The 47,221-nt window shown below is 50.6% G+C and carries 34 protein-coding genes, 1 tRNA gene and 4 pseudogenes; 16 read left to right on the forward strand and 23 right to left on the reverse strand.

The annotated features are described in order from the left end of the window. The 5 genes from JK211_RS12735 to JK211_RS12755 all read left to right on the forward strand — a co-directional run. Nucleotides 1-1,126, forward strand: a 1,126-nt coding sequence (locus tag JK211_RS12735; protein ID WP_212709049.1) for a glycosyltransferase, incomplete at its 5' end; no start/stop codon positions are given. 558 nt (nt 1,127-1,684) lie between these two features. Further along, the gene (gene nifJ / locus JK211_RS12740) at nt 1,685-5,194 is read left to right on the forward strand and encodes a pyruvate:ferredoxin (flavodoxin) oxidoreductase (RefSeq protein ID WP_212709050.1); all 3,510 of its coding nucleotides are present in this window, start codon (nt 1,685-1,687) and stop codon (nt 5,192-5,194) included. Nucleotides 5,195-5,636: 442 nt separating this feature from the next. Beyond that, nucleotides 5,637-6,041, forward strand: a complete 405-nt coding sequence (gene bamE, locus JK211_RS12745) for an outer membrane protein assembly factor BamE (protein ID WP_212709051.1) — start codon at nt 5,637-5,639, stop codon at nt 6,039-6,041. 2 nt (nt 6,042-6,043) lie between these two features. After that, complete coding sequence (locus JK211_RS12750) at nt 6,044-6,409, forward strand: hypothetical protein (RefSeq protein ID WP_212709052.1); 366 nt, start codon at nt 6,044-6,046, stop codon at nt 6,407-6,409. 34 nt (nt 6,410-6,443) lie between these two features. After that, nucleotides 6,444-6,953, forward strand: coding sequence for a hypothetical protein (locus JK211_RS12755; RefSeq protein ID WP_212709053.1), 510 nt, complete (start codon nt 6,444-6,446; stop codon nt 6,951-6,953). A gap of 203 nt (nt 6,954-7,156) precedes the next feature. Here JK211_RS12755 and JK211_RS12760 read toward each other — a convergent pair whose 3' ends face one another. The 3 genes from JK211_RS12760 to JK211_RS12770 are packed head-to-tail and all read right to left on the reverse strand — an operon-like array spanning nt 7,157 to nt 10,045. After that, on the reverse strand, nt 7,157-8,452 hold the full coding sequence (locus tag JK211_RS12760) for an FAD-binding oxidoreductase (protein WP_212709054.1): 1,296 nt from the start codon (nt 8,450-8,452) through the stop codon (nt 7,157-7,159). A 15-nt stretch (nt 8,453-8,467) separates the two neighbouring features. Further along, nucleotides 8,468-8,890 carry a RidA family protein gene (locus JK211_RS12765; RefSeq protein WP_212709055.1) on the reverse strand — a complete coding sequence of 141 codons (423 nt, stop codon included), beginning with the start codon at nt 8,888-8,890 and terminating at the stop codon, nt 8,468-8,470. Between the two features lie 15 nt (nt 8,891-8,905). Then, nucleotides 8,906-10,045, reverse strand: a complete 1,140-nt coding sequence (locus JK211_RS12770) for a tyramine oxidase subunit B (protein WP_212709056.1) — start codon at nt 10,043-10,045, stop codon at nt 8,906-8,908. Between the two features lie 212 nt (nt 10,046-10,257). Between JK211_RS12770 and JK211_RS12775 the strand changes: the two genes are divergently transcribed. Then, entirely contained in the window at nt 10,258-11,088 is an 831-nt protein-coding gene (locus JK211_RS12775) for a helix-turn-helix domain-containing protein (protein WP_212709057.1), read from the forward strand. 147 nt (nt 11,089-11,235) lie between these two features. After that, nucleotides 11,236-12,584: pseudogene (locus JK211_RS12780) on the forward strand (APC family permease). Nucleotides 12,585-12,668: 84 nt separating this feature from the next. On the opposite strand, the gene JK211_RS12785 reads toward JK211_RS12780, so the two are convergent. After that, nucleotides 12,669-13,583 (reverse strand): LysR family transcriptional regulator, encoded by a 915-nt coding sequence (locus tag JK211_RS12785; protein WP_212709058.1) that lies wholly within the window; start codon nt 13,581-13,583, stop codon nt 12,669-12,671. A gap of 84 nt (nt 13,584-13,667) precedes the next feature. On the opposite strand from JK211_RS12785, the gene JK211_RS12790 reads away from it, so the two are divergent. Next, a complete protein-coding gene (locus tag JK211_RS12790; RefSeq protein ID WP_212709059.1) occupies nt 13,668-14,147 on the forward strand; it encodes a GNAT family N-acetyltransferase in 480 nt (159 codons plus the stop codon). 214 nt (nt 14,148-14,361) lie between these two features. On the opposite strand, the gene JK211_RS12795 is transcribed toward JK211_RS12790, so the two are convergent. Together JK211_RS12795 and JK211_RS12800 are read right to left on the reverse strand one after the other, a co-directional pair. Continuing rightward, nucleotides 14,362-16,650, reverse strand: coding sequence for an FdhF/YdeP family oxidoreductase (locus JK211_RS12795; protein WP_212709060.1), 2,289 nt, complete (start codon nt 16,648-16,650; stop codon nt 14,362-14,364). Between the two features lie 111 nt (nt 16,651-16,761). Further along, nucleotides 16,762-17,142 (reverse strand): DUF488 domain-containing protein, encoded by a 381-nt coding sequence (locus JK211_RS12800; RefSeq protein WP_212709061.1) that lies wholly within the window; start codon nt 17,140-17,142, stop codon nt 16,762-16,764. A gap of 280 nt (nt 17,143-17,422) precedes the next feature. On the opposite strand from JK211_RS12800, the gene JK211_RS12805 reads away from it, so the two are divergent. Genes JK211_RS12805 through JK211_RS12815 form a run of 3 tightly spaced genes read left to right on the forward strand, consistent with a single transcriptional unit; the run spans nt 17,423 to nt 19,650 of the window. After that, a complete protein-coding gene (locus JK211_RS12805; RefSeq protein WP_343876727.1) occupies nt 17,423-18,094 on the forward strand; it encodes an amino acid ABC transporter permease in 672 nt (223 codons plus the stop codon). Between the two features lie 4 nt (nt 18,095-18,098). Then, a complete protein-coding gene (locus JK211_RS12810; RefSeq protein WP_212709062.1) occupies nt 18,099-18,860 on the forward strand; it encodes an amino acid ABC transporter ATP-binding protein in 762 nt (253 codons plus the stop codon). Between the two features lie 19 nt (nt 18,861-18,879). Beyond that, entirely contained in the window at nt 18,880-19,650 is a 771-nt protein-coding gene (locus JK211_RS12815; RefSeq protein ID WP_212709063.1) for an amino acid ABC transporter substrate-binding protein, read from the forward strand. 141 nt (nt 19,651-19,791) lie between these two features. Here the strand turns inward: JK211_RS12815 and JK211_RS12820 are convergent, their stop codons facing one another. Then, nucleotides 19,792-20,946, reverse strand: a complete 1,155-nt coding sequence (locus tag JK211_RS12820) for a hypothetical protein (protein ID WP_212709064.1) — start codon at nt 20,944-20,946, stop codon at nt 19,792-19,794. A gap of 186 nt (nt 20,947-21,132) precedes the next feature. Continuing rightward, nucleotides 21,133-21,987, reverse strand: coding sequence for a Vmh family MBL fold metallo-hydrolase (locus tag JK211_RS12825; protein ID WP_212709065.1), 855 nt, complete (start codon nt 21,985-21,987; stop codon nt 21,133-21,135). Between the two features lie 174 nt (nt 21,988-22,161). Here JK211_RS12825 and JK211_RS12830 point away from each other — a divergent pair, with 174 nt between their 5' ends. Then, nucleotides 22,162-23,043: a LysR family transcriptional regulator gene (locus tag JK211_RS12830; protein WP_212709066.1), complete on the forward strand. Its 882-nt coding sequence runs from the start codon at nt 22,162-22,164 to the stop codon at nt 23,041-23,043. Between the two features lie 15 nt (nt 23,044-23,058). Here the strand turns inward: JK211_RS12830 and JK211_RS12835 are convergent, their stop codons facing one another. Beyond that, nucleotides 23,059-23,847: a formate/nitrite transporter family protein gene (locus JK211_RS12835; RefSeq protein WP_212709067.1), complete on the reverse strand. Its 789-nt coding sequence runs from the start codon at nt 23,845-23,847 to the stop codon at nt 23,059-23,061. A 379-nt stretch (nt 23,848-24,226) separates the two neighbouring features. On the opposite strand from JK211_RS12835, the gene yghU reads away from it, so the two are divergent. After that, nucleotides 24,227-25,015 (forward strand): glutathione-dependent disulfide-bond oxidoreductase, encoded by a 789-nt coding sequence (gene yghU, locus JK211_RS12840; RefSeq protein WP_212709068.1) that lies wholly within the window; start codon nt 24,227-24,229, stop codon nt 25,013-25,015. Nucleotides 25,016-25,084: 69 nt separating this feature from the next. Here yghU and zigA read toward each other — a convergent pair whose 3' ends face one another. The 4 genes from zigA to JK211_RS12860 all read right to left on the reverse strand — a co-directional run bounded on the left by zigA (nt 25,085) and on the right by JK211_RS12860 (nt 30,790). Further along, nucleotides 25,085-26,290 carry a zinc metallochaperone GTPase ZigA gene (zigA, locus tag JK211_RS12845; RefSeq protein ID WP_212709069.1) on the reverse strand — a complete coding sequence of 402 codons (1,206 nt, stop codon included), beginning with the start codon at nt 26,288-26,290 and terminating at the stop codon, nt 25,085-25,087. A gap of 313 nt (nt 26,291-26,603) precedes the next feature. Beyond that, nucleotides 26,604-27,014 (reverse strand): YbaN family protein, encoded by a 411-nt coding sequence (locus JK211_RS12850; protein WP_212709070.1) that lies wholly within the window; start codon nt 27,012-27,014, stop codon nt 26,604-26,606. Between the two features lie 77 nt (nt 27,015-27,091). After that, the gene (locus tag JK211_RS12855) at nt 27,092-29,149 is read right to left on the reverse strand and encodes an EAL domain-containing protein (protein WP_212709071.1); all 2,058 of its coding nucleotides are present in this window, start codon (nt 29,147-29,149) and stop codon (nt 27,092-27,094) included. A 159-nt stretch (nt 29,150-29,308) separates the two neighbouring features. Continuing rightward, nucleotides 29,309-30,790, reverse strand: a complete 1,482-nt coding sequence (locus tag JK211_RS12860; protein WP_212709081.1) for an EmmdR/YeeO family multidrug/toxin efflux MATE transporter — start codon at nt 30,788-30,790, stop codon at nt 29,309-29,311. 357 nt (nt 30,791-31,147) lie between these two features. Here JK211_RS12860 and JK211_RS12865 point away from each other — a divergent pair, with 357 nt between their 5' ends. Then, on the forward strand, nt 31,148-32,596 hold the full coding sequence (locus tag JK211_RS12865) for an AMP nucleosidase (protein WP_212709072.1): 1,449 nt from the start codon (nt 31,148-31,150) through the stop codon (nt 32,594-32,596). Nucleotides 32,597-32,726: 130 nt separating this feature from the next. Here the strand turns inward: JK211_RS12865 and JK211_RS12870 are convergent, their stop codons facing one another. Continuing rightward, nucleotides 32,727-34,022 (reverse strand): NCS2 family permease, encoded by a 1,296-nt coding sequence (locus JK211_RS12870; protein WP_212709073.1) that lies wholly within the window; start codon nt 34,020-34,022, stop codon nt 32,727-32,729. A gap of 339 nt (nt 34,023-34,361) precedes the next feature. Continuing rightward, nucleotides 34,362-35,279: a nitrogen assimilation transcriptional regulator NAC gene (nac, locus tag JK211_RS12875; RefSeq protein WP_212709074.1), complete on the reverse strand. Its 918-nt coding sequence runs from the start codon at nt 35,277-35,279 to the stop codon at nt 34,362-34,364. Between the two features lie 499 nt (nt 35,280-35,778). Here nac and JK211_RS12880 point away from each other — a divergent pair. Together JK211_RS12880 and JK211_RS12885 are read left to right on the forward strand one after the other, a co-directional pair. Then, nucleotides 35,779-35,854, forward strand: a tRNA-Asn gene (locus JK211_RS12880). A gap of 163 nt (nt 35,855-36,017) precedes the next feature. Beyond that, nucleotides 36,018-36,750: pseudogene (locus JK211_RS12885) on the forward strand (IS3 family transposase). Between the two features lie 11 nt (nt 36,751-36,761). Here JK211_RS12885 and JK211_RS12890 read toward each other — a convergent pair. The 8 genes and pseudogenes from JK211_RS12890 to JK211_RS12925 all read right to left on the reverse strand — a co-directional run. Further along, complete coding sequence (locus JK211_RS12890; protein WP_212709075.1) at nt 36,762-37,349, reverse strand: glutathione S-transferase family protein; 588 nt, start codon at nt 37,347-37,349, stop codon at nt 36,762-36,764. Between the two features lie 579 nt (nt 37,350-37,928). Then, a complete protein-coding gene (gene tssJ / locus JK211_RS12895; RefSeq protein WP_212709076.1) occupies nt 37,929-38,462 on the reverse strand; it encodes a type VI secretion system lipoprotein TssJ in 534 nt (177 codons plus the stop codon). Then, nucleotides 38,443-39,546: a type VI secretion system baseplate subunit TssG gene (tssG, locus tag JK211_RS12900; RefSeq protein WP_212709077.1), complete on the reverse strand. Its 1,104-nt coding sequence runs from the start codon at nt 39,544-39,546 to the stop codon at nt 38,443-38,445. The genes tssJ and tssG overlap by 20 nt, the downstream gene beginning before the upstream one ends. Continuing rightward, nucleotides 39,501-41,264, reverse strand: a complete 1,764-nt coding sequence (gene tssF, locus JK211_RS12905) for a type VI secretion system baseplate subunit TssF (RefSeq protein ID WP_212709082.1) — start codon at nt 41,262-41,264, stop codon at nt 39,501-39,503. Before tssF ends, tssG begins: the two co-directional genes overlap by 46 nt. Before the next feature lie 72 nt (nt 41,265-41,336). After that, nucleotides 41,337-44,722, reverse strand: a pseudogene (locus tag JK211_RS12910) (ImcF-related family protein). An 11-nt stretch (nt 44,723-44,733) separates the two neighbouring features. Beyond that, nucleotides 44,734-45,363: a hypothetical protein gene (locus JK211_RS16920; protein WP_249213796.1), complete on the reverse strand. Its 630-nt coding sequence runs from the start codon at nt 45,361-45,363 to the stop codon at nt 44,734-44,736. Nucleotides 45,364-45,926: 563 nt separating this feature from the next. Beyond that, the gene (locus JK211_RS12920; RefSeq protein ID WP_212709079.1) at nt 45,927-46,184 is read right to left on the reverse strand and encodes a PAAR domain-containing protein; all 258 of its coding nucleotides are present in this window, start codon (nt 46,182-46,184) and stop codon (nt 45,927-45,929) included. Nucleotides 46,185-46,971: 787 nt separating this feature from the next. Continuing rightward, nucleotides 46,972-47,221: pseudogene (locus JK211_RS12925) on the reverse strand (hypothetical protein); the annotation flags it as partial.

The raw sequence follows: 47,221 nt of genomic DNA on the forward strand, positions 1-47,221 counted from the left end.
TTTGGCGATTGATCAGATCGCACAATCCGGGCTGAGTTCCCTTAAAGTGATCTACTATTTGGCGCAGCTATTTAGTGGAAGAGGCGGACTGGAAATCGTAGTTTCCCGGATAGCGAGTATCCTTCATCAAAAAAAAGGACATATAGTTAAATTCGCACTTTTCGATGATTCCGGAACTGGCATAAAAAATACAGACTGGCTGGATGGACAGGATTTTATTATAATAAAAAATAACTCCGGAAATAAAAAAATACAGAGATTAGTTAACGCATATAAATTATCCCGAGAAATTATAAAATACAATCCGGATATAATTGTATCAATCTGCCCGCTTGCATGTTTTATATCGAAGTATGCAAGTTTATTCTCAATAAAACATGCAAAGGTAAAAATAATATCATGGATGCATACACCGCCAGAAATTGCCTATAAGAAAAAATACTTAACGCTTGCTGACTTTCATCTTGCAATTTGCGATGGAATAAAGAAACAATTGGTTGCCATTGGTATAAATAAAGAAAAAGTAACTACTGTATACAATCCGGTAACACCAAGAGCTGAGTGTATAGAAAAAAACCATCAGGTACCTGAATTTATCTACGTAGGGCGATTACAATTTAATGACCAGAAAGTAATAAAAGAGTTACTTGATGCTGCATCTATAATAAACGGGAATTTCCATATCCATATAATAGGTGACGGAGATGACAGAGAGTTATGCCAGCAGTATTCCCGAAAGATTGGTGTATGGGAAAAAATCACCTGGCATGGCTGGCAGGGAGACCCATGGGGTTATATTTTAAATGAGATTAAATTCGCAGACTCATTGATACTTCCCTCTAAATTTGAAGGGTTCCCTCTTGTTCTTTTAGAAGCTATGGCAATGGGAATAATGTGTATTGCGAGTGACTGCAGATGTGGTCCGGATGAGATCATTACAGATAACGAAAATGGGATGTTATATAGCATGGGGAATGCTGAACACCTGGCATCAAAAATGCAAGCAGTTATAAACGGAGAATTTAAAAAAACGACCAGTGATATAAAATCAAGTGTCAGCAAATTTCATGATGATGTGGTCATAGAAAAAATAAATACGTTTTTAATTACACATTCAAAAAAATAACCCTGCGGCCCCTCCGGACACCGGATTTCTTTCCCCGCCACAGTGAGTGTCAGCCCGACGAAATAACCTGTAGGGGAAACCGGGCCTGGCTGGCGACGCAGCCCCGCAGGGGATCAATACAGGGGCTGTTGTGACCCGGGGGAACGGGCCGGAGATATATCCGTGGAATATCATTCAGGTAAGACCTCCGGTTGTCTTCAACTGTCAATAAACGCCACACTGTAAACCACCTCCCTTCCCGTTTCTCAGCAAAGCCATTAATCCGCAAAAATTTTTGTCAGATTGACGATCTATCTCAATAACAGTGCTGTTTACGGCGCTACACTGGGCAGCCAGGCCAGCTGTATCGCCGGGAACGGTAACCATCAGGATAACCGTGATGACTCTGATAGAGTGTATCCGCTGATATCACAGGAAAAAACACCGCTTTAGTTTTTTAATTTCCCTCTCTCCCGGCCCGGCAGAATCACGGACGGGACGAATAGCACTATTGAAAACATGGATTAATTACAGCGATGTAACATCCTGAAAACAATAATCCATTATTCCGGGTGAGCAATGATAACAACAGACGGTAACAGTGCGGTGGCTGAGGTCGCATTTAAGTGCAGCGAAATTATCGGGATCTACCCGATTACTCCCAGTTCTGCGATGGCCGAACAGGCAGATGCCTGGTCCGGTAAAGGAAAGCGTAACCTGTGGGGAGATGTCCCCACGGTTATCGAAATGCAATCAGAAGCCGGTGCGATAGCTGTAGTGCACGGCGCACTGCAAACCGGTGGTCTGGCCACTTCTTTTACCTCATCACAGGGGTTATTACTGATGATCCCCACCCTGTATAAACTGGGGGGACAGCTGATGCCTTTTGTACTGCATGTGGCGGCAAGGACCGTGGCAACCCATGCGTTGTCTATTTTCGGCGATCACTCCGATGTTATGGCTGTCAGGCAAACGGGCTGTGCGATGTTATGTGCAGGCAGTGTGCAGGAAGCTCAGGACTTTGCTGTTATTTCCCATGCGGCGACCCTGAAAAGTCGTGTCCCGTTTATCCATTTTTTCGATGGCTTCAGAACCTCTCATGAGCTGAATAAAATTGAGCCACTCAGCGATGAAACTATCCTGGCTATGCTGCCACAACAGGCGATTGATGACCATCGCTCCCGCGGCCTTACCCCTGAGCGACCGGTGATCCGCGGTACCTCAGCCAACCCGGATACCTATTTTCAGTCTCGCGAGGCTACCAATGTGTGGTACAACGCCGTCGACCAGCACGTTGAAGATACTATGCAACAATTTGCGGCCCTGACCGGCCGGCAATATGCCCCTTTCGATTATTATGGTCACCCGCAGGCTGAGCGGGTAATTATTATTATGGGATCTGCTGCAGGAACCTGTGAAGAAGTGACTGATCTGTTACTCAGCCGTGGTGAAAAGGTCGGTGTTCTGAAAGTCCGTTTATACCGGCCTTTCTCACCAGCCCGGTTGCTGGAGAAATTACCCCTCAGTGTGCGCAATATCGCCGTTCTTGACCGGACTAAAGAGCCCGGAGCTCCGGCCGAACCCCTTTGCCTCGATGTGATCAGTGCCGTGGCAGGGGCAGTCAGCAGCGGAGAAAGATCACACCTGCCACGTATTTCCGGCGGCCGTTACGGGTTATCTTCCAAAGAGTTTGATCCGCAATGTGCCCTCGCTGTCTTTGCTGAGCTGGCAAAGGAGATACCGAAACCCCGCTTCACCGTCGGTATCTATGATGATGTTACCCACCTGTCCCTGCCATTAGGTGATGACTGTCCGCCTTCCCTGGCAAGAATGGAAGCATTGTTCTACGGTCTGGGCAGCGACGGCAGTGTTTCTGCAACCAAAAATAATATCCGGATCATTGGTGAAAAGACCGACAGTTTTGCCCAGGGCTATTTTGTCTATGATTCCAAAAAAGCCGGGGGACTGACAGTTTCACACCTGCGGGTCAGCGACCACCCTGTCCGTTCTGCTTACCTGATAAAACAGGCGGATTTTGTCGGCTGCCATCAGCCACAATTTCTGGATAAATATCAGATGGCAGAGCAGCTGAAGCCAGGCGGTATTTTTCTGTTAAATACCCCCCATTCACCGGAAAATGTGTGGGCAACATTACCCCGGGAAGTACAGGCCGCACTTAATGAACGCAGGGCAAAGCTGTTTACGATTAATGCGACAAAAATAGCCAGGGAGTGCGGGCTGGGTACCAGAATTAATACGGTAATGCAGATGGCGTTTTTCAGTCTGACGCAGGTTATTCCGTTGTCACAGGCATGCCAGGCGCTGGAGCAGGCCGTTGAACGCAGTTACCGCAGCAAAGGCGATGAGCTGGCAGAAAGGAACTGGCAGGCACTGGCTGTCGCTCGTGAATCTTTGCATCCTGTCCCTTTGCAGCCGGTGACCCGTGACAGCAGGCCACGTCCGCCAGTGGTATCCGATGCCGCACCCGATTTCGTGAAAACAGTCACCGCCGCTATGCTGGCAGGGCTTGGCGATAAATTACCCGTGTCTGCTCTGCCGCCGGATGGCAGCTGGCCCGTCGGCACCACCCGCTGGGAAAAACGTAATATTGCCAGTGAGATCCCGGTCTGGAAAGCAGACCTCTGTACCCAGTGCAATCATTGCGTTGCTGCCTGTCCTCATGCTGCCATCCGCGCGAAAGTCGTCGACCCTGATGCGATGAGTGATGCCCCGTCATCTCTGCAATCTCTGGAGGTCAGGTCACGGGATATGCGCGGGAAAAAATATGTCCTGCAGGTGGCACCGGAAGACTGCACCGGCTGTAATTTATGTGTTGAAGTCTGCCCGGCCAGCGATCGGCAGCAACCGGAAATAAAAGCAATCAATATGCTTTCACACCTTGAGCATGTGGACGAAGAAAAAGTTAACTTTGATTTCTTCCTGCAGTTACCAGAGATGCGCAGTGAACAGCTGGAACGGATCGATATACGGACTTCGCAACTGCTGACCCCACTGATGGAATATTCAGGGGCCTGCTCCGGCTGCGGAGAAACACCTTATATTAAACTGCTGACCCAGCTTTGGGGCGACCGGTTATTGATTGCCAATGCTACCGGTTGTTCTTCTATTTACGGGGGGAACCTGCCATCTACGCCTTATACTACCGACCGTGAAGGCCGCGGGCCGGCCTGGGCTAACTCCCTGTTCGAAGATAATGCTGAATTCGGGCTGGGCTTCCGTCTGACCACCCGCCAGCGTAAAAACCGTATTCTGCGGTTACTTGATAGCTGCCGCAGCCTGATCCCTCCGTCCCTGTTCGCTGAATTACAGCAACCGGCGGAACCCTCACAGAAACGTCAGCAGATTGAAGCATTACGCCGGGTCCTTGAGTCAGAAGCACTGCCACAGGCAGCAGAACTCAGTCGTGATGCTGATGCTCTGGTCGATAAGTCAGTCTGGCTGATCGGCGGCGATGGCTGGGCCTATGATATCGGTTATGGCGGGCTCGACCATGTTCTGAGCACCGATGAAAACATCAATGTGCTGGTGCTTGATACCCAATGTTATTCAAATACCGGCGGGCAAGCCTCAAAAGCAACGCCTCTGGGAGCTGTGGCAGCGTTTGCCGAAAATGGCAAACGGAAAGCCCGTAAAGACCTGGGGGTCAATATAATGATGTACGGACACGTTTATGTGGCACAGATTTCGCTGGGTGCTCAGCTTAATCAGACCGTAAAAGCCATACAGGAGGCGGAAGCCTATCCGGGTCCGTCGCTGATCATTGCCTACAGTCCATGTGAGGAACACGGTTATGATCTGGCTCTGAGCCATGACCAGATGCGTCAGCTGACAGCCACCGGATTCTGGCCATTGTACCGTTTTGACCCGCGCAGAAATGGCACAGATAAACCGGCCCTCAGCCTGGACTCTCGCCCGCCGACGGATGCCCTGGCCGATGTGTTGGGTAATGAACAGCGTTTTAAACGACTTAACCGGCAGCAACCGGAGGTTGCCGCACAGTTGTGGAAAGAAGCCGCTGATGACTTACAAAAACGCTATGATTTTCTGGCATCGCTGGCAGGAAAATAATCCTCCGGATTTCCCTGCCACTCCCCGCCGCCCGGGATAAACAGCAGTACGGGAAATGACTACCATTGCATACAGCAGTTCGTCACCACGGGCTGCTGTATGGCTTGCTCTGGCAAAGTCCCGGTCACTGTATAACACTCCCCCCTGACGCAGCAGGATAACCAGACAGGCGGGCGGGCAGAGACAGCTCTTTCACCAGCATCGTAAATCCCTGCCACCGCAATAATGCATCAGAAAAAATGATCTTATTTTTTGATGAAAAACCAGATGAAATATTTTGCTACAAAAAAACCTATTCACAAAAAACAGGATAAGACAAAAAAGATAATAAAAATCAGCAACATAACACCAGAAATCATCCTGAAATAAAAAATACAAATAATTTACATATTTATATATCATCAGTCTCGCTAAATTATAAAGAATAACTTAAGGGTGACTAATGAAGAAGTATATTGCTGTTTCGGTTCTGGTACTGATGACTGCAGGCTGCGCACAGATGAATACGATGACGCAGGATCCAATCTCAACCAGTGACATTGCCGCTAAAATTAAAACCGGTAAAACAACCAGACAACAGGTTATAAATCTGCTAGGTAATCCGGACAGTGATAATATTGTGAATGGGCAGGAAACCCTGTCTTACACACTTTCTAATGACGTCGCTAAAGCCGGAAAAATGGCCAGCATGGCCAGTTCCGTTATGGCCTATATCCCGGGGGTTTCTGCCTATTCCGGTTATGCCTCCCAGGCATCTTCAGGGTCCGGCGCGCTGGGGCACTCCAAACAGGTTACTGTCACTCTTAAAAATGACAGAGTTTCCAGCTATTCCGTGACAGGCAGCTGACATTGAAAAAACTACTTATTACCGCTGTTCTGTTGCTGCCTGTTCCGGCATTGTCTTCAGTCACGGTCAGTAAAATGCAATTATGTACTGACCTTTATTCATTATATACCTCTGCTGAATTCCACAGCCTGCAAGGGATGCCGGAAGATGATTTTATCCGGCAATATCATCTGCAGGATGCTAAAGAAGATTATTCACCGGCATTTTATGACTTCGAGAAAAAACTGGTTGATAAAATTTTTGCTGAGCATAAAAAATCAGCGGATGACCAGTATGAAATGATGCGAAAATCAGCCAGAGATTCAAAGGTATATCTGGATAAATGTTACGATAATTTAAAAAATACCGATAATGTTATTTTTGACTAACCTCCGGACAGTTAACACAATATAAAGGCTACATATGAACGAGCAAAAATTATCAGTAAAATCCGCCATCGATAAACTGGCAGCTAAGATTGGTTATACCAACGTTATCTGTCTGCCGCTGTTATTTATCGGCTGGTTTATACTTTCCACTGCCACTGTAAATGTTGGTTTCGGCAGCAACCTGTCATTATCTTTATGGAAAATTACTGCCAGTGGTGGTGATATGTCCGGGTTTATGAATGGCGGTTCATCCTTCAGCTTTTACAGCCTGCTATTACTGATCGGTTTTTTCGGCCCGGTGTATCCTTTCTACTTTAAAGATATCCCGGCAAAGATTGGTAATGCTCTTCCATTAATTTTCATTCTGTTATTTCTGATTATCGCTTATATGAAAATTAAAGGGCTGGAGAGCGATATGAACGATGCTTTTGGCAGAAATTCAGGTATGGCACAGGACCTGTTCCGCACAATTCATCTCGGTGCGGGCTTTTATCTCGGTCTGATCGTGAGTATTTATCTGACCATTAAAGGCTTAAAAAAATAACAGCGGGCAGTTACAGGGGGAGCCGCTCCCCCTGTAATTATTCAACGGTCCGCGAGGATAGTGTTATTTTTCTTTTTTATACAGACCCGGAATAACTTTCCGTTATTATCCGTTTATCTGCCTGCATTAATCTCTGCGAATATAAATCCGCCCTTCTTATCTGCATATTCAGTACCAGACAGATTTTCTGTGCTGCCGGCAGTTTATAACAGCCGTTCAAAACGGTAGGGTGCAGGATCGACCAGTGGCTTGTCGCCGCAGATAAGATCTGCCGCCAGCTGACCGGCGGCGGGCGACGTACCAAACCCGTGGCCGGAGAACCCGGTCGCAAGTGTCAGGCCCGGTATACGGCTGACAGGACTAATCACCGGGGACGAGTCCGGCGTTACATCGATGGTGCCAGCCCACGACTGATCCACTGTTGCCTGTTCAAACACCGGCCATGCGGCACGCAGATTCTTCAGCGCTTCATTATTCAGCCGGGTATTCACTTGCGGGTCAAGGATACGCTGTTGTTCAAAGGGTGTAATCTGGTCATTACGCCAGTGCCGTGCCATTATCCAATCCTGCAAAAAGTGTCGTCCTAATCCGATCCGCAGGTTATCCCGGGCCTGGCGCAGTTGCGGCAGATAGCGGATCCCCAGCCGTAAATGGTCCCATGTCAGGGGGGCATCCAGTGCGCCTCGCTGGGTTATAATAAAACCGCCGCCATGATGCTTGCGGAATGAAAAGTCCGCGGCACCTACCGCGATCTCAGCAGGCCCTTCCATCGGCCGGGTACGCATAACCGAGCAGATTAACGGCAAGACCGGCAGATTTATCCCCGAATTTCCCAGAAAGCGGCGAGACCAGACTCCTGCCGCCAGTAACACCTGGTCACAACGGATCTCTCCCCGTTCGCTAATCACCCCGCTGACTTTTCCGTTAGTCGTCACCAGGCTACGTACCGCACACTGTTCGACAATCACAGCCCCTTTCGCTATCGCGGCTGCGGCAATTGCCGGCGCCGCCAGGGTCGGTTCTGCCCGTCCGTCCGACGGAGTATAAATGCCTCCCGCCCAGTGTGTGGTTCCGCCTGGCACCTGCCGGACAATATCTGACGAGGTAAGCAGCTGTGTATCAAGCCCGGCACCGGCAACACTGCGGTGCCATTGTTCATGGGCCGCCATCTGTTCATCATTGCGGGCCACAAACATGATACCTGACTGGCGGTAACCCGTATCATGCCCGGTACGGGCCGCCATGCCCGCCCAAAGCCGATCGGCTTCCCGTGCAAGGGGAATATCCTCTTTTGCTCTGCTGGTTTTGCGTATCCAGCCGAGGTTTCTCGATGACTGCTCTGCGGCGATGGCCCCCTTTTCCAGCACCACTACAGGTATCCCACGTTCTGCCAGAGTCAGTGCCGCTGTCAGGCCGATAATGCCTCCGCCGATAATGATCACGGTCGATTTATCGGGTATCTGTTCTGCGGTTTTAACCGGCATGATTACTGGTGCCATAGATTATCTCCTGTCTTAGTGCGGCAGGGTGATTTGCCGCACTTCCGCTGTTCCCGCACCACGATATGCCGTAACCTCAAGCTCAACCTTATACATCTCAGAACCGAGTGGCGGACAGGTAACGGTCGATGCCGGATTAATCCCGTGAAATTTCTCACCAATAATCGCCATTACTGTAGCAACATCCGCTGGTTGCTGGATAAAGACCCGTGAGCACACGACATCGCGCAGTGAGGCGCCCACCGCTGCCAGCGCAGTTTCAATATTGGCAAACACCTGCAGAGTCTGTTGCCGTAAATCTTCCGGTATTTGTCTTGTCACCGGATGCCGTCCGGCGGTGTTTGAAACGAAGATCCAGTTATCCAGCATCACCAAACGTGAGTAACTGGCTTTTTTTTCAAATTCAGAACCGGTAGTAAGTCTGGTTACAGTCGTCATAAGATATCCTGATAATTAAATAAGTTCGGGGGTTTCCCAAAGGTTAAGGGTTACGCCAATGCCTTTTGCTTTGGCATTGCGATAAACAACCGTTCCCCATGCAACATCCTCAACCGGCATTCCGCCGACAGACATGATGATAATTTCCTGATCACTGATACGGCCTCTGGCTTCACCGGCAACGATTTTTCCCATATCTTCAAGCTGATCAGCGGTCAGTGTCCCTTCCCTGAGCATATCCATAAAACGGACACCGATAATCGGGATCGTGTTATGGGCGGGTGCAGGCACTTCAGCGACCCAGGCTTTGTACAGGCCAGGATTGTCCAGAACTTTTCGGACATCCGGCTGTTCCATCGCCTGGTCGATATTGCACAGGGCAGGCATAGCCAGAAACGCACCCGCTTTTACCCACTCCCGTTTTACCAGCGGATAGGACGACGGGTCTCCGGTTTCTCCGGAGTTACAATAGCTGATGATGTCACTGCCCCTGACCAACTGTTCGAGAGTGTCCACCACTGTGACTGTGGTAATTTGCGGGTAGTTACTGGCGACCCAGCTCAGAAATCTGTCCAGGCTCTGTTGTCCGCGCCCTTTGACTTTCAGGGTATCAATCTGCGGGCATGCTGCCATAAACGCTGCCAGGGTCGTTTTCCCCATCACGCCGGGCCCCAGCAGACCAACCACTTTTGAGTCTTTTCGCGCCAGATACCTGGCTCCGACACCGGGGATAGCCCCGGTACGATAAGCCGATAGCAGATTAGCTGACATATGTGCCAGCGGAGCACCGGTATCAGCATCATTCAGCGTCATCATTAGAATAGAGCGCGGCAGGCCTTTTTCGCGATTAGCAATATTTGAACCGTACCATTTGACCCCTGAGGTACAAAAGTTGCCGCCCAGATAGGCAGGCATTGCCATCATACGGCGGTCTGCTGTGGGTTTCGGCATCGCGGGGAAAGGTGAATTTTCAGGAAAGGTTACCATTGCGCCATGAGAATCATTGTTTGGCCCTGCCATGCGATAATCACCGTGGTATAACAACCCGAACATCTCTTCCATAGTGTCAACACAGGCTGCCATATCTGTTACTCCGGCACGGATCATGTCCTGCTCGGATAAATAAATAAAATCCACTCTGGTTGAATCAGTCATTTTTTTCTCCCGGCCGGCAGCCTGTTCACAAACAATCAATACAGACACGGCAACAGACCAAATAGTGATCGGTTATCCTGTTGTCCGGTAATACAGACAGAAATAACCTGCCAGCCTGCCGGCTGTATTGAATATTTGCGACACGGTGAATAAATGCTGTGGCACAGGAATTGCTTTATTTATTTTTTTGACTGTCACAGGCAGGGGTTCTGATGCAATACAATAATGTCAATATCCATGGCCGTTTTCAGCCTGAGCAGCCATGGTTTGTACTGAATGCCGCCGGGCACTACACACTGCAGGGATCAGCTGATCCGGCAATATCCCACTTTTACAGTTTTGATCTTGCCCCGGGTGCCGAATTCACCCTGGCGGTCCCGGACGGATGTGTGGACATTGTTTTTGATTGTGATCCTGACAACCCCGGAGGCAGAGTCTGTGGTACGACTCTGCAGGCCCGCAGTGCAAATATGAAACACCGGCACCCTTATTTCGGGGTACGGTTTACGGCAGGTATTATTCCTGATTTTCTGGATATTGATGCCACGGATATTCCGGACCGTGAATTCAGTTTTACGGATGTGGTGCCGGGCGTACAGCAGGCTTGTGAACTGATTACTCAGGCCTGTGGTTTCAGCCGCAAAATCGCTTTATTCAATGCCTTTTTCGCCACGCGACTGGTGCGTAAATCATCGCCCCTGACAGCGCAACTGTTGCAAGTGATGGGCCAATATAAAGGTAACCTGCGAATTGACCAGCTGGAAATCCTGACCGGTTACACCTGCCGGACAATTCAACGCCAGTTCCGCCAGGATACGGGGCTATCCCCTAAAGCTTTTTGTAATATCTTACGCTGTCAGTCGGCATTAAACAGTATTCATGCCCGACAGAGCTTATCATTCAGTGAGCTTGCCTGTGATTTAGGGTTCAGTGACCAGTCACATTTTCTGCGGGAGTTTAAAAAGTCGGTCAGCACAACTCCGGGAGATTATCAGCGGAAAATTAGCGGCCAGGCATATACGCACCGTTTACGTTTTCATTGATCACCGAATCAGTGCAACCATGCACTGTCAGTCTGTCCGATTTATTCTATACGCTGACACTATCGCTGATAAATGATGCAGAAATATTCCGCGTCTCAGCTCAGTTTCACGGCGCGGGTTATTTCTCCCCGGACAGAGGTATAAGCGATGAACCATAATTCCGGCCTGCGTAAAAATACGTTAGGTTTATTTTCCCTGGTTTTTTTTGTTATCGCTGCCGCATCCCCCCTCACCGGGGTGGTGGGATTCCGGTATTTTATATTTTTTCATGCATCATCCTGATGTTATTTTCTGTCGGCTTTGTCACCATGAGCCGCCATATAAAAAACTCAGGGGCATTCTATACCTACATTTCTACCGGGCTCGGAAAAAACTGGGGAGCACCCGCCTCAGTACTGGCGCTGATAGCCTATATCTCGGTGCAGATTGCGGTTGTGGCAATGCTGGGATATTTCACACAACTCTTTCTGGAACAGCATTTAAATACCGATATCCCCTGGTGGCTACTGAGTATGATTTTTATCATTATCGTCTGGATGCTGAGTATAAAGCGGGTCGAAATCGGCGGTAAAATCCTTGGGGTATTAATGCTGGCAGAAGCAGGTATTGTATTACTGACAGATATTTGTCTGCTGGTCAAAAAAACAACCCCCTTCAGTTACCAGTCTTTTGAACCTGCCGTATTTTTACACGGTAATCTGGGGATCGCTTTTATTTTCACTATCGCCAGTTTTATTGGATTCGAGTCGACAGCAATTTATGCCGAAGAATGCAGGAATCCGGAAAAAACCGTGCCACGGGCAACTCTCTGTGCCCTGTTATTGATCACCGGTTTCTTTTGTTTTACCAGCTGGGCGCTGATTCAGGCTTATGGATTCGACCAGATTGTGGCTATCGCCAGTAAAGACCCGGGTAATTTTGTGTTTAATATTACCCGTCAGTATGTCGGTAACCTGGCTGTTGAAATTATGTCGGTACTGCTGATAACCAGTCTGTTTGCCGCCACCCTGGCATTTCACAATAATATTTCACGCTATCTGTTTAATATCAGCCGGGACGGACTTATCTGGAAAGAACTCTGTAAAACCCATCCGGATAACGGGACTCCGCACAATGCCAGTCATTTACACAGTGTGATTATGCTAATGCTGCTGGCGGGTATCGGCAGTACCGGTTTTGACCCGATGCTACAGATTTTTGCCGTTGGCTCTGCAATTGCCACCTTATGTATTCTGATACTTCAGTTAGGTGTCAGCTCTGCGGTCGTTTTATTTTTCCGCCGTATCCGCAGCAACCATCATCCTTTCACCATCTTATGGGCACCTGTGTTGTCATTTATCTGCATGGCCGCCACGATTGTATTAGTGATTAATAACCTGCAAACACTGAGTGGCAGCCACTCTTTGCTGGTATCCCTGATCCCCTGGATTATTCTGGTCTGTCTGGTGGTGAGCTATTTTCTGTCAACCCGCAGAACAGTAAAAGTCCGGGGGTAGTTATCCCGGGTCTGCGGGAATCCTGCCCGCAGACATATACTGTTCCGCTAACCGCCGCCGGTTATCGTGACCTCAGGCCAGTGTTCAGGACTTTTCCATGGCGCATAACAAACGTTTCAGCCAGTCAGTAGCGTTCTTTTTACCACTGCGCTGGTGAGATAAAATTTTCACTGTAAAGGGAGGCGCATAAAACGGCAGTGGAAAGATCCTTATCCCCGCCGAGTGCAGGAACCGTTCTGCCGCACGACGCGGGATAGCCATCAGTAACTCGCTTTCTGCCACTATCCAGGGACCACTTAACATCGATGGTGTTTTTATGGCTATCTGTCGCTGGTGCCCCAGTCGGGCTAATTGCCGGTCAAGCACACTCTGCCGTTCGTTCCACGGGGTTACCACCAGATGGCGGGCTGACAGATACTCATTCAGTGTCAGTGAATCACGTTGCAAACGACTGATCACCACATACTCATCCTGTAGCCAGTCTATTTCCTGTACATCGGGATGAGCAGCCCCATCAGGTACACTGAAGCCAAGCGCCAGGTCGATTTCACCGGCCAGTAATTCATTTAATGCCAGCGAAGAGGATAAATAGCGTAAGTCGAAACTCAGTCCCGGCCCTTTCTGCTGCAGGGAGTTCATCAGTTGCGGAAAAACACTGGATGCCGTGTAATCCGTAATTCCTATGGTGAAGCACTCCTGACTGGTCAGTGGTTCAAACTCAGCCTGAGGGGCCAGCTGGTTATTCAGTTCTGCAAGTAGCGGGGCAATTGCCGGAGCCAGTCGCATGGCATATACGCTGGGTACCATCCGCTGCCCTTCCCGGTAAAACAACGGATCATTCAGGGCTTCCCGTAACCGCGAAAGGGCATGGCTGAGTGCCGAGTTACTGACTGCAAGTTCTGCCGCTGCCCGCCGGACCGAGCCATGACGGAAGATAGCATCCAGGGCCAGCAACAGGTTAAGGTCAAGACGGCGTAACACCGGATGCATAATATTCATCGTCTGCTGATTTCATTGCACTTAATTGTTCGGAGAATAACCCTTATGCTGTCTGCCTTCAATAAATGCCCATAAGGACCCTTTATGAACCTGAGTATCCGCCCGGCGAGGCCTGATGACAGCCAGATTATTTTTGATATGATCACCGAACTGGCTATTTATGAAAAAGCCCCTGAACAGGTAGTCACTTCCGCTACCGGAATTCGCGAGACACTGTTTGGTCCCGACAGTAAAACAGAAGCACTGATTGCAGAAGCTGAAGGGAATGTTATCGGCTACGCTGTCTTTTTTACCAGCTATTCTACATGGTTAGGCCGTAACGGCATTTATCTGGAAGACCTGTATATCTCTCCGGTATCACGCGGCCAGGGGGCAGGAAAAGCCCTGATTAAGCATATTGCCGGGCTGGCTGTTCAGCGTCAGTGCGGGCGGCTGGAATGGAGCGTTCTCGACTGGAATACGCCGGCAATCGCATTTTATCAAAGCATCGGCGCCCTGCCACAGGAGGAATGGGTCCGTTACCGCCTGGACGGCGAGGCTTTGAAAGACTTTGCCGGATACTGAGAAGCGAGGGCTACTGACAGGACCGGGAGACTTTCTTCCCGGCCCACCGGACGGAGCATCAGCCCTTGTCATTCTGCCTGTGCTATAAGTGCATTCTTTGCCCGGCTGCAATTCGTCCGGCATTATCAGGCAAAAAATGGCTGATTATCATAAACGGCCGCGGAAACATGCCATCAGAGGATAAAAAAGACCCGCCACAATGCGGGCCTGAGGTTCAGGCACTGTGGCGGATTTGTTTGGTACGGAGAGTGACGCGTACCGGGACCGATTTATATGACGGGGTACCACTTTGCGGGTCATTATAGTCAAGCGGGACTAACACGTTCGCTTCCGGATAGTAGGCTCCGACCGAGCCGGCCGAGATGTTATAAGCGATAACCGTTATACCTTCCAGCCGCAATTGTCTGCCGGGAAGTGCTGTTTCGATATCAACCACATCGCCGTGCTCGAGACCCAGCCGGTCAAGGTCACTGTCATTCATAAACAAAATATCCCGCCGTCCGAACACTCCGCGATAACGATCATCCAGGGCATAGATGGTGGTATTGTACTGGTCATGACTGCGCAGTGTGATCAGCCTGAGTATATCACTGCCCTCTGCACTGGCATTTTCCTCTACCCCGCCGAACACAGAAAACTCCGCTTTACCCGATGCCGTCGGCCAGCGCCGTTCAACCGGAGGCAACGGCATTCTGAACCCGCCCGGCTGACGGATCCGCTGATTATAATCATCAAAACCGGGGATAGTTTTTTCGATACGATCACGGATCCGATCATAGTCAGCCACCAGCTCAGCCCAGGGGACCCGGCTATCCGGTAGTGTGGCTGCAGCCATTGCTGCCACAATCGCGGGTTCGGAACGCAGCATAGCCGAGGCCGGTTTCAGCTTACCGGAGGAGGCATGCACCATCGACATCGAGTCTTCGACAGTCACTGACTGTTTACCTGTCGCCTGTATGTCCAGCTCGGTTCTGCCCAGGCAGGGTAAAATAAAGGTCTGCCGTGCAACCAGTAAATGGCTGCGGTTCAGTTTGGTGCCGATATGCACGCTCAGGTCCAGCCCTTTCATCGCCGGGAAACAGGCCTGCGGGTCGGGCAGCGCCACAGCAAAATTGCCCCCGAGACAGATTAATGCCCGGGCACTGCCGTCCACCATTGACTGCATTGCCTGTACTGCATCGTGCCCATGCTGACGGGGAGGAACAAAACCAAATTCAGCCTCCAGCCGGGCCAGAAAATCCGCAGATGGTTTTTCGGTAATCCCTACAGTCCGGTTTCCCTGTACATTAGAATGCCCGCGTAACGGACAAATGCCTGCCCCCGGTTTACCAATATTACCTTTCATCAGTAACAAATCAGCAATCAGCCGTACATTCTGCGTGCCTTTGTTATGCTGGGTAATACCCATTCCGTAAGTAATAATAGTGGCATCAGATTTCTGATAAGCGGCGGCAACAGTTTCCAAATCATTGCGGCTCAGACCACTTTCCTGTTCAATGTCCTGCCATTCTGTCGCCTGTATATCATGACTGAATAAGCTAAAATCGCGGGTATGTGTAGCAATAAACTCATGGTCCAGCACCCCGCCGCTATTCGCTTCCTTTTCCAGTAAAGCCTTAGCAATACCTTTCAGGGCAGCGGCATCGCCGCCGGCTTTCACCTGATAATATCCGGAGGCAATCTGCGTCGACCCGTAGGTTGCCATTTCGCCAACATTCTGTGGATCAGCAAAACGTTCCAGTGCCCTTTCCCGTAACGGATTAAATACAATCACCGGCACATTACGGCGTGAAAGTTCATGCAGGGTTCCCATCATCCGCGGATGATTGGTGCCAGGATTATGGCCGATAGAGATCACCAGTTCGGTGTGTTCGAAATCCTCCAGCGAAACAGTGCCTTTACCGATTCCGATAGAGCGAGGAAGACCCACACTGGTCGCCTCATGACACATATTTGAACAGTCGGGAAAGTTATTGGTGCCGTATTCGCGGGCAAATAGCTGAAACAGATAGGCGGCTTCGTTAGAAGCGCGTCCCGAGGTGTAGAACTCCGTCTGCGATGGCGACAGACCCCGCAAAACTTCAGCGATTTGTTGTAACGCCAGTTGCCAGCTGACAGGCTGTAGCGTATCACTGGCAGGATCATAGGCCAGCGGTGTCGTCAGACGGCCGTAATTTTCCAGTTCATAGTCCGATTTTTCCAGTAATGAGGTCACCGTATTTTCCGCCAGAAATCCGGCGGTCAGCCGTTTACTGGTCGCTTCCCAGGTCACTGCTTTGGCGCCATTTTCACAAAACTGAAAGGTTGAATGATGATCTTTGTCAGGCCAGGCACAGCCCGGGCAGTCAAAACCGTCCGGCTGGTTGGTCCGTAGCAGAGTCGGGGGTGCATTCAGGATATCCATCTGAGTACGAACCGCGATAGCAGTAGCCTTCAGTGCTCCCCAGCCACCGGCAGGTCCATCATAAGGATGAATGCCGGGTACCGCACGTCTTTTGCCCATTTTCGTTGTCTCCGATAGCGCACAGTGCAGATAATGTCCTGCGGATAATTATCTTAAAGCGTAGCAGAGTAATGGTAACGGACAGGCTGGCGGACATGTATTGTCACAGTCTCAGGCTGACGGGGCGGACGATAATTTATCCACATGCTGTTGTAAGGCGGCAGTCAGTAACGGGATATGGCTGGTTCGGGGATCTTTTACGGCACTGAGTAAGGTCAGCGTGCCGGACACGGCTTTTTCTGCCAGACGCTCTAATTCCGGTTGCAGATCCGGGGCTGCCAGTTGCTGCTGATACAGGTCAGAGAAGGTTTTATAATCAATCACCTGATGATGATAATCCCGACGCAGCTCTGTCCCGGGGGTGATTTGTTTACACCACTCGTCCATCACCAGAGTTGCTTTGCTCAGACCCCGGGGCCATAACCGGTCAGCTAATACACGGTAGCCATCCTCTGCAGACGCAGTGTCATATGCCCGTTTAAACTGGATCATTTCACCTCTCCTTTAATACACAGAAATATAACCACACAGCTTAGGTTATACCCGCACCTGGCTGACGAATAGCAGATTTTCTTATCCGGAACGGTAGAAAATGGTGTTAAATTCGCCATAACCACAGTGTCAACAGTATAAAAAGCCAGAACGGTTAAAATTCCGCATAAAGATATGTACAAATAATATTTCCCTGTGACTCATTACTGCCTAAAATAGGCTAAGTGGTCAGCCCTGCGGCTAACCGGTGTTTTTTTAATTTTTATTTGGAAGGTGTACTGTGCCAGCATGGTTAAATCTTGCAGCAGAATCATTCTGGCCAATGTTACATGCCGGATTGACGTTTACTATACCCTTAACGTTACTGTCTTTTGTTCTGGGGCTTTCTCTGGGGTTTGTTATCGCCCTAATCAGGTTATACGGTCCTCAGCCACTCAGGCTGGTGGCTCGTTTTTATGTCTGGCTACTACGCGGCACGCCGTTACTGGTACAGCTATTTCTGATTTTTTACGCACTGCCGAGCGCCGGGATCACGATTTCAGCGTTTCCCGCCGCAGTCATTGGCTTTACGCTGAATATCGGTGCTTACTCATCAGAGATTATCCGCGCCACCATTAAGTCGGTACCGGTCAGTCAATGGGAAGCGGCCCATTCTATCGGCATGAACTGGCGTCAGGCACTGATCAGGATCATTTTACCTCAGGCGGCCAGAATAGCCGTTCCGCCGTTGTCTAATACCTTTATTTCGTTGGTCAAAGACACTTCGCTGGCGTCAGTGATTACGGTCCCTGAAATGTTTCTGGCGGCACAACGTATTGCGGCCGTGACTTATCAGCCGCTGATTTTATATACGGAAGCAGCGCTGATTTACCTGTTTTTCAGTACACTGCTGTCAGCACTGCAAAATAAACTGGAGAAACATTTCTCTCGTGAAGAAAAGGCGGAGTCCTGAGCTGATGATTTCATTAACCGGAATTAACAAATTTTTTCAGGATAATCATGTCCTGAAAAATATTTCGCTGGAACTGCCGAAAGGTTCAGTCACCGCGCTGATCGGTCCTTCGGGCAGCGGGAAAAGCACCCTGCTGCGCTGTGTGAATCTGTTGGAGATCCCCCAGTCGGGCAGCCTTACCCTCGATCAGGAAACGCTGGAATTTCACAATAAACCCCTGCGTAGCAGAGATATCCAGCGAATCAGCCGTCAGACAGGCATGGTGTTCCAGAACTTTTCGTTATTTCCCCACAAAAGTGTGCTGGAAAATATTACCGAAGGGTTGCTTGTGGTGCATAAATGGTCAAAAGCAGAAGCTGTCGAACGGGCTGATGCCTTGCTGGAAAAAGTCGGCCTGCTGCATAAACGTGATGATATGCCGGTCACCCTTTCCGGCGGACAACAGCAACGGGTTGCCATTGCCAGGGCGCTGGCCCCGTCGCCAAAAGTATTACTCTGTGATGAGCCGACGTCTGCCCTCGATCCTGAACTGGCCGTAGAAGTGGTGGCCGTATTACGGCAACTGGCGGAAGAAGGTACCACCATGCTGATGGCTACCCATGATTTACGCCTGGCCGCTTCGGTTGCCAGCCATACGATTTTTCTTGAATCGGGTGAAGTCGTGGAAACCGGTGACTCACAAACCCTGTTCCGTCACCCGCAAAAACCCAGAACGGCAAAATATATTGCCACCCTGACCGACGGCCTGCCCGTCGGCCCGGTATAATGTTATCCAGGAGTCTGAGATGAAAAAAACTACTCTGTTATTATCAGCACTATTTTCATTAAGTGTTGCCCATTCAGCACTGGCGGATGATTCGCTGGCACAGGTCAAATCTTCCGGTGAACTGAAAATCGGTACCGAAGGGACTTACCCGCCGTTTACCTTTCATACTATATCCGGTGACCTGACCGGGTTCGATGTGGAAATTGGCCGGGCGATTGCTCAGCAATTACACGTTAAACCGGTGTTTGTTGAAGGAAAATGGGACGGGCTGATCGCAGGTCTGGATGCCAAACGTTATGATGTGGTGATGAATGAAGTAGGAATCAGCCCTGAGCGCGGGAAGAAATATGATTTCTCACAGCCTTATATCGCCTCTAAAGCTGTGGTGGTTGTCAAAAATGACAATGACAGTATCCACGACTTTTCTGATTTAAAAGGAAAAAAATCTGCCCAGTCACTGACCAGTAACTATGCTCAGATCGCCCGCAATTATGGTGCACAGCTGGTAAGTACCGATGGTTTTAACCAGTCAATTGATCTGGTGGTTCAGGGACGTGCCGATGCCACGGTTAATGATAAGCTGTCTTTCCTCGACTTTAAGAAACACCGCCCTGATGCTCCGGTAAAAATTGTGGCTTCAGAAGATAACGCCAGTGCTTCTGCAGTACTGCTGAGAAAAGGGGAAACTTCTCTGCAAACCGCGATCAATGATGCCCTGACTACTCTCAAAAAAGACGGTACCTATCAGAAAATTTCTGAAAAATACTTCGGTGAAGATGTCTCTCACTAATAAGTAATACTGACACCGGCTGTCTGCCGGTGTCAGTCTCTGACCGTGGCTTGCGGCCGCGGGTAGACTGCTCTTCCCTGTCTGATTTCCTTTTAAATACCCTGTAGCAATCAGGCTGTCTTTGTAAGGCGCACCTGCTGGTTATTTCGGCCCGGCATTTGCCGTAACACTCTGTGGTACATTCTGACTGGCAAGCGGAGTATAGCGATAACTGACTGCTGAGCTAAATGTATTGCCGGTGGCCGATGTGCCGGTAGTACCGCTGTAGGTATTATTTTTCTCAAAGAAACTGTAGCCATAGCCGCTGCTATCCTGAGAAACCGTATTGGTGTTATTAGTATTGCGGAAAGAGTTGGCCTCAGAATACACCACACTGCCGCTGCTTACCTGCAATGCTTCGTACTGTTTCTTCGGATATTTTTTACCATCAGTCCCCGTATTCTGATCAGTATCTGCATAGGTTTCGCTGTTATCAAAATAGTTATTGTAGGCATGGATCCAGCCACGGAATAACGGACGTCCGCGCATATTAGGTCCAATCCAGTTATTGTGCAGGGTAACATGCAGTTTTTTGGTCGCCTGCCAGGAATCACCGGAATTAGCCCCGATAACCATCGCTAAACGTTCATCTGCAAGATCCGTATAGTAACCCACCCAATTCCAGACCGGATCCGGAGACATATTCACCCAGCTGTCACTGAACCAGAGATGGTTATAGGACAGGGTAATATAATCTGAGCTCAGGGCAACACTCATCAGGTCATCACTGGTATCGTAAATATTACAGTGAGTCACCAGACCATTGGTGATTCGGCGGAAAGAAATACCTTCGTAGTTGATCCCCGCCAGTCTGCTACTGTCCGAAGAACCAAAGATCTGCGCCGGCATTGCCTGTAAATCAGCAATTTTGCCGAAGAAGCTCAGATTAGCAATTTTAATATTCTGAATATTGGTCCCTGCGGGGAGCAACTCGCCGTCGAATTTCAGCTGTATATTTTCCAGGGCAGCTTTGCCGCCTGCCGCGCCTTCAATGGTGGTATTGTTATTAGCCAGAGAAGAGAAGGTCAGTGTGGTTAAGCCCGCACCGCCATAAATGGTACCACTGACAATAATATGATGCTGACCACTGCTGACCGCATTTTTCAGCTGGCTCAGGGTAGAAACCGTGACCGCGGTATAGCTGTCACCGCCAGTCGTGGTCGCAAAGCCTCCACTGTCCGCAGCCAGAGCCTGGCATCCGGAAAGACTTAACGCTGCGAGTAACGATGCCTGAAGAGTACGTAATGTTGTTTTCATAATCACCTGCCGTGTAAATGTTGATAGAAGTATGTTTTTTCTTGCCTCACACACTTTTCCACACAATACACAACACATCATCCGGTCACTGTTGTCCTCTCTCAGGCACAACCATAAATGGCCACTGACGCTATTATTTACCGCAACAGTGGCCATTTTATAACGGCAACAGGGCTCAGACAGCCCCTATTGCCATTTTACTTCACCGGTATTTACTTTAGCACTGAGCTCCAGAGAACTCTTATCCGCGAGATGTGGCCAGCGTTTTTCCATACTGCTAATGACTGCTGCTGAATCTTTATGCTGCTGTAATGCCTTTTCAAAATCTTGCAGATAATTCAGGGTAAAGCTAATCGCCTGATCACCGGACGGTGCTTTGCCAATATAGTGGCCGGGGATCACCCTCTGCGGCTTAAGGTCCAGCATTTGTTGCAGCGTGTCACGCCATTGTTTACGGCTCTCCGCGGTCTGGGTGTCGGCAGTCCAGACATGAATTCCGGCATCAACACCGGTACCGCCAAGCAATGTTCTTTGCTGCGGGAACCAGACATAGGCTTGTTGTGAGTCTGCGTCACGAATATCGATCGGCTGCCCTTCCAGGCTAAAGCGGGTATCGGGGATCACCTGTGGCGTAATCAGCTTTTGCGGTGCGCCGTCACCCATTTTGGGTCCCCAGTAACTGAGTTTTGCCTGCTGTGTGGCTTTAATATGGTCGACCACTCGCTGTGTCGCGACAACTTCCACCCCCGGAAATGCCTTAACCAGCGGCTGCAGACCAAAATAGTAGTCAGGATCACCGGCCGTGATCACAATCCGGGTCAGTTTTTTTCCGCTGTCACGGATCATGCTAACCAGTTTCTCGCCGTCTTTTACACTGAACTGGGCGTCAAACAATATAACCTGTTTTTCACCACTCACCAGTGTTGAAGCAACAGGAAAAATCCCCTGCTCTGCCGGATTATAAACAGTGAACTGTAACGGGGCGGCCATTGCGCCGCCGCTGACCAGCATCGCCATCAGAGATATTGTCGATAATTTCATTACTTTCTCCTGTTGTCTGTACCGCGGGCGCTAAACCCGCGGTTGTTTGCCCGCTGCCAGGCGTCTGGCACCCGGAGAGCATCGCCGAATACGGATACATTCTATCGTTTTCATAATCTGTTAAAATTATCTTATTCTGAGATGCTGAGTTTCATAATCCGATCAGGAGTAGATATGGACAGAGTGACGGCGGCGAGGGTGTACAACCGGATTTGTGAAACCGGAAGCCTGAGTGCAGCAGCACGATCGCTGGGGATGTCGCGGCCAATGGTCAGCCGCTATCTGGAAGAAATGGAAAAATGGGCCGGAACCCGCTTGATCCATCGTTCGTCACGCCGGATGACACTGACCCCGGCCGGTGAAGATATTCTGCAAAAAACCCGTCAGCTGAACAGGCTATCAGAGGATATTGGCAGCTTACCGGTACGGGAGGTTCCTTCAGGTATATTACGGGTTGCCTGTGCCCATTACACGGCAACCCACATTATCAGCCCGGTACTGGCCCCGTTTTTATTACGCTACCCGGAATTACGTATTGAGCTGGATATTAATAATCGCCCGGTAAGCATGGTCGGAGAGCGGATTGATGTCGCTATACGCATCACCGACAGCCCTGAACCGGCGGCGATTGCCCGGCGACTGGGTGAATGCGCCTCAGTACTTTGTGCCTCTCCGGAGTACCTGGCTATTCACGGCCATCCCCGGACCCCTGACGATCTGATGTCTCATAATTGTCTGAGTTACAGTAATTTCAGTCACCAGAGCTGGCAGTTTTTCAGTGAACAGAATGACAGCCTGTCCGTCGCGGTCAATGGCAACCTGAGTGCCGGTATCTCTGCTGTATTACTGGATGCAGCCCTGGCAGGCTGTGGAATTACAATGATTCCGCTGGCAGAAGCCAGCCCCTGGCTGGCAAAGGGACGACTGGTGCGGGTGCTGAATCAGCTGACACCGCGCAGTATGGGTATTTACGGGCTGTATATGTCTCGTAAATTACAGCCCGCTGCTCTGCGATTATTTCTCGATGAAATCCAGGGCCGGCTGCAGACCCTGTAATCGCCGCCGCAGGGCTCAGGCCCTGTTGCTGTTTATCTGTGTATCAGGGCGGTAAGCAATGTAATAGATTAATGCGACAAAAATTGCCCCGCCGACAGCATTACCTGAAAATACTGCAATAAAATTACTCAGATACGCTAGCCAGCTTCCCTGTCCGGCAAAAATGGCCGCTGGGATAATAAACATATTAGCGACTACGTGCTGAAAACCTATCGCTACGAAGGCCATCACCGGAAACCAGATACCGATAATTTTTCCGGTAACATCTTTGCTGGCCATTCCCAGCCAGATGGCCAGACATACCAGCCAGTTACAACCAATTCCCGAAATAAACGCCTGTACGCCGCTGGCACTGGTTTTTGCCGCGGCAACTGCCAGGGTACTCTTTAAAAATGCCCCTTCGGTCATGCCCAGCAGATGACCAAAAAACCAGGCAACAGCCACGCTGCCGAGAAAATTACCGATAGTGACCCACAACCAGTTACGCACCAGTGCTGCCCAGCTGATTTTTTTCGATAATGCGGCTATTGTCATCACCATCATATTGCCGGTCAGTAACTCAGCTCCGGCCAGTACTGTCAGTATCAGTCCCAGCGGGAACATCATCGCCCCGAGCAACACACCAAAGGAGCCCCAGTCTGCCGGCAGACGGGAAATCACATGCAAGTCCAGCATAAAACCGATAGCAATAAAGGCCCCCCCTAAAAAACCCAGTATTAATAAGCTGCTTAACGGGGTGCGACTTTTATTCACTCCGGCCTGAACCGCCAGCAGTGCTATTTCTTTTGGTGTACTGAATGACATAATAACCCGGTAATGTTGTAAGCCGGAAACGGCCCGGATGAACAGAACGTCATCAGGGTGATGACGAGGCAAATATTCGGTAATACTCCGGGTTATGATAATCTGCGGCCAATAATCTGCCAACCAAATAATTACAGTAACTTAATAGTTTGCAGTCGAAGCATAAGGTTAAATATTAACTAGTTAATTATATTCGACCGCAAAACATCCGCGACACTCTGCTTCTTTTTTACCAGATCTTTGGCTGCTTATCTCACCCGCCAGACTTTTCAGGGGTCTGGCACTGGCAGATAACGCTTTCCCCGCGGCCAATGCTATGCTGAGTTACCGGCTAAGGCCTGCAATTAATTAACCATTCAGCCAAAGGAAAAGAGATATTATGAGTACATCTTCTTATACACCACCACAAGTCTGGACCAATGACCAGCCGGTCGGCGGAAAATTTGGCAGCATTAACCGTCCGGATTCCGGTGCCCGATACCCGCAAACCCTGCCGGTGGGCTCTCAGCCTTTCCAGCTTTATTCTCTGGGAACGCCGAACGGGGTAAAGGTCAGTATTATGCTGGAAGAGTTACTGCATAAAGGGCTGCAGGGTGCCGGTTACGATGCGCACCTGATTAACATTATGGAAGGTGAGCAGTTCGGTTCAGACTTTGTCGCAATTAACCCTAACTCTAAAATTCCGGCACTGGTTGACCGCAGCGGGCCGGAAACGGTGAATATTTTCGAATCGGGCGCGATCCTTCTTTATCTGGCTGAGAAATTTGACTGCTTTATCCCGACTGAAACTGCACAACGCGCGGCCTGCCTGAGCTGGTTATTCTGGCAGATGGGCAGTGCTCCCTTACTCGGCGGCGGGTTTGGTCATTTCTATGCCTATGCACCGGAAAAGCTGGAATATCCGATTAACCGTTTTGCCATGGAAGCTAAGCGGCAACTGGATGTGCTGGATAAACAACTGGCGAAAAATACCTATATTGCCGGTGAGGAATATACGATTGCCGATATTGCTATCTGGCCGTGGTACGGGGTTCTGGTTCAGGGCGGCATATACGGTGATGCGGCCAGGTTCCTTGATGCCGCTTCTTATACGCATCTGAAGCGCTGGGCCGATATGATTGGTCAGCGGGAAGCTGTGAAAAAAGGCAGTAACGTGCTTAAAGGCTGACCGGTGGCAGAACTGCCGTTGCCGGCAGTTCTGCTGTTATTTTACCGGCGCGGAGTCCCGATAATCCGCTCAGACGAAAGGATCATTATGCTGCCAGTAATCATCACCGTAACCGGCCTCTTTATCCGTCACTAATGCGGCACTGAGCTGCTGTCTGAGGTGCTGCTCATCCATATCCATGCCTATAAGTACCAGCTCCTGTCTGGCATCACCGATATTCTCTGTCCAGTGGCGCATAATATATTCCACTGATTCAGGATCCTCCGGCCAGTGCTGCCGGGGTACGTTTACCCACCAGCGACCCGACAGTTCATAATGGGAAACACCCCCTGCCTGTGACCATATACCTGCGGATGCCGGCCGCGATGCCAGCCAGAAATACCCTTTGGAACGCATAACGTTATTCAGTTGCCCTTGTACTAACTGGTAAAAACGCTGTGGATGAAATGGCCGTCGTGCGCGAAAAACAAAGCTGCTGATACCATATTCCTCTGTTTCAGGCTGATGCTCACCGCGTAATTCTTTCAGCCACCCTGGTGCATTGGCTGCAGCTTCAAAGTCGAATAATCCGGTATCAAGAATGTCATCTAAATCAACCCGGCTAAATGCCGATGTGATCACTTTCGCCCGCGGATTAAGCCGTGTCAGGATACTGGTGAGCCGCGCCTGCTCATCGCCGCTCATCAGGTCAGTTTTATTCAGCAATAAAACATCGCAGAACTCGATCTGTTCAATCAGTAAATCCACAACGGAACGCTGGTCTTCTTCGCCCAGTGACTCTCCCCGCGCCTGCAGGCTTTCGGCGGCCGTATAATCCCGCAGAAAATTAACACCGTCGACCACCGTTACCATGGTATCCAGCCGGGCAATCTGTGACAGACTGATGCCGTCGTCATCAGCGAAAGTAAAGGTTTCAGCAACCGGCAGTGGCTCGGAAATACCAGTAGACTCGATCACCAGTTGATCAAATCGTCCGGCTTCTGCCAGACGTTTCACTTCCAGCAGCAAATCTTCCCTTAATGTGCAGCAAATACAGCCATTACTCATTTCAACCAGTTTTTCGTCGGTCCGTGATAATTCAGCACCACCCGCTCTGACCAGAGCTGCATCGATATTCACCTCAGACATATCGTTAACAATCACCGCCACCCGGCGTCCGGCCCGGTTATTCAGAATATGGTTTAATAATGTTGTTTTTCCGGCACCGAGAAATCCTGAAAGTACGGTTACCGGCAGCCGTTTATCCGCGTGTTCCGGGGGTGAAATCAGAGACATTGTTCACTTCCTTTAAATATAGAGTGATAATTATACGTAAGCTCAGCCGGCGCTACCTGCAGGCAGAGCCGGTTTCAGCTCCCCTCATATTCTGCCACCGGCCTCAATTGTTATGTTATAACATAACAATTGAGGATTTCAATCTGTACTCTGTGATCCCCTTTGCCAGGAAATAGCGACTGACAGCCAAACCGGCAGGGAAAATCCCCGTCAGAGCAGATGGTAAAACGACGTTTCCCGTCAACCTAATCCGGCTGTCTGTGAGCCGTTACCCGCCCGGGTAACTGTCCTCCATTACACCCCTTTGTAAATATCAGGTTTCCGGACGATACCACAGCCAGATCAGTACCAGACTCATACAAGCCACAGTAATTATGACACTGGGTAAATGGGGTACCGTAAAATACATTACCGTGGCAGAAACGGACATCATCAGGGTAGTTACCCATTTTGCTTTGCGTGGCATGATACCGCGCTGCCAGTTCGCCAGCAGCGGGCCAAAAATCCGGTGCCGCAGGATCCAGCCATGTAAACGAGGCGAACTGCGGGCGGCAGCCCAGCTGGCCAGCAGTAAAAATTCGGTACAGGGCAGACCCGGCAATATCAGCCCGGCCACGGCCAGCAGCAGACTGATCACTGCCAGGCAGCGATAGAGAAACCGCCGGATGCGGCCCACCGCGGCTACTGGTGAGGGAGGGGAGGAAGGGTCCCGGGGTAATGGCATCGGCCGCACTCCTGTTACCTGAATCACTGTCCTGACGCTATGCTGCCGTTACCAGGGCCGGCAGCACTGGCACCCGGTCACAGCAGTTTGCGGGTATCGGGACTCTGCAGGTATTCACTGATCTGCAAGGCAGGAACTGCGGCACTGAACAGAAACCCTTGCCCGTAATGATAACCTTCATTAATCAAAAGTGCCCGTTGTTCTGCATCCTCGATGCCTTCGGCCACCACATCCAGTTCCAGCTGGGTCGCCAGCAATAGCAGTGCTTTTATCACCGCCAGCCCTTTTTTACCTTTACTCAACCCGCGGACAAAAGAACGATCGACTTTAATCACATCCACCGGATAATCCCGGATATTAGCCAGCGCCGAATAGCCAGTACCAAAGTCATCAAGCGCAATACGTACCCCCTGCGCTTTCAGTAATTTTATGGCACGGAAAACATACCCGGCTCCTCGTCCGTCAAACATATGTTCGGTGATTTCCACTTCCAGCAAATTAGCGGGTAAGGCATATTTTTGTAACTGTGCCAGGAATTTTTCAGCATAATCATCCCGCATAAATTCGACCGGTGAAGCATTAACTGAGACGGGCACGATCTCCAGCCCCTGATCAATCCACTGACGCATATCCGAAAAAACCTGATCGCGGATAAAAAAACCAATCCGTTCCGCCAGTCCGTAATTACTGAATGCGGCCCAGATATCGCCCGGAGAATGCAACTCCCCCTGCTGGCTGTAAAAACGCATCAGGGCTTCAATACCAATAATTTTACCGTCGGTTAAACGGACTTTCGGCTGGTAAAAGGGCACAACGGATTCATTGCGGACAATTTCTTTCGCCAGTTCCAGCTGATTACGGGTGATATCGACCTGGCGGGTCATTGCGGGTTCAAAACAACAAACTCCGCCATAACCGGTACGTTTCAGTTCATTCAGCGCCGTATCTGCGGCTTTAATCAGCTCAATACTTTCACGGCCATGTTGCGGGAATATCGCACCGCCAATACTCAGACTGAAGTTAAGGGTATGCCCCTGAAAACTGACCGCCTGACATACCTGTTCTGTCAGTTGTGTACATGTCTGGTGCAATATTTCGCTGTTATCAATGTCCGGTACGATAACCGCGAACTGATCACCACCAATCCGCGCAATAAAACTGTTTTTCGGCAGATTTCTGGTCAGTCGCCTCGCCAGTACCGCCAGCAGATTATCTCCCGCAAGGTAACCGAGCGTATCGTTGACGACATTAAAATCGTCAAGATCAAGCAGCAGTACCGCAAATGATGACCCCTGCAGACTGGCGGTGCTGAACTGTTTCTTGAGGGCCGAATGAAATACCCTGCGGTTAGGTAACCCGGTCAGATCATCATGTTCACTGATATACTTAAAACGCTGTTCTGCTATCTGTAAACGGGTAATATCCCGTGATACGCAGAGTACGCGGGATACCTGTCCTTCTGCATCCAGCACCGGCGTGAGTATGTTGTCCCAAAACAGTGGTGCTCTGCCCGGTAGCTGACTTTTGTAGGAGAAACGGGCACTGGTTCCGCCCACCGCGGCTTCCAGTGAATCGATCCCGCATTGCCGGGACTCGGCAGGCAGCATATCGGGCCAGCTCATCCCCGCCACGGATGCACGGTCAAGACCCAGCACCTGACAACCGTAGGTATTGACATCAATCAGTTCACCTCCGGTACTGATGATTTTAATGCAGTCAATACTGGTATCAAACATACGGCTGGAATAGCACAGCTCATCCCTGGCCCGGAATTTTTCCATTTGTACATCATTAATATCAAAAAATTTAACCATCCGGCATTCAGGGGACGGTATCAGATAAGCATAAACGATAAACCAGCCATATTGTTCGTTGCCAGTGGCCAGACGGATATGATGCTGAAAGTGAGTATTGTTGTGCAAAGTTTCTGCCCAGGCGACACTGATTGCCGGCTGGTCTTCAGGATGTACCCAGTCAAGCCAGTGATGTGGCCCGGTGACCGGCAATTCAGCCATTGTTTCACACCAGCACTGGTTAGCGATAACTTGCCGGCCATCGGTGGAAATACACCACGCCGGTAATGGAATATGATCAAAAAACCGTTCTTTAAACACCGTAAATGCTTGCGGCGTCATCGTATCAGCTTCTGACTCAGTCGCAGACTGCCTGCTTAATGTCGTCGATTTGCTCATCATTTACCTTGCATAACGGTGAACTATGATTTGGTTTGCCTGTATTTATAGCCACAGAGCACCCCGCCTGAATAACAGTCAGCCTCCGGAGAGATAATGTGGCTATTTTCCCGCCATCTGCGATGGTTCTTCGCGGATCTTAGCCGCGGCCTGTATTGCTTTTGCCTGTAGCCGCCGGTAATTATTCAGCCAGCTGCCACTGGTCAGTCGCCACCAGAAACAGACACTGCGTACTCCCCAGTCAAGATACATGCCCAGCCATACTCCAATCACCCCCATGCCAAGATAAATTCCCAGCACATACCCCAGCACCACCCTTGCCCCCCACATGCTGAACATAGAAACATACATGGCATAACGTGCATCTCTGGCACCTTTAAAACTGGCGGGCAATACCCACGACATTGCCCAGACCGGCATAAATGCCGCATTCAGCCAGATCAGATGTTGCGTCACCCGGATAACTTCCGGGTCGCGGGTATATAACCGTGCCAGCATACCGGCCAGCGGTACCGAGAGCAGAGCCAGGCCGCACAGGCCAAAGGTCGACAGCCAGAAAACATGGCGTACCTGTACTGATGCCTGATAGACCTGATTTCTACCCAGCCGTTTACCGGTAATAATCGTCGATGCTGAACCCAGGGCGTTACCGGGCAGGTTAATCAGCGACGCAATAGAAAATGCGATAAAGTTACCGGCAATTTCACTGGTCCCCATTCCTGCAACATAGACCTGAGTCAGTAATTTCCCGCCATTAAACAGTACAGACTCAATACTGGCCGGAATACCAATACTGAGCACTTCAGCCAGAATAATAAAATTCCAGCGCCGGAAGTAACTTTTCAGGGGAAGAGTTAATGCACCGTTGTGCCTGCTCATCAGTACTGCAACTACCACTATCGCACCCAGATAACGTGAAATAGTCAGGCCCAGCCCGGCACCGATAAAACCCAGCCCGTTCCAGGAAAAACAACCATAAATCAGTATACTACTGATAATAAGGTTGAGTATATTCATTCCTGCATTCATCAGCATAGGTATTTTGGTGTTGCCGGCTCCGCGTAATGCCCCGCTGCCAATTAATGCGATGGCTGCAGCCGGATAGCTCCACGCAGACACCCGTAAATAGTCAAGGGCAAAGGCTTTGACTGGCGGTTCTGCACTGCCGGCGATCAAATCAATAACGATATCTCCCCGGATTTCGATAATCACCACCAGTATCAAAGCCACCACCGTCATAAGCCCCAGCGACTGCCGGGCAGCAGCTCGCGCGCGCTTGCCTTCTTTTTTTGCCAGACTGAAAGCAACCACCACCGTTGTTCCCAGATCCACAGCAGCAAAAAAAGAGATCACCACCATATTGAAGCTGTCAGCCAGACCGACCCCGGCCATCGCTGATTTACCTAACCAGCTCACCAGGAAAGTGCTGAGCACCCCCATTAACAATACACAGCTGTTCTCTATCAGGATCGGTACTGCCAGCGGAGTAATTTCCTTATGCAGCAAGATACTGTAACGCTTCCGTCTGGGGTACCAGCCGGTATTTTTTATTGCATCAGTTAACGCTCTGCCGGGATTTCGCAAGGGGGATACCAAAATTAAAGCCGGTAAAAAGTAACAACAGACTTGCTGTTCGGGGACTCTCACCGAAAAATCTGTCACGGATTGCCGGCCTGGTTGTGTTATACAACCAGCCGGACTGTCTGTCTTTTCCGGAGAACGCTACTCTCCGTCATCACAAAACACTACTTAACAGTAGTTGACGAATCTTTAGTGTAATAATTATTTTTTCCTCTTAATGTCTTCCGTTAATGGCTAAAGCTGGTGGTACTCAGCGGCTCTTTTTCGGAGTAACCCGAACTGAAAAATAACGGCAGATGCTGGTAATCGGTACCGATAACCGCCAGTCTGTCATCAGACTGGCCACGTAGCGGAGTATTTATGACTGTACAACCTGAAGATATAGAATGCGCACTTGATGCCCTTGAATCCGGATACCGTGCCTCTGTGGAAGCATTGCGCGAGGCCCTGAAAACCTATAGCCACAGCGGACAACTGCCAGACCCTGTCGCCCGTAAAGCAGGACTTTTCGTTTACCCCGAGTTATCTCTGCACTGGCAAGGCGATAACTCTGCAGAAAACCGTATTCGGGCCTGGGGCCGCTTCACACGCCAGGGGCGTTATTCTACTACTGTCACACAACCTGCCCTGTTACGGCATTATTTACGTGAACAGCTGTCGATGCTGGCCAGCGAATATGACTTCAGTCTTGAAGTCAGGCCATCACAGACTGAAATTCCCTATCCTTATGTTATTGAAGGAATGGACTTCTCTGCTGACAGAGAGAGGATGGCCACTATCGCACGCAACTTTCCGTCCACTGATCTTTCTCATATTGGTGATGAGGTTTCTGACGGCATATTATCCGGTCATGAGGACTTTCCGCTGGGGCAGTTTGATGCGTTGCGTACTGATTTCTCTCTGGCACGATTACGCCACTATACCGGTACCTGCACCGCCGATTTCCAGCCTTTCGTGCTGTTTACCAACTACAACCGGTATGTGGATGAATTTGTTCGCTGGGCTGTGGCACAGGTCCGTGACCCTGCATCACCTTATACACGACTGGCCTGCGCCGGAGGTATCGAAATTACCGCCGACAGCGAGCAACCGGAAACTATTATTACTGACCTGGCGTGGAAAAAACATCAGATGCCCGCCTGGCATCTGATTGCTGACAATAAACGGGGCATTACCCTGATTAATATCGGTGTCGGTCCTTCTAATGCCAAAACTATCTGTGACCATCTGGCGGTGTTGCGGCCCCATGCCTGGCTGATGATTGGTCATTGTGGCGGCTTGCGGGAAAGCCAGCAGACCGGTGATTATGTCCTGGCCCATGCGTATTTACGTGATGACCATGTACTGGATCAGGTGCTGCCTGCAGATATTCCGGTACCGAGTATCGCTGAGGTTCAGCGGGCTCTCTATGATGCCACGCGGCAGGTCAGCGGTATGCAGGGCGACGATATCAAACGCCGGCTGCGCACCGGAACTGTTGCCACCACCGATGACCGGAACTGGGAATTACGCTATTCAGCCTATGCGTTACGTTTTAATCAGAGCCGGGCAATTGCGGTAGATATGGAAAGTGCGACTATTGCAGCCCAGGGCTATCGTTTCCGTGTGCCTTACGGAACCCTGCTGTGTGTTTCAGATAAACCGTTACACGGAGAGATTAAACTGCCGGGTCAGGCGAACCGCTTTTATGAAGGGGCGATTTCTGAGCATCTGCATATCGGTATCTGTGCCGTGTCTTTGTTGCAGGCTGAAGCAGACAGGTTGCATTCCCGGAAACTGCGGACGTTTGATGAACCACCGTTCCGCTAAGGCCGTAGTTTGCGGCTTATCCCGCCAACAACCCGCGGGTTTCTCCCTGTGATAAACAGAAAAAAGGAGCCGCGGGTTTCTCCCTGTGATAAACAGAAAAAAGGAGCCGCGGCTCCTTTTTTCCTCAGTGTCAGGCGCTTAACCAACCCAGCTTAATCACAAACAATACCGACAGTATAATCAGTGCCGGATTCAATTCACGGAAGCGACCGCTCAGTAGTTTCACCACCGTCCAGGTAATAAACCCAAACGCAATTCCGTTAGCAATAGAGTAAGTAAACGGCATTGCCAGGGCAGTGACTGTTACCGGTGCAGCAGTGGTAATATCTTTCCAGTCAATTTCTGCCAGCCCGGAAGTCATCAATACCGCGACAAACAGTAATGCCGGAGCTGTCGCATAGGCTGGCACACTGCCTGCCAGTGGCGAAAAGAATAATGATAACAGGAACAGGATAGCAACCACCACCGATGTCAGGCCAGTACGACCTCCGGCACTGACGCCGGCAGCAGATTCAACAAAACTGGTGGTGGTTGAGGTTCCGAGTAAAGAACCGAACAACGCAGCAATGCTGTCGGCCATCAGTGCCCGCCCCATCGCAGGGATATTGCCTTTATCATCTGTCAGCCCCGCACGACGGCTTACGCCAATCAGCGTTCCGGAGTTATCGAACACATCGACAAACAGGAAAGCAAAGATAACGCTGACCAGCCCGACATTAAATGCACCGGCAATATCCAGCTTCAGGAAAGTCGGGGCCAGAGACGGTGGTGCCGAGAAAATACCGGAAAAAGGCGTTAACCCGGTCAGCATCGAAATTGCCGTGATCGCCAGAATACCAATCAGCACCGAACCGGTCACTTTACGAGCTTCCAGCACCACGATCAGGAAGAAACCGAGTAATGCCAGCAACGCACCCGGCTTAGTAATATCACCGATACCCACCAGAGTCGCAGGGTTACCGACCACAATACCGGCACTTTCCAGGGCAATCAGTGCCAGGAACAGACCGATTCCGGCAACAATTGCCGAACGCAATGCCATCGGAATACTGTGAATGATCCATTCGCGGATTTTAAACAGAGATAAGGCAAAGAAAAGTATCGCCGAAATAAACACCGCCCCCAGCGCAACCTGCCAGTGATACCCCATATGCAGGACCACGGTATAGGTAAAGAAAGCGTTTAACCCCATTCCCGGCGCCAGTGCGATGGGTAAGTTGGCAATCATGCCCATTAATACTGAGCCAATAGCCGCAGCCAGACAGGTCGCAACAAATACCGCACCCTTGTCCATTCCGGTTGCACCCAGAATGCCCGGATTCACAAACAGGATATAAGCCATTGCCAGGAAGGTAGTAACACCGGCAATGACTTCGGTACGCACACTGGTTTTGTTTGCTTTCAGCTTAAAGAGTTTTTCAAGCATAAGTAGATCCCTTTTCGAAACCGCTGATCACGATTCTCATTGTTATTACGGCATTTCAGAGCAAGTTTCCTGTGACCGGCTACCGGCAGACAACTTATCTCACATCACCCCGAAAAAAATTAAACAAGCAAAACCCATGCCATCGAATAGCACGGGTCCGGATTCATATAATTAACAGCCGGAAAAATACGTTTTCCTGCGCTGCCTGAGCGCAAACGTTTTCCTTCCGGCTGCCGATCCTAATGATCACTGGCACCGGGAGCAATAAATTTTTCTGTTCAGAGGCAGTAAAAAACAGATTGATGCCGGTAATCCGGCATCTGAGTGGAAATCTGATGATTAACTGACCAGCATAAGCTCAGGCTCTTCAACGGAAGAGCCTTTGGTCAGAGAAAGCAGGCACTCTTTAACTGCCTGTGCAGAATCAGATAATGGCAATGCCGATGAAATATTCAGTGATAAAGGAAGATGTAATGATGGAGCAGTAATTTTTGCCATCCAGCCATTAATCGGGGCAGTCAGGGACCGGGCTGCCGACTCTGGCAGTACCGATACTCCCATCCCGCTGGAAATTGCCGCTGACAAGGTAGAAAGGGATTCGATTTCGCCAATAATATGCGCACTTAAACGACGCAGCGAGAAAGCCTCGTCCACCCGCTGACGCACTGCGCTGTAATCACGGGGCAGGTAAAGATTCATCTGCGCAACATCTGATAAATCGACATTCCGGCCCGGCGATATTCCGCTGCCGACCAGCCAGAGTTCTTCTTTCAGCAGTGGCTGACATATCAGGCCTGAAACCGGTGTCCGGTCATACAACAGAGCCATATCCAGCTGACCATTAAGCACCTTTTCATTGAGAGCATGACCACTGTTTTCATGCAGATAGACCAGAACTTCAGGGCAGGTTTCACGCAGTTTTTGTAATAATGGCATGACCAGCGAAGAAGCCGCGGTCCCGGGGGCCAGACCAATTGATACCTGACCGCTGATGGTGTGTCCTGCATTGTTCACCGCCACCTGTGCCTGTTCACACTGCCGTAATATATTACGGGCATGCGTATAAAGCACTTTACCGGCATCGGTCGGCGTCACTCCGCGTTTAGTACGGATCAGTAACTGTTGATCCATTTCACCTTCAAGAGTCGCCACCTGCTGACTCAGCGCTGGTTGTGCAATATGCAGCACTTCTGCTGCACGGGTCAGACTACCGATATCAACAATTTTCACAAAATATTTCAGACGTCTCAGATTCATTTTTCCCCCGCCACCAAATCCGGATACTCAACCCGGGCTTTGCCCGGGCTCGATATTTCGGAATTTGCAATAACCGGGCCAGAAACGAATAAAAAAAGTAACCGGCAATCTGTCATAACCAAAACACTATGAAAAAACACATAATTGTACTTTTTTTAACCTGCGGGTTAATGGCAAATGCTCACTGAGCACAGAAAAAAACGCACCAGTTAAGTGCAGTATGTTTGCAGGCAGTGCATTCCGGGGCTGGTGTATCACCATGGCCCGGCCGCTGTGACTGAATTAATTGCTCCCTCGCCCATCGCGATCACTTATGACACCCCGCCACCAGAGAATATTACGGATAACCGGTGCCAACGGAATGCTGTACATTATCCGCCCGCTTTCCCCGTTGTTTCAGCATAATGACGGTTTTATCAGCAAACAGTCACCACAACAGCAAAAGCTTTTTGACAAGCCGGGTGCCCGCCGTTACTATGCGCCCCGTCTTCACGACGATTCCTCTGTAGTTCAGTCGGTAGAACGGCGGACTGTTAATCCGTATGTCACTGGTTCGAGTCCAGTCAGAGGAGCCATATTAAAGAAACCAGATGTCTGCGGAGATCTGGTTTTTTGCTTTTTATCAATTGGTTATCCCTTTCCCTGCGTCTACTCACATCTGTTAAAAAACATCCGAAGCTATACGGTAATCCCCCGAAAAACCGGTGTGTTCATAAGCAGAGTTTTCTACTAACATGAATTCAGGGGGATTTCTATGACCCGAAGGGCAGCGAAGCTCACCGATCACGTTTTACTGACAGCCAGATCATCGCCATTCTTAAGCAGGCGGAAGCGGGTACTCCGGTACCTGAACTGTGCAGGGAACATGGCATCAGCAGTGCCAGCTTTTATAAATGGCGTTCGAAGTTTGGTGGGATGGATGCTGCCCTCATGTCCCGGCTGAAAGGCCTGAGCCACGGGCTGTACCTGAAAGCCGCAACGTAAGCTGGTCTATGATTTTATGCATGATCAGCTATCAGAGAGTCGTTCTGTGCGTCTGCTGAATGTGATTGATGACTTTAACCGGGAAGTACTGGCGATTGAGGTTGATTTTTCTCTGCCGGCTATCCGCGTTATAAAAACACTGGAGCAGATCATTGAATGAAAAGGAAAACCTGTATCAATCCGCTGTGACAATGGTCCTGAATATACCAGTAATACGTTGATATCATGGGCGAATACAAGAGGTATCCAGATTAACTTTATCCAGCCAGGTAATCCGCAGCAAAATGCCTATATAGAGCGTTACAATAGGACGGTGCGCTATGACTGGCTGGGGCAACACCTGTTTACCTCACTGGATGAATTGCAGAACTATGCCACGCGATGGCAATGGTTTTATAATCACGAGCGACCGAATATGGCACTGAATGGCTACACGCCGATGCAACATATTCAACGCTTATCTGATTCTACTTATCGCCTCCGTTAAAAATGGGGGGATTACCGTTGTTCAGCTCTCAGGTATGAAGCCCTATCAGTAGTTCTCTTAAGATAGGTATCTATTTCCTCGTTTAGCTCAATTCCGCAAAATTTTACCCATTGAAGAGTTTGTGACATGAATATGTCTGCCAGTGAAAAATTATCTGAAGCTATCCATAGGGTTCTACCATCAATTTTTAACTGAGAAACTACGTTATTCACCTCCTCTTTGAAGTAGTTAATAACGTCCTCACGTCTTGTTTTTTCGGTAGTGAAAAGTAATTGTTTTAATAATCCCCATACGCTCGATTCTAAATCCGTTATAGCGAAGCTTATCCAAGAGTTAACGCGTGACTTCTCAGCAAGATCGGCTGGATAGAGTGCGTCACCTCCGTATTTTTCACATAGGAAAATGCAAATTGCTAATGTTTCACTGATGGATATATCACCATCGATTAAATAAGGAACTTTGCCAAAGGGATGCGGTGACTTTACAGTTCCGTTTGTCGATAGGAGGTCAACCTTTACTGAATCATAGGATGCTCCGAGCTCTTCAAGAGTCCATAAAACCTTCAAAGATCTACTTCTAGGGAATCGATAAACCTTCAATTTTCCTATCCTTTTCGCCTAAAAAAATGGAGTAATAATTTGAATTGATAACATATCTTTCTTGTTCGCGTAAGATCAGCTTATGTTAAATGGAGGGCTAGTTGATCGCCTTCGCTCTTTCAATCCCCTCTGGAGTTAAAAACCCTGGGTAGACTCTTCTGCTTCTAATATTGCCCGCAGTCATTTTTGTTACTCTGTAGCTGCTTAGCCCTTTATCCCATAGAAGGTTTAGACTTTCGAAATTGTCGTTTGCAAGGCTATTAGGAAGCCCTTCTCCTGCCTCATGCAAGCGGAGCATTTCTCTTAAAAGATCATTCTCGGTCATATGCGTTACCCATAGGTTGATTTTGTACGTTGGTTTCAAATCATAAATCAATATTAAGGCAATAGGTGCCTAATGCCCCCGTGGTGGGTATATAAAAATCACGGGGAGAGTAGCGACCATCGGTCATCCCCCCGTAAAACCGGTGTGTTTATACGCAGAATTTTCTCGTAATCTGAACCGGGGATAATTCTATGAAGAAAGCACGTTTTACCGGCAGTCAGATCATGTCTGTCCTGAAACAAACTGCGGCAGTGCTACTCCTTCACTGGTATTAACATTAAGCGGTTGTTCCCCGCCTCGATAACACGGGCCTTATCCGGGTCGAGAGCATCCCGGCCCAGAACCACACGCCAGCTGTTGTTTATCTGGTCCGGCGCCATAAACATCCCGGCCACTGCCACGTACTGCGCGTCTTCCTCCATCGGCATATCGACCGTTACCGCGCCCCCTGGCTGCAGGCGGATATCTTTCTCCGCGACCAGGTCTGCCCTGATGGCCTGACTGTCATAGTTAAACAGTGACGGATAGTCCGTCGTATCAAATGTTTTGCGGTCTTTAAGTTGATAAATCCGCACCACCGTCGATAGTGCAACCCCGCCAGCATTGCTGTTAACGGCCTCGCGGGCGCGAATATCCAGATGCAGGGTTTTTATCTGCTTATAAAAAATCGATTTGGTCACGGCAACGGTGCCGTCTGTCACTTTTTGCGTCAGCCCACAGCCCGCCAGTATCAGTGTGATACACGCGGCCAGCGCAGCCAGGGGAAATTTACCAGCGGTATTCGCCATATTCATCGGTCTCCCTGCGGTGCAGATTTTCCTGAACCCGTTGATAGCGGCCCGGGTTAATAGTGATTGTGTTAAGGTGTAATGCACTGTTAGCCGCATTCAGCGGTCGCATCACAGCCGTGCGGCCCAGCTGCACCGCCCCCGCCTTCGGGTTACTGCTTATGATCGCATCAGGCAGCAGACTGCGAGCGACACACAGTTGCAGGCGGACGTCGAGCCGTGACCCGAGATAGACATGCAGCAGCGCCATCAGGTCGGTGTGAAGATCGCCGCCCGGCAACCAGCCCTGAACTTCAGCAGGGTGTGTGGTCGTCAGGCACATCAGCACCTGGCTGTTAACATCGGTGGCATAGTTGCCCATCACCGGACGGTTTACCAGGGTAACAGGCTGACGCACGCTCATAGTCAGGGGCTTTTTCAGCGGCACACTGCGTTTGTCATGGTGCCAGATTTTCGCCCGGGTGTTGGGTGCCAGCAGACGCACCAGCGCGACCATTCCCTCTGAAGTCCGTCCGGGCAGCAACATGGCCGGCAGCAGCGCCAGAAAGCGTGAGGCCGGTGCCGCGATACTGTCCGTACAGCCGTCAACCCCGAGCCCGGCCAGCCCCAGCAGATACTGCGAGGTTTTGTCCCTGCCGCCCGCTTCGAAGGTCGCCGGGTAAGAGTATTTACGCCAGATGCGATAGTACTGGGCAATCAACCGGTGGTTGAAGATATCGAGGAAATCTGCAGTGGCTTCGTACCCTTCCCGCCGCTGGGTGATGTCATCGATATAGTGCGTCGGCAGCGGGGACTCCACGCCGTAGAGTCCCATAAAGGTGATGCGCACCGTGGGTGGCAGCCGGGGATGTTCTGGCAGCTCCATGCCTTTGATTTCGGAAGCCGGGAAGCCCATCCCCGGGTGGGGCCGGAAACGTACCGGCTCCTGACGAACCTGCCAGCTGCTGCCAATAACCGGCTTATCCGGCTGGCTCTGCTCCAGTACCTGGCAAAAGCGATAAAAGTTTATATACGGCAGGTACTGCCGTAGCTGCGCCATCAGCCGGGCAGGCGCGGACTGTGATTTTCTTTCCACCGGATACATTTTCCTTCTGGCTGTACGATAAGCGTCAGCTGATTAAACTGATTCATGTCAGCATAAAGCGCAAAGAAGCGGTTGAGCATTTCACCAAACAAATGGATGTCGCCCTCCCCCGTAAATCCGTTGCTGTCGAGGATCACTTCGATATCCAGCCCGCGCAGCAGATAGCCCTGTTCGAAACGCTGTAACCGGTGATGCGTCACCTGCTGAATCGCTTCCAGACGACGGGTATTCAGTTCATCTTCCTGCCAGTTATACAGCGCCAGCGTCCCGCGCAGCACTTCGGCGGTGCTCATCATGTTCAGGAATCCGGAGCCAAGGTGACTCAGTACCCGCCAGTGGAAACGGTCTTCCACAGGCGGGTATACCGGCAGCGTCGGCTTGCAGAGGTTGCGCACCGTCAGTGGCGTATCCATCACCTGTTCACAGAGGTCCAGAAGCGTGCTCTGCAGTGCTCTGCGCGGTAACTGGCCGTTGGTACCAGTAATTTGCAGCGAGACGGCTTCGCGCTCAAACAGTCGGTCATTTTCCCACTGGTGCCCGCCGGGAATAAGCCAGGTGTCATACAGTCCGGTCACGCTGCGCTTTACCCGGGTGTGGTAGTAACGTGGAGGGGCATGGCGACGCATCATCCCGCCCTTGTGACGGAAGCTGCTGAACGGTACGTATTCGGCATCACTGGTGCGGCCTGAGCCGGTGACCGAATCGACGGAGTAAATCTCAGTATGTCCGTCCTGCAGACGTTTAGGCCGCAGCAGGTACTCGCTTTCAAGGCCAGAGATAGTGAGCGGGTCCGCCTCCAGAGTAAAAAGATTAATTACCGGTACACAGTGCAGACGAACCGCGTCATCGGTGACCGGCAGGTCTGATGGCCACAGCGTACTGAACACCACTTCAATATCGAAGTACCCCGTCCCCTGAGGCAGGGTAATACCGTCCAGCCCGTTAAGGTGGACGAACATAAACTTGTCGCGGAAGGTGAAATACTCCAGCAGCAGCTGGTAACCACTGAAGGCGGTATCGCCCTTCGGCCACAGCCCGTCTTCCTCTGCAAATCCCCCCGGCGAGAAATACCCGTCAAGCCGGATGCGGTCGCTCTGCCCTGGAAGATGCATATACAGGGCCGCCTGCCGTTTGGTCAGCATCAGGTGCAGCTGGCTGCTGACGGGCGCCTCGGCCCCGAGGTACAGGCTCAGGCGGCTGAGATCAGTATGGGACCAGTCCGCCTGAGTGCTGCAGGCAAAACGCAGCTGCAGCAGCGAACGACCATCCGGCTCAGTGGTCATGGTAATGCCCGAAATAGCCAGAGGGTTGAGCATTACCTGCCGGGTGGTACGGTAACGACAGACCGTGTTTTCAGGCCCTAGCGGACGGGAATATACCTCAAGACCCGCGGGCACCACTTCCGCCATTTTCATGGCAGAGAGTACCGGGGTAAACGCCACCACCGAGAGAGACGGAATGGTGCACAGGTAGTGTGGCCAGAGCATGCTGACCAGACCTTCAGTCAGTTCCGGCAGATCATCGTCAATTTTTTCGCGCAGTCGCCCCATTGAGAAGGCAAACCCTTCAAGCAGGCGTTCAACATAGGGATCGGGGGTTCCGGCCTTATCCAGGTCCAGCATCGCGGCACGATCCGGATGGGCTTGTGCGAACTCTTTCGCGGCTTCACGCAGGTAGCGCATTTCTGCATCGAAATAGCGCAGGGTCAGATCTTCCATTGATTTATTTTCCTGTGAATTTAACGGCGTGGCACGGGCAGGATCGATAGTCATCAGTCCGGCAGGCGCTTATCAGTAGACCACCTCTGCGTCACTGGCTGTACTGATGCCTGCGATACCGGTGGTATTGAAGATGGTTTCCGGCAGCCGGAAGTTACGCAGTTTCAGCAGCACCAGTGGTCCCTCACCCGCTTCGGTGCGCAGGGTGTAATTGAGCGTGCGACCGTCCGGTGTTTTCCAGCCAAGAGCATAACTGCTGCCGATACCCGGGTAAGCACTGATCGCGGCCTTATCCAGCAGACGGATCCATCCCCAGCTGCCGGGCATGTCCGCATACTGACGGGTGCCCGCCTGCGTGCTTATCCATCGGTATCCGCAGGCCAGGTGAAACGCTTCCATGCCGGAAGCTGGTTTACATAGGTCAGCTTCCGGCTGTCAATAATCATATCGGTCTGCATCACGCCAGCGGCAGTCCCCGGCCGCAGCTCGAAGTTCATACCGGCATTGCCTTCGGTGAAAGCGATGTCCGAGACATGACTCAGGGTGTTGATGGCATTGAGAAACGCCCGGTTAAAGATCAGTCCCTGTGAATTGATACTGTCTGGCACCCACCGGCTGCCCTGACGATGCAAAATGCCTTTAAGACGGGTTTGCAGGAACTGTGCAATACGCCCGGAATCCGCATTGAGGTATTTGGCCAGCAGAGGCAGAGAGACATCGCTGCCAGAGTTGTGAAACGGATAACGCCCGCCAAATGCGGAGTTCCATTCCGCCACCACTGCCTGCTGCCACTGGGCATTGAGACTGTCAGCCGCCGGGGTCAGCACCTGCTGCCAGGCCTGTTCCATTGGGCTGACAAATACCGTCCGGCCAAAGCCACTCCACTCCTGTCCCAGACCGGCAGCAATCAGGCTGCCGTAGTCGCGGGTTTCGGTCAGGTCTACCGTCTTACCCTCGAACACGGTCCGGGCCAACGCCCGGGTCATCGCCTGCGGATCGGCGGCATTAGTCACCTGTTGCAGGCGCAGGCGCACCTGTGTTACGCGGGTCAGGTATGACTGCAGACTTTGCGTCTGTGCGCCGATGCGGCTTTTGTCCATCAGCCCCAGCAGCGGCCCGAAGGTCGTATCCAGCGGACCATGGATACCGGCACTCTGGTCAATGACATCTTTGTTATCACCACCCAGCAGATTTTTTGCTGATTTCACCAGCGTGTCTGATATCGCTTCGCCGATCTGGCCGGTGCGCCCCTGCTCATTCAGGGTATTCATCAATGCCACCAGTGGCGACTGACGCACGTCAGCCATCAGGGTCAGCTGGTCAATGGCATCTGACAGCGTGCCAGCCGGGGTCCAGCGCAGGCTGTTGAGGAATTCCAGCCAGGCACCGCCAAAGTCGGCAAAGTAACGTTCCGTCAGACGCTTCTTCAGCGCTTCCGGCGAGATTTCATCCTGTTTACTCACCTGACGTTTACGGTCAGTCAGTACCCAATCGAGCTCATCGCGGCGCGCCTTCACCAGCTGGTCGATAGCCGGCTGTACCGCCTGCTCCCAGGCCTGGCGGGTAAACATCCCCGCCACAGCTTCGCTGGAACTGAACAGCCGCGCGACATCGGTATCACCGGTCATGTCCCCGAGACGCATATCGGCATACAGGTGCGCGACCTGTGAGAGCATCTTCTGGTAGAGGGTCGATTCGCTGTTGCGTACCCCCATCAGGCGGACCAGCAGCGAACGCGCCTCGCTGACCATATTTTCATCTGCAGGCACCCGCCATTGCGGATGGGTAATCAGGCTGGCGGCATAAAAAGCAAACAATGACGGGGCCATGCCCTGCCACTCAGCGTCTTTAATCCCGCCGCGTTTCGGCCAGTCTGCTGTCAGTGCAGTGCTGAACCAGGCTGCATCCATATACTCCGGAAGGGCCAGCATCAGATAGAGCCTGAGCTGCTGCCAGGCGGTTTTTGCTCTCTGCTCACGCAATGGGCTGCCCGGCGGCAACCGATTAAAGGCGCTCAGCTGCCTCTGCAGGTGGTCTGCGGCTGCATCCCGTAACAGTGGCAACGCACTATTCTGGTAGCGGGGCCAGAGTGCGGCCAGCAGCTCATTATTCCGGCTCAGCCCGGCCTGCTCATACCATGGGACACCATGCTCAGAGCGGTACTGCAGGCGGGCCACGGTTTTCTGCAGTTCAGACAGAGCATGCAGGCGCTGTTCCAGTGGCTGATTCTGTCGGGCAGCAACTGCGGCCCGGGCATTGGCTCCGTCAATCTGGCTGCGGTTGGTGACATACGCGATACCCATCCACACAGCCCAGCCCGCCATTGCCAGGGCGACAGCAGGTGCCACGACCTTGCGCCATGCAGTACCCGGTTTAACAGGGCGCAGCCCGGCAGGGAGCATCCGCACAGAGTCCGGCAGAACATCCCAGCGCTTGTCCATGCCCCAGTGGTGCGGCACGACACGTTCAGCACCGGCAGAGGGCTGACTGAACACTACCCCGGCCAGCGGCAGCGGGCGGTACGGATTGAGCATCACCGACAATGGCCCGCTCAGGCTCTCCGGTTTACGGATCAGCTGGTCAGCCAGCATCAGCAGGAAATTATGTTGCGCCTCATCACAGATTTGCTGTAACCCCCGGCAGGTTAGTTGCGGTGTCAGCGCCGCGAGCTGTCCGGCTAATCCCTCAATACGGCATCCGGCAGGCAGCAGGCAGCCTGCCGCCTGCACAATCCGCCCCTCCGGCTTACCGCCGCGTGGATGCAGGGACCAGATATACAACGGGAGTTTCCAGCCCAGCGTATCCATACGGGCGCTGATAGCGTGGGACAGGGAATCCATCGTCCCTTCAGACGGGACCGGTAGCGGCTGCTCCATCCCCGGCGCTGAGAGCTGGTCAAAAGCTGAAGTGACCCACACCAGGCCATCCACCGGACGACGGCGCAGTTTGCGCAGCGCGCTCAGCCAGGCACTGTCCGCTGACGTATTGAGGTCACCGCCCCACAGCAGCAAGGTGCCGCGATCTTCCTGCCAGAGCTGGCTGGTAAGACCCGGGGTCAGTTGCTCCATCTCAGCGGCAGTACCGGTGATCAGCAGGATACGGGTTTTACGGCCCCAGTTGCGATTGTAAATAGTGCGAAGATACTGGCGGATTTCTTTAACAACTTCAGAATGTCGGTTGTTATTCTGTTCATACGCTGGCTGTTCTGGTTTCACCCCTGTCAGGATTTTAAATTTCTGAATAAAACTTAAAGAGATCAGCCTGTCCCATAGCCACACAAACAGCGCATCAAACAGCAAAATCCCCAGACAGATAGCGACCACAATCAGCGATGCCATCAATTTTTTCTCTTGCCCGGCAAGGCGTGAAAACGGATTGTTTAACCAGATTAATCCAGTACTTACGATAATAACAATTGCAACAATGAGCCAGGTACTTATCCGTTTTTTCTTTATCATGCAGTTTTCCTTCAGCATTCTTCCTGACGCACAATTACCTGATGCGTGGTTTTATCGGTCATCATTACCCACTGTGGTTTACCTGATGTTCTGGCGTACTCACAGGCACAGAGCAACGCAATATTTCCTAATGCCGCCCCGGGGTTACCAAATAAATCATCCGGCATATAGTCTTCGTCCTGTCCCGGGGAATAACCAAGCCTTTCTGACTGCTGAATTAACCGCGCCATAGCCTCTTTATCGACATGCCATCGCCAGAACGTGTGGATTTCATCCACAGACAGCTTTCCCCAACGCAACATATCTTCCAGGGTACAGGCATCATCCGTGGTGATTACGGGACAATGAATGACGGCCTCAGGTTTAACATCATGTTGAGCAAGCCACGCCGGAGAGGCCAGCAACAGTGCTGATACCGATTCAGTCTGATAATCCCGGGGGTCAATAAACAGGTTGATTTCAACAGAAATCGTCAGTACCGACTCATTCTGGCCTAACAAGGCATCCAGCCACATCACACCATCACCTTCTTGCCCTACAATAATTGCATCCACGGGATATGATGCAGGAAATATCGCCTGCCAAATTTGTAAGATTTGCGCATTATCAACAGAGCCGTCGTGACGGAGACGAACCGACAATTTGTCTGCGGATAGTACTGATAAGTCCGGCTCCAGCATGTGAAGAAGCTGGGTGATATATCCGGTTAACCTTGTACTGTAGCTTTCCTTTGAGAAATGCGAGATAGAAGGCTCAAATCGGACCGTTGTCAGTGCCTGCTGAAGATGGGCAAAATAAGTTGATTGTAACTGACTACCATAGTTTATGAGGGCAGAAGCCAGTTTATTACAGGCTATGGGGGTGATATACGCTTTCCCCAAAACGCCTGCCGGACGCTGTCTTCTCTTCACTTGTATATCATGTTGCTCCTGATGAAGGTGATTCCAGTAGTTCACGCGATCACGCTTATTTTCATAAGCTCGTAGCCGAAAGGCATAACAGACTAATCCAGCAGACAGCGGTATGGTAAAAATGCAAAACCAGAACCATGTGGATTGCGTGGACATGTTCTCCGGCCATAAATAAAGCGTCAGTATTCCCCCCGGTACGGCTATCAGCACGACGGCAATAAGCCACCGGAATACTGAAGGCTGTTCAGGCAGCTGTATTTTCTCTGGTATTTTTTTTAATTCAACGGGCATAGCTAACGCCTTCCAGCATTGGGCAGGGATGTAATTAATGCACAACCGCAGCCACAGCGATGCCCATGAATGGCAACAGGTTTACCATTAATTTTTGAGCCGTTATCGCCTTCAGCAATAGACGTTATTCCATGAACAAGGCATAGCACTCTGTCACCCAGACAGGATACTTCTTTCCCCTGAAACTTAACGCCACTACTGCCTTGTAAGACTTTTCCACCACTTGAGGTGGCATCACCGATTCGAATAACTCCGGGCATAATTCATTCTCGCTTGTAAAGTTTATTTACTTATTATTAATAATAGTTTCTATGATTAATAATTATGGTCGGGATTGAGATATTTATATCCTATGCTTAAGGTGCCTGCTTCACTTTTCCGTCAAGTATAGTTTCAGCAAGTTACGTTTCGTACTTATACTGCACGCTACTTTACTGGGTAAACACCTCTATACAGGCAAGGAATAAACATCCAAACATAACTTTTAATTTAACAGCCATGTTTTATGACGTTGCACCACTTTACCTTTTGCGGTCTATTAATTATGTAACTGACCACTGTAGAAATAAAAATATCTGTTCCTGGTTTTCTGTTAAAGATGGCAACAGTTACGCCATTTAAAGGCTCTGAACAACCAGCCACGTGCAGCGTTTTGGTATAATTTCACTCATGATTTTTAAACACCGGTTCTTCCGGTCTCAGCGGATCAACATCCAGAGAATTTTTTTATAATTCGGTTAGAATCAGTTATGGACCATTAAAGGCTATTACCCGCTATATCGTAGATCTGCAACAGATTAGGATAATAATTATCGACAGGTAACTCAATCATACTACCATCAAGTAGTTCCCTTTTTTGCAAAATCCTCGCGGTTCAGCTCCCGGGAATATTATTAACGCCTCCATTCGCTGTCGTATTAATAAATTATGTTTCTCTCAAAGAGAATTTATTTAGCTTAAGGTAAAGCTGATATCCTGATTGGTGGTTTTAAATTTACTGATGACGTAGCTGCTCAGGGTCATCTTATGCAGCGATTTACTGTCCTTTTACGGGCCATGTATTGCCGCTAAATCCCCTATCAGAAAATCGCCGCCTTCCACAAACACCAGACTCGCTTTTACCTGGCGAATCAGACTCTGTAATTCCGTGCTGTGCGGGTTCTGCCCGGATTCTAGCGTTGACTCTGCAGCGGTGTTGTTATCACAGGCGGCCAGCAGCACTAAATAGCTGCGCCTAATACCGCTACACTTTTGCCAGACCCTGTTTTCTGCCGGGAAACGGGCTGACGGTTTCCAT

The organism is Tatumella sp. JGM130, assembly GCF_018257525.1.
Classification (GTDB): domain Bacteria; phylum Pseudomonadota; class Gammaproteobacteria; order Enterobacterales; family Enterobacteriaceae; genus Tatumella; species Tatumella punctata.

What these genes read in the sequence shown, in the direction of transcription:
- nifJ (WP_212709050.1), top strand. Translation starts at nt 1,685, where the DNA reads ATGATAACAACAGACGGTAACAGTGCGGTGGCTGAGGTCGCATTTAAG.
- bamE (WP_212709051.1), top strand. Translation starts at nt 5,637, where the DNA reads ATGAAGAAGTATATTGCTGTTTCGGTTCTGGTACTGATGACTGCAGGC.
- JK211_RS12755 (WP_212709053.1), top strand. Translation starts at nt 6,444, where the DNA reads ATGAACGAGCAAAAATTATCAGTAAAATCCGCCATCGATAAACTGGCA.
- JK211_RS12760 (WP_212709054.1), bottom strand. Translation starts at nt 8,452, where the DNA reads ATGGCACCAGTAATCATGCCGGTTAAAACCGCAGAACAGATACCCGAT.
- JK211_RS12765 (WP_212709055.1), bottom strand. Translation starts at nt 8,890, where the DNA reads ATGACGACTGTAACCAGACTTACTACCGGTTCTGAATTTGAAAAAAAA.
- JK211_RS12770 (WP_212709056.1), bottom strand. Translation starts at nt 10,045, where the DNA reads ATGACTGATTCAACCAGAGTGGATTTTATTTATTTATCCGAGCAGGAC.
- JK211_RS12775 (WP_212709057.1), top strand. Translation starts at nt 10,258, where the DNA reads ATGCAATACAATAATGTCAATATCCATGGCCGTTTTCAGCCTGAGCAG.
- JK211_RS12785 (WP_212709058.1), bottom strand. Translation starts at nt 13,583, where the DNA reads ATGAATATTATGCATCCGGTGTTACGCCGTCTTGACCTTAACCTGTTG.
- JK211_RS12790 (WP_212709059.1), top strand. Translation starts at nt 13,668, where the DNA reads ATGAACCTGAGTATCCGCCCGGCGAGGCCTGATGACAGCCAGATTATT.
- JK211_RS12795 (WP_212709060.1), bottom strand. Translation starts at nt 16,650, where the DNA reads ATGGGCAAAAGACGTGCGGTACCCGGCATTCATCCTTATGATGGACCT.
- JK211_RS12800 (WP_212709061.1), bottom strand. Translation starts at nt 17,142, where the DNA reads ATGATCCAGTTTAAACGGGCATATGACACTGCGTCTGCAGAGGATGGC.
- JK211_RS12810 (WP_212709062.1), top strand. Translation starts at nt 18,099, where the DNA reads ATGATTTCATTAACCGGAATTAACAAATTTTTTCAGGATAATCATGTC.
- JK211_RS12815 (WP_212709063.1), top strand. Translation starts at nt 18,880, where the DNA reads ATGAAAAAAACTACTCTGTTATTATCAGCACTATTTTCATTAAGTGTT.
- JK211_RS12820 (WP_212709064.1), bottom strand. Translation starts at nt 20,946, where the DNA reads ATGAAAACAACATTACGTACTCTTCAGGCATCGTTACTCGCAGCGTTA.
- JK211_RS12825 (WP_212709065.1), bottom strand. Translation starts at nt 21,987, where the DNA reads ATGAAATTATCGACAATATCTCTGATGGCGATGCTGGTCAGCGGCGGC.
- JK211_RS12830 (WP_212709066.1), top strand. Translation starts at nt 22,162, where the DNA reads ATGGACAGAGTGACGGCGGCGAGGGTGTACAACCGGATTTGTGAAACC.
- JK211_RS12835 (WP_212709067.1), bottom strand. Translation starts at nt 23,847, where the DNA reads ATGTCATTCAGTACACCAAAAGAAATAGCACTGCTGGCGGTTCAGGCC.
- yghU (WP_212709068.1), top strand. Translation starts at nt 24,227, where the DNA reads ATGAGTACATCTTCTTATACACCACCACAAGTCTGGACCAATGACCAG.
- zigA (WP_212709069.1), bottom strand. Translation starts at nt 26,290, where the DNA reads ATGTCTCTGATTTCACCCCCGGAACACGCGGATAAACGGCTGCCGGTA.
- JK211_RS12850 (WP_212709070.1), bottom strand. Translation starts at nt 27,014, where the DNA reads ATGCCATTACCCCGGGACCCTTCCTCCCCTCCCTCACCAGTAGCCGCG.
- JK211_RS12855 (WP_212709071.1), bottom strand. Translation starts at nt 29,149, where the DNA reads ATGACGCCGCAAGCATTTACGGTGTTTAAAGAACGGTTTTTTGATCAT.
- JK211_RS12865 (WP_212709072.1), top strand. Translation starts at nt 31,148, where the DNA reads ATGACTGTACAACCTGAAGATATAGAATGCGCACTTGATGCCCTTGAA.
- JK211_RS12870 (WP_212709073.1), bottom strand. Translation starts at nt 34,022, where the DNA reads ATGCTTGAAAAACTCTTTAAGCTGAAAGCAAACAAAACCAGTGTGCGT.
- nac (WP_212709074.1), bottom strand. Translation starts at nt 35,279, where the DNA reads ATGAATCTGAGACGTCTGAAATATTTTGTGAAAATTGTTGATATCGGT.
- tssJ (WP_212709076.1), bottom strand. Translation starts at nt 38,462, where the DNA reads ATGGCGAATACCGCTGGTAAATTTCCCCTGGCTGCGCTGGCCGCGTGT.
- tssG (WP_212709077.1), bottom strand. Translation starts at nt 39,546, where the DNA reads ATGTATCCGGTGGAAAGAAAATCACAGTCCGCGCCTGCCCGGCTGATG.
- tssF (WP_212709082.1), bottom strand. Translation starts at nt 41,264, where the DNA reads ATGGAAGATCTGACCCTGCGCTATTTCGATGCAGAAATGCGCTACCTG.
- JK211_RS12920 (WP_212709079.1), bottom strand. Translation starts at nt 46,184, where the DNA reads ATGCCCGGAGTTATTCGAATCGGTGATGCCACCTCAAGTGGTGGAAAA.